At 31.3% G+C, this 57,504-nt stretch carries 57 protein-coding genes and 1 tRNA gene (2 of these 58 cut by a window edge); 30 read left to right on the top strand and 28 right to left on the bottom strand.

The genetic code is table 11. From position 1 onward, the window contains the following. Positions 1 to 242: the 3' portion of a carboxy terminal-processing peptidase gene (locus ACN0WB_RS01265; RefSeq protein ID WP_417428043.1), read on the top strand. It extends 1,879 nt beyond the left edge of the window; only the last 242 of its 2,121 coding nucleotides appear in the window; its start codon lies off the left edge, out of view; its stop codon occupies positions 240 to 242. 68 nt (positions 243 to 310) lie between these two features. On the opposite strand, the gene ACN0WB_RS01260 is transcribed toward ACN0WB_RS01265, so the two are convergent. Beyond that, entirely contained in the window at positions 311 to 820 is a 510-nt protein-coding gene (locus ACN0WB_RS01260) for a superoxide dismutase family protein (RefSeq protein ID WP_417428041.1), read from the bottom strand. Between the two features lie 132 nt (positions 821 to 952). Here ACN0WB_RS01260 and ACN0WB_RS01255 point away from each other — a divergent pair, with 132 nt between their 5' ends. The 8 genes from ACN0WB_RS01255 to ACN0WB_RS01220 all read left to right on the top strand — a co-directional run bounded on the left by ACN0WB_RS01255 (position 953) and on the right by ACN0WB_RS01220 (position 7,837). Beyond that, complete coding sequence (locus ACN0WB_RS01255; RefSeq protein ID WP_417428039.1) at positions 953 to 3,160, top strand: TonB-dependent receptor; 2,208 nt, start codon at positions 953 to 955, stop codon at positions 3,158 to 3,160. 136 nt (positions 3,161 to 3,296) lie between these two features. Further along, positions 3,297 to 3,953: a hypothetical protein gene (locus tag ACN0WB_RS01250; RefSeq protein WP_417428037.1), complete on the top strand. Its 657-nt coding sequence runs from the start codon at positions 3,297 to 3,299 to the stop codon at positions 3,951 to 3,953. A gap of 249 nt (positions 3,954 to 4,202) precedes the next feature. Further along, on the top strand, positions 4,203 to 4,493 hold the full coding sequence (locus ACN0WB_RS01245; RefSeq protein WP_417428035.1) for a 2TM domain-containing protein: 291 nt from the start codon (positions 4,203 to 4,205) through the stop codon (positions 4,491 to 4,493). Between the two features lie 32 nt (positions 4,494 to 4,525). Continuing rightward, positions 4,526 to 5,857, top strand: coding sequence for a 2TM domain-containing protein (locus ACN0WB_RS01240; protein ID WP_417428033.1), 1,332 nt, complete (start codon positions 4,526 to 4,528; stop codon positions 5,855 to 5,857). 1 nt (position 5,858) lies between these two features. Continuing rightward, on the top strand, positions 5,859 to 6,158 hold the full coding sequence (locus tag ACN0WB_RS01235) for a 2TM domain-containing protein (protein ID WP_417428031.1): 300 nt from the start codon (positions 5,859 to 5,861) through the stop codon (positions 6,156 to 6,158). Then, complete coding sequence (locus tag ACN0WB_RS01230; RefSeq protein WP_417428029.1) at positions 6,145 to 6,444, top strand: 2TM domain-containing protein; 300 nt, start codon at positions 6,145 to 6,147, stop codon at positions 6,442 to 6,444. Before ACN0WB_RS01235 ends, ACN0WB_RS01230 begins: the two co-directional genes overlap by 14 nt. A 2-nt stretch (positions 6,445 to 6,446) precedes the next feature. Continuing rightward, entirely contained in the window at positions 6,447 to 7,007 is a 561-nt protein-coding gene (locus ACN0WB_RS01225) for a methyltransferase family protein (protein ID WP_417428027.1), read from the top strand. Between the two features lie 80 nt (positions 7,008 to 7,087). Then, the gene (locus ACN0WB_RS01220; RefSeq protein ID WP_417428025.1) at positions 7,088 to 7,837 is read left to right on the top strand and encodes a LytR/AlgR family response regulator transcription factor; all 750 of its coding nucleotides are present in this window, start codon (positions 7,088 to 7,090) and stop codon (positions 7,835 to 7,837) included. A 3-nt stretch (positions 7,838 to 7,840) separates the two neighbouring features. On the opposite strand, the gene mnmA is transcribed toward ACN0WB_RS01220, so the two are convergent. Further along, positions 7,841 to 9,064, bottom strand: coding sequence for a tRNA 2-thiouridine(34) synthase MnmA (gene mnmA / locus ACN0WB_RS01215; protein ID WP_417428745.1), 1,224 nt, complete (start codon positions 9,062 to 9,064; stop codon positions 7,841 to 7,843). A 93-nt stretch (positions 9,065 to 9,157) separates the two neighbouring features. On the opposite strand from mnmA, the gene ACN0WB_RS01210 reads away from it, so the two are divergent. Continuing rightward, positions 9,158 to 9,658, top strand: a complete 501-nt coding sequence (locus tag ACN0WB_RS01210; protein ID WP_417428023.1) for a GreA/GreB family elongation factor — start codon at positions 9,158 to 9,160, stop codon at positions 9,656 to 9,658. A gap of 246 nt (positions 9,659 to 9,904) precedes the next feature. Here the strand turns inward: ACN0WB_RS01210 and ACN0WB_RS01205 are convergent, their stop codons facing one another. Both ACN0WB_RS01205 and ACN0WB_RS01200 read right to left on the bottom strand, forming a co-directional pair. Then, positions 9,905 to 11,068 carry an MFS transporter gene (locus ACN0WB_RS01205; RefSeq protein ID WP_417428021.1) on the bottom strand — a complete coding sequence of 388 codons (1,164 nt, stop codon included), beginning with the start codon at positions 11,066 to 11,068 and terminating at the stop codon, positions 9,905 to 9,907. Between the two features lie 166 nt (positions 11,069 to 11,234). Then, on the bottom strand, positions 11,235 to 13,757 hold the full coding sequence (locus tag ACN0WB_RS01200; RefSeq protein WP_417428019.1) for an ATP-dependent Clp protease ATP-binding subunit: 2,523 nt from the start codon (positions 13,755 to 13,757) through the stop codon (positions 11,235 to 11,237). Between the two features lie 203 nt (positions 13,758 to 13,960). On the opposite strand from ACN0WB_RS01200, the gene ACN0WB_RS01195 reads away from it, so the two are divergent. From ACN0WB_RS01195 to ACN0WB_RS01185, 3 genes are read left to right on the top strand one after another with little or no spacing between them, the layout of a single operon-like run. Next, a complete protein-coding gene (locus ACN0WB_RS01195; protein WP_417428017.1) occupies positions 13,961 to 15,058 on the top strand; it encodes a glycosyltransferase in 1,098 nt (365 codons plus the stop codon). Between the two features lie 24 nt (positions 15,059 to 15,082). Further along, positions 15,083 to 15,502: a SufE family protein gene (locus tag ACN0WB_RS01190; RefSeq protein ID WP_417428015.1), complete on the top strand. Its 420-nt coding sequence runs from the start codon at positions 15,083 to 15,085 to the stop codon at positions 15,500 to 15,502. Beyond that, on the top strand, positions 15,499 to 16,464 hold the full coding sequence (locus ACN0WB_RS01185) for a glycosyltransferase family 9 protein (RefSeq protein ID WP_417428013.1): 966 nt from the start codon (positions 15,499 to 15,501) through the stop codon (positions 16,462 to 16,464). Before ACN0WB_RS01190 ends, ACN0WB_RS01185 begins: the two co-directional genes overlap by 4 nt. Positions 16,465 to 16,532: 68 nt before the next feature. Here the strand turns inward: ACN0WB_RS01185 and ACN0WB_RS01180 are convergent. Together ACN0WB_RS01180 and ACN0WB_RS01175 are read right to left on the bottom strand one after the other, a co-directional pair. Further along, positions 16,533 to 16,607: transfer RNA gene (locus ACN0WB_RS01180), tRNA-Val, on the bottom strand. Between the two features lie 41 nt (positions 16,608 to 16,648). Continuing rightward, entirely contained in the window at positions 16,649 to 17,890 is a 1,242-nt protein-coding gene (locus tag ACN0WB_RS01175; RefSeq protein ID WP_417428011.1) for a bifunctional folylpolyglutamate synthase/dihydrofolate synthase, read from the bottom strand. A gap of 240 nt (positions 17,891 to 18,130) precedes the next feature. Between ACN0WB_RS01175 and ACN0WB_RS01170 the strand changes: the two genes are divergently transcribed. Next, the gene (locus ACN0WB_RS01170) at positions 18,131 to 19,672 is read left to right on the top strand and encodes a glycine--tRNA ligase (protein ID WP_417428009.1); all 1,542 of its coding nucleotides are present in this window, start codon (positions 18,131 to 18,133) and stop codon (positions 19,670 to 19,672) included. Positions 19,673 to 19,947: 275 nt separating this feature from the next. Beyond that, positions 19,948 to 21,174 (top strand): cysteine desulfurase, encoded by a 1,227-nt coding sequence (locus tag ACN0WB_RS01165; protein WP_417428007.1) that lies wholly within the window; start codon positions 19,948 to 19,950, stop codon positions 21,172 to 21,174. A 280-nt stretch (positions 21,175 to 21,454) separates the two neighbouring features. On the opposite strand, the gene hemE is transcribed toward ACN0WB_RS01165, so the two are convergent. The 5 genes from hemE to ACN0WB_RS01140 are packed head-to-tail and all read right to left on the bottom strand — an operon-like array spanning position 21,455 to position 27,202. Further along, positions 21,455 to 22,480: a uroporphyrinogen decarboxylase gene (gene hemE, locus ACN0WB_RS01160; protein ID WP_417428005.1), complete on the bottom strand. Its 1,026-nt coding sequence runs from the start codon at positions 22,478 to 22,480 to the stop codon at positions 21,455 to 21,457. Between the two features lie 6 nt (positions 22,481 to 22,486). Continuing rightward, positions 22,487 to 23,173 carry a uroporphyrinogen-III synthase gene (locus ACN0WB_RS01155; protein WP_417428004.1) on the bottom strand — a complete coding sequence of 229 codons (687 nt, stop codon included), beginning with the start codon at positions 23,171 to 23,173 and terminating at the stop codon, positions 22,487 to 22,489. Between the two features lie 11 nt (positions 23,174 to 23,184). Next, positions 23,185 to 23,538 (bottom strand): response regulator, encoded by a 354-nt coding sequence (locus ACN0WB_RS01150; RefSeq protein WP_417428002.1) that lies wholly within the window; start codon positions 23,536 to 23,538, stop codon positions 23,185 to 23,187. Between the two features lie 2 nt (positions 23,539 to 23,540). Beyond that, the gene (locus ACN0WB_RS01145) at positions 23,541 to 25,379 is read right to left on the bottom strand and encodes an ATP-binding protein (protein ID WP_417428000.1); all 1,839 of its coding nucleotides are present in this window, start codon (positions 25,377 to 25,379) and stop codon (positions 23,541 to 23,543) included. A gap of 26 nt (positions 25,380 to 25,405) precedes the next feature. After that, positions 25,406 to 27,202, bottom strand: a complete 1,797-nt coding sequence (locus ACN0WB_RS01140) for a DUF885 domain-containing protein (protein WP_417427998.1) — start codon at positions 27,200 to 27,202, stop codon at positions 25,406 to 25,408. 151 nt (positions 27,203 to 27,353) lie between these two features. Here ACN0WB_RS01140 and ACN0WB_RS01135 point away from each other — a divergent pair, with 151 nt between their 5' ends. The 4 genes from ACN0WB_RS01135 (at position 27,354) to ACN0WB_RS01120 (ending at position 29,819) form a co-directional block, all read left to right on the top strand. Then, positions 27,354 to 27,803, top strand: coding sequence for a hypothetical protein (locus ACN0WB_RS01135; protein ID WP_417428743.1), 450 nt, complete (start codon positions 27,354 to 27,356; stop codon positions 27,801 to 27,803). An 87-nt stretch (positions 27,804 to 27,890) separates the two neighbouring features. Continuing rightward, positions 27,891 to 28,571: a MotA/TolQ/ExbB proton channel family protein gene (locus tag ACN0WB_RS01130; protein WP_417427996.1), complete on the top strand. Its 681-nt coding sequence runs from the start codon at positions 27,891 to 27,893 to the stop codon at positions 28,569 to 28,571. Further along, positions 28,572 to 28,967 carry an ExbD/TolR family protein gene (locus ACN0WB_RS01125; RefSeq protein ID WP_417427994.1) on the top strand — a complete coding sequence of 132 codons (396 nt, stop codon included), beginning with the start codon at positions 28,572 to 28,574 and terminating at the stop codon, positions 28,965 to 28,967. After that, on the top strand, positions 28,968 to 29,819 hold the full coding sequence (locus ACN0WB_RS01120; protein ID WP_417427992.1) for a ferric siderophore ABC transporter substrate-binding protein: 852 nt from the start codon (positions 28,968 to 28,970) through the stop codon (positions 29,817 to 29,819). Here ACN0WB_RS01120 and ACN0WB_RS01115 read toward each other — a convergent pair. Continuing rightward, positions 29,816 to 31,060, bottom strand: a complete 1,245-nt coding sequence (locus ACN0WB_RS01115) for a DUF445 domain-containing protein (RefSeq protein ID WP_417427991.1) — start codon at positions 31,058 to 31,060, stop codon at positions 29,816 to 29,818. The two genes, ACN0WB_RS01120 and ACN0WB_RS01115, sit on opposite strands and share 4 nt — an antisense overlap. 150 nt (positions 31,061 to 31,210) lie before the next feature. On the opposite strand from ACN0WB_RS01115, the gene msrB reads away from it, so the two are divergent. Further along, positions 31,211 to 31,666, top strand: coding sequence for a peptide-methionine (R)-S-oxide reductase MsrB (gene msrB, locus ACN0WB_RS01110; RefSeq protein WP_417428742.1), 456 nt, complete (start codon positions 31,211 to 31,213; stop codon positions 31,664 to 31,666). Positions 31,667 to 31,747: 81 nt separating this feature from the next. Here msrB and ACN0WB_RS01105 read toward each other — a convergent pair whose 3' ends face one another. Then, positions 31,748 to 34,135, bottom strand: coding sequence for a TonB-dependent receptor domain-containing protein (locus ACN0WB_RS01105; RefSeq protein ID WP_417427989.1), 2,388 nt, complete (start codon positions 34,133 to 34,135; stop codon positions 31,748 to 31,750). A gap of 55 nt (positions 34,136 to 34,190) precedes the next feature. Next, entirely contained in the window at positions 34,191 to 34,532 is a 342-nt protein-coding gene (locus ACN0WB_RS01100; RefSeq protein ID WP_417427987.1) for a hypothetical protein, read from the bottom strand. Between the two features lie 147 nt (positions 34,533 to 34,679). Between ACN0WB_RS01100 and ACN0WB_RS01095 the strand changes: the two genes are divergently transcribed. Continuing rightward, on the top strand, positions 34,680 to 35,429 hold the full coding sequence (locus ACN0WB_RS01095; RefSeq protein ID WP_417427985.1) for a murein L,D-transpeptidase catalytic domain family protein: 750 nt from the start codon (positions 34,680 to 34,682) through the stop codon (positions 35,427 to 35,429). A gap of 35 nt (positions 35,430 to 35,464) precedes the next feature. Here ACN0WB_RS01095 and ACN0WB_RS01090 read toward each other — a convergent pair whose 3' ends face one another. Continuing rightward, complete coding sequence (locus ACN0WB_RS01090; protein WP_417427983.1) at positions 35,465 to 36,271, bottom strand: GLPGLI family protein; 807 nt, start codon at positions 36,269 to 36,271, stop codon at positions 35,465 to 35,467. A 146-nt stretch (positions 36,272 to 36,417) separates the two neighbouring features. Here ACN0WB_RS01090 and ACN0WB_RS01085 point away from each other — a divergent pair, with 146 nt between their 5' ends. The 6 genes from ACN0WB_RS01085 to ACN0WB_RS01060 all read left to right on the top strand — a co-directional run bounded on the left by ACN0WB_RS01085 (position 36,418) and on the right by ACN0WB_RS01060 (position 41,695). Next, positions 36,418 to 36,747 (top strand): HesB/IscA family protein, encoded by a 330-nt coding sequence (locus ACN0WB_RS01085; RefSeq protein WP_417427981.1) that lies wholly within the window; start codon positions 36,418 to 36,420, stop codon positions 36,745 to 36,747. 73 nt (positions 36,748 to 36,820) lie between these two features. Next, a complete protein-coding gene (gene sufB, locus ACN0WB_RS01080) occupies positions 36,821 to 38,269 on the top strand; it encodes a Fe-S cluster assembly protein SufB (protein WP_417427979.1) in 1,449 nt (482 codons plus the stop codon). A gap of 53 nt (positions 38,270 to 38,322) precedes the next feature. After that, positions 38,323 to 39,087: a Fe-S cluster assembly ATPase SufC gene (gene sufC, locus ACN0WB_RS01075; RefSeq protein ID WP_417427977.1), complete on the top strand. Its 765-nt coding sequence runs from the start codon at positions 38,323 to 38,325 to the stop codon at positions 39,085 to 39,087. A 77-nt stretch (positions 39,088 to 39,164) separates the two neighbouring features. Beyond that, positions 39,165 to 40,445 carry a Fe-S cluster assembly protein SufD gene (gene sufD, locus ACN0WB_RS01070; protein ID WP_417427975.1) on the top strand — a complete coding sequence of 427 codons (1,281 nt, stop codon included), beginning with the start codon at positions 39,165 to 39,167 and terminating at the stop codon, positions 40,443 to 40,445. A gap of 120 nt (positions 40,446 to 40,565) precedes the next feature. Then, complete coding sequence (locus ACN0WB_RS01065; protein ID WP_417427973.1) at positions 40,566 to 41,261, top strand: 3'-5' exonuclease; 696 nt, start codon at positions 40,566 to 40,568, stop codon at positions 41,259 to 41,261. 104 nt (positions 41,262 to 41,365) lie between these two features. Continuing rightward, the gene (locus ACN0WB_RS01060) at positions 41,366 to 41,695 is read left to right on the top strand and encodes an iron-sulfur cluster assembly protein (RefSeq protein ID WP_417427971.1); all 330 of its coding nucleotides are present in this window, start codon (positions 41,366 to 41,368) and stop codon (positions 41,693 to 41,695) included. Positions 41,696 to 41,797: 102 nt separating this feature from the next. On the opposite strand, the gene ACN0WB_RS01055 is transcribed toward ACN0WB_RS01060, so the two are convergent. After that, complete coding sequence (locus ACN0WB_RS01055) at positions 41,798 to 42,646, bottom strand: hydroxymethylglutaryl-CoA lyase (protein ID WP_417427969.1); 849 nt, start codon at positions 42,644 to 42,646, stop codon at positions 41,798 to 41,800. Between the two features lie 209 nt (positions 42,647 to 42,855). On the opposite strand from ACN0WB_RS01055, the gene pepT reads away from it, so the two are divergent. Then, the gene (gene pepT / locus ACN0WB_RS01050) at positions 42,856 to 44,115 is read left to right on the top strand and encodes a peptidase T (protein WP_417427967.1); all 1,260 of its coding nucleotides are present in this window, start codon (positions 42,856 to 42,858) and stop codon (positions 44,113 to 44,115) included. Between the two features lie 72 nt (positions 44,116 to 44,187). Here pepT and ACN0WB_RS01045 read toward each other — a convergent pair whose 3' ends face one another. Genes ACN0WB_RS01045 through ACN0WB_RS01035 form a run of 3 tightly spaced genes read right to left on the bottom strand, consistent with a single transcriptional unit; the run spans position 44,188 to position 46,165 of the window. Next, positions 44,188 to 44,541 carry a hypothetical protein gene (locus ACN0WB_RS01045; protein WP_417427965.1) on the bottom strand — a complete coding sequence of 118 codons (354 nt, stop codon included), beginning with the start codon at positions 44,539 to 44,541 and terminating at the stop codon, positions 44,188 to 44,190. Positions 44,542 to 44,568: 27 nt separating this feature from the next. Beyond that, on the bottom strand, positions 44,569 to 45,612 hold the full coding sequence (gene thiL, locus ACN0WB_RS01040; RefSeq protein ID WP_417427963.1) for a thiamine-phosphate kinase: 1,044 nt from the start codon (positions 45,610 to 45,612) through the stop codon (positions 44,569 to 44,571). Between the two features lie 16 nt (positions 45,613 to 45,628). After that, positions 45,629 to 46,165 (bottom strand): acyl-CoA thioesterase, encoded by a 537-nt coding sequence (locus ACN0WB_RS01035; RefSeq protein WP_417427961.1) that lies wholly within the window; start codon positions 46,163 to 46,165, stop codon positions 45,629 to 45,631. A gap of 93 nt (positions 46,166 to 46,258) precedes the next feature. On the opposite strand from ACN0WB_RS01035, the gene ACN0WB_RS01030 reads away from it, so the two are divergent. Then, positions 46,259 to 47,470 carry an NAD(P)/FAD-dependent oxidoreductase gene (locus tag ACN0WB_RS01030; RefSeq protein WP_417427959.1) on the top strand — a complete coding sequence of 404 codons (1,212 nt, stop codon included), beginning with the start codon at positions 46,259 to 46,261 and terminating at the stop codon, positions 47,468 to 47,470. A gap of 16 nt (positions 47,471 to 47,486) precedes the next feature. Here the strand turns inward: ACN0WB_RS01030 and ACN0WB_RS01025 are convergent, their stop codons facing one another. Both ACN0WB_RS01025 and mutS read right to left on the bottom strand, forming a co-directional pair. Further along, on the bottom strand, positions 47,487 to 47,852 hold the full coding sequence (locus ACN0WB_RS01025) for a DUF2809 domain-containing protein (RefSeq protein WP_417427957.1): 366 nt from the start codon (positions 47,850 to 47,852) through the stop codon (positions 47,487 to 47,489). A gap of 163 nt (positions 47,853 to 48,015) precedes the next feature. After that, positions 48,016 to 50,595 carry a DNA mismatch repair protein MutS gene (gene mutS / locus ACN0WB_RS01020; RefSeq protein WP_417427955.1) on the bottom strand — a complete coding sequence of 860 codons (2,580 nt, stop codon included), beginning with the start codon at positions 50,593 to 50,595 and terminating at the stop codon, positions 48,016 to 48,018. A gap of 56 nt (positions 50,596 to 50,651) precedes the next feature. Between mutS and ACN0WB_RS01015 the strand changes: the two genes are divergently transcribed. Next, on the top strand, positions 50,652 to 51,188 hold the full coding sequence (locus tag ACN0WB_RS01015) for an RNA methyltransferase (protein WP_417427953.1): 537 nt from the start codon (positions 50,652 to 50,654) through the stop codon (positions 51,186 to 51,188). A gap of 2 nt (positions 51,189 to 51,190) precedes the next feature. On the opposite strand, the gene ACN0WB_RS01010 is transcribed toward ACN0WB_RS01015, so the two are convergent. The 7 genes from ACN0WB_RS01010 to ACN0WB_RS00980 form a co-directional block, all read right to left on the bottom strand. Then, a complete protein-coding gene (locus ACN0WB_RS01010; protein ID WP_417427951.1) occupies positions 51,191 to 51,499 on the bottom strand; it encodes a hypothetical protein in 309 nt (102 codons plus the stop codon). A 5-nt stretch (positions 51,500 to 51,504) separates the two neighbouring features. After that, positions 51,505 to 52,356, bottom strand: a complete 852-nt coding sequence (locus ACN0WB_RS01005) for a neutral zinc metallopeptidase (RefSeq protein ID WP_417427949.1) — start codon at positions 52,354 to 52,356, stop codon at positions 51,505 to 51,507. 143 nt (positions 52,357 to 52,499) lie between these two features. Then, complete coding sequence (locus tag ACN0WB_RS01000; protein ID WP_417427947.1) at positions 52,500 to 54,578, bottom strand: LTA synthase family protein; 2,079 nt, start codon at positions 54,576 to 54,578, stop codon at positions 52,500 to 52,502. A gap of 26 nt (positions 54,579 to 54,604) precedes the next feature. After that, positions 54,605 to 55,120 (bottom strand): 6,7-dimethyl-8-ribityllumazine synthase, encoded by a 516-nt coding sequence (ribH, locus tag ACN0WB_RS00995; protein WP_417427945.1) that lies wholly within the window; start codon positions 55,118 to 55,120, stop codon positions 54,605 to 54,607. A gap of 3 nt (positions 55,121 to 55,123) precedes the next feature. After that, positions 55,124 to 55,837: a tetratricopeptide repeat protein gene (locus ACN0WB_RS00990; protein WP_417427943.1), complete on the bottom strand. Its 714-nt coding sequence runs from the start codon at positions 55,835 to 55,837 to the stop codon at positions 55,124 to 55,126. Between the two features lie 157 nt (positions 55,838 to 55,994). Next, positions 55,995 to 56,510, bottom strand: a complete 516-nt coding sequence (locus tag ACN0WB_RS00985; RefSeq protein ID WP_417427941.1) for a hemerythrin domain-containing protein — start codon at positions 56,508 to 56,510, stop codon at positions 55,995 to 55,997. A gap of 79 nt (positions 56,511 to 56,589) precedes the next feature. Beyond that, a protein-coding gene (locus ACN0WB_RS00980; protein ID WP_417427939.1) for a hypothetical protein crosses the window boundary here: on the bottom strand, positions 56,590 to 57,504 show its 3' portion. Its footprint extends 252 nt past the window's final position; only the last 915 of its 1,167 coding nucleotides appear in the window; the start codon falls outside the window, past its right edge; it ends in the stop codon at positions 56,590 to 56,592.

Below are 57,504 nucleotides of genomic sequence, written 5' to 3'. Positions count from 1 at the left end.
AGAGCATTACCTTAAACGAAACTAAGTTTATGGCACTTATGGCAAAAAGAAAAGAAGAAATAAAACAGTTTAAACCTTTAGAAAAATATAATAATAAATTAAATTTTATTATCAACCCAGATGAAGTTTTAAGAGAAAAAAGTGACACTGTTTTTGCTAAAAAAACAAAAGCTTGGACAAAAAACCTAAGCAAAGATTTCTATTTAGATGAAGCTGTAAATATAGTTTCTGAAATGAAATAATGAAAATTAAGACAAAGAAAAGAGCAGTAAATTTTTACTGCTCTTTTTATTATTTTAAAAATTAAAAATTATTTAATCTCCACACAACCCACTCTTCCACCTGCATCACCAGTTGGTTGCGTATGAAAGTCATCTTTTCCTGAATGAATTACAATCGCTTTTCCTACAATATTTTTAGATTCATCAGAACATCCGAGACACCATTTATCAGTTTTAAAAATTAATCGCGCCGTTCCATTTTTATCCGCAACTAAATTTCCAATATCTCCCATGTGAAAATGTTCAGAATCCCATTTTCCGTGTTCGTCTTTTGAAGGATTCCAATGTCCACCTGCAGATTTTGCGTCGGTTGAAGAGCAATCTCCAAATTCATGAATATGAACTGCGTGAGTTCCCGGCGTTAATTTATAAACATTCAAATCCATTGTTACTGTTTTTCCTTCTTGGCTAAATTTCGCCGTTCCCTGCGTGCTTGTTCCGCTTTTGGAATTAATAGTATCCGTCATTGTTTTCATTGTTCCGCAAGATGTAACTAAAGCGCCACTCGCAGCAAATAATAGAAATTTTAAATTTTTCATAATATATTTTTTAATGTTTTTAACTTCAGAAAAAATCAGACCAAAACGATTGAGATTCAGAAATCAACAGTTCAGTTAAAAAAATTAGCATTTAAAGATACAGTGAAATTATCTTTGCTCAAAATTAAAACCATGAAAACTTTTTCAAAACTTCTTCTTATTTTCTTTTTATTAATGCTTTTGCCAATTGCGGCACAAATAAAAATTAGCGGAAAAATCACCTACAAAAACAAAGGCATTCCAAATATATCTGTCACATTAAAAGACACTTATGACGGCGCAACTTCAGATAAAGACGGAAATTATAGTTTTGAAACATCCGAAAAAGGAAATCAAATATTGGTTTTTACCAATTCTAAATTCGAAGAAGTAGAAAAACCAATTGTTTTAAACTCTGAAAATATTTCCGTTAATATAGATTTAAAAGAGCAAGTTAATGAAATTGATGCAGTCGTCATTTCTGCGGGAAGCATTGAAGCAAGCGATAAAAAACGCGCCACAGCTTTATTAACGCCGATTGATATTTACACAACAGCCGGTGCAAATGGACAAATTTCTTCTGCGTTAAATTATCTTCCGGGCGTTCAAAAAGTAGGGGAATCTGAAGGTTTATTCGTGCGGGGTGGAACTGGCGCAGAAACTAAAATTTTTATGGACGGAAGTTTAATTAATAATTATTTTACTAATTCTGTCCCGGGAATTGCAGGAAGAGACCGTTTTAATACTTCACTTTTTAAAGGAAATATCTTTTCCAGCGGCGGTTATTCCGCACTTTACGGACAAGCTTTGTCGGGAGTTTTAGTTTTAGAAAGCGTGGATTTACCGGAAACGACTTCTTTCGATGTCGCGATTTCGCCAATTTTTTTAAGCGGAAGTTATCAGAAATTAAGCAGTTCAAAAACCTATTCTTATGGTGCAAGTTTGGGTTATTCTAATTTAAAATTTGTTCAAAAGATTTTAAATTTTAATACCGATTTTGAAAAAGCACCAGAAAGTATAAACGGTGATGCCAATTTTAGAATCAAAACTAAAAGTGGCGGATTTGTAAAATATTACGCCAATTTTGACACGAATAAATTGGGTGTTTTCTCAGAAAGTTTAGAACCAAATATTGATAAAAATAAAGTGGCTTTAACGGGAAATAATATCTATCAAAATCTTTCATTTAAACAAAAATTCGGGAAATATTTATTAAATTTAGGAACTTCTTACGCTTATAATAAATCTGATATTCAATTTTCTTCTTTGTTAAATAATGTTCCGCAAAGTAGTTTTTCTACAAATACTTTAGGAAATTATTTAAATGCGAAAGTAGTCGTAGAAAGAAAAATAAATAGAATTTCTGCGTTAAGAGGAGGTTTTGAATTTAATAATGCGAATGAAGATTTTCAATATGATAATTTTCACAAGAGATATTCAGATTTAATTTCTGCCGGATTTTTAGAAACAGATTTAGGATTTTCTAATAATTTTTCTGCGAAGATTGGCATTCGCGCAGAAAATTCTTCTTATTTAAAACATTGGAATTTTGCACCAAGAGTTGCTTTAGCTTATAGATTGACAAAAGAATACACCACTTCTTTGGCGTATGGAATTTTTTATCAAAATCCCGAAAGTAAATATTTGAATTCTTCTGCGCCGCTAACCTTTCAAAAAGCAGAACATTATATTTTTCAGGTTCAAAGAAATTCAGATGGTAGAAATTTACGTTTTGAAGCTTTTTATAAAAAATACGATCAACTCATAAAAACTTCTGGAGGTCAAAGTTTTCAAACCGCAATAAATAATAATGGAAATGGTTACGCAAAAGGCTTAGAATTTTTTTGGCGCGATAGAAAATCAATTCCAGATATAGATTATTGGATTACTTATTCTTATCTCGATTCTAAACGAGATTTTCAAAATTATCCAGTAAGTTTAATGCCAAGTTTTGCTGCAAAACATACTTTAAATGTGGTTGCCAAAAAATTTGTAACAAACTGGAAAACAGGATTTAATTTGTCTTATACTTATTCTTCTGGCCGTCCTTATTACGACATTATTGATAATAATGGACAAAATATTATTCGCCACGAAGGAAAATTAAAAGATTACAGCGGTCTTAATTTCAGTTTAAATTATCTTCCAAATTTGGGTAAAAAAGATTCTAAATTCTTTACTGTTTTGGTTTTAAGTGTTTCTAATATTCTGGGTCAAAAAAATGTTTACGGATACAACTTTTCCAGCAATGGAATGAGAAGTTCAGCTGTTGTTCCACCAGTAAATACTTTCGTTTTCGTCGGTGCTTTCATCAGTTTTGGTGTTGATAAAACGAATGATGCAATTAATAATAATTTGTAGGAATTCGCATTTAGCAAGTTCAAGAAAGCAATTTTACAAGTCAGAAATAAAAATCAACCGTTCGGTAGAAATTAATTTAAATCAGAAAAAATCAAAAGTATCTTTACATCATTATTAACAAATCAAAAAAAGTATTATGAAAACAGTTAAAAATTTAGTTTTAAGTCTTGCATTAACTTTCACAGGAATTAATGCTTTTGCTCAAAGCGCTTATGAAAAAGCAATGACGGACAAAGTTTCGAAAGTTCAGCACAGCCAAAATGCAGATGAATTAACGGCACTTTCTAATGATTTTGCTAGAATTGCCTTAAAGGAAAGTAAAGAATGGTTGCCACAATATTACGCGGCTTTTTCAGACATTCAAAAGGGAAGAATTTTAATGCGAGAAGGAAAAGTTTCCGAGCTTGATGTTTTGGCAGATAGTGCCTTAAAACACATTGATTTAGCAAAAGCTATTTCGCCAAACAATGCAGAAATTTTGCTTCTTGAAAAAATGGCGCATAGTTTAAAAATGATGGTTGATCCGCAATCTCGTTTTATGACAGAAGGTTCAATTTCAGCAGGATTACTTTCAGATGCAGAAAAATTGGATCCAGAAAATCCAAGAATTACTTTAATAAAAGCAGAAGACACTTATTACACACCAGAACAATTTGGTGGAAGTAAAGAAAAAGGATTGGAATTATTTAAAAAAGCAAAAGCACAATTTGCAACCTACAAATCACCTTCCGCTTTAAGTCCAACTTGGGGAAAAGAAGAAGCAGATTATTTCCTTTCTCAAGAGGGGAAATAATTTTAGAATCATTAATGAAACTCTGCTTCGGCGGAGTTTTTTTATTCCGATTAATTATGGTTTAGCATTATTTTCTCATTCCGAAAGAATCTCAACAAAGTAAAGCGCCGTCAAAATTCGTTCGGAAAGACAAACACTATTTTATTTAAAACCATTCAGTAAACGAAAATAACCGTTCAGTGGAAAATAATTGTAATCGCCTGAATCTGAGTTTATCTTTACAGTATTAAATCAACAAAAAACATCGAAATGGAAACTTACATTTTTACACAAAAGGAAAAATTAGAACAAGCAAAAAACCGAGTGAAACACATCAAAGGGTTTTACAAACACGCAACCGTTTATTTTTTTGTAAATCTATTCATAATCGCAAGTTGCTATATTGATAATCCATTAAGTTTAAACTTATCGGATCCTTATATGACGGCTGTTTTTTGGGGAATCGGACTTTTCGCACACGGATTTTCAGTTTTTGGAAGAGATTTTCTTTTTGGTAAAAACTGGGAACAAAGAGAAATTCAGAAAATTTTAAATAAATAATTTTAAGTTATTTTATTATTTAAATTTACAAAATGGATTTAAAAGATTTGAGAAGAAAATTAATATTAATGCTCTGGATTTCCTTCGGAACAGGGGTTTTCTTTTTTGCATTTTTTACGCCAGACAAAAGTTTTACAAACCTGATTCTTAGTTTTGTAATTTCTTTTATGTATTCTTTTGTTTTCATCATGGGAAATTCCTATACGAATAGCTATCTCAATTCAAAATATTCTTGGATAGAAAATACTAGAACTAGAATTATTTTAGGAATTATTTCAACGATTTTTGTGAATGTATTTCTAGTTTTTATATGTAATTATTTAAATTTAATTATCATTCAAAAGAATACTGTAACTAATTTTTTTACAGGTTCAATGGGGCAATTTAATTGGTTAATGATCAATATTGCACTTTTAATTTCTGCGATAATGCACGCAAAAGGCTTTATGGAAGAATGGAAAAAATCCTCTAAAAAAGAAGTTGTAGAGCAGAAATTAATTGCAAAATCCGCCAATGCGCAATTTGAAACTTTAAAAAACCAATTAGACCCACATTTTTTATTTAATTCACTTAATGTTTTAAGTGCATTAATTGATGAAAACCCAGAATATGCGCAAAAATTCACGGCTTCAATGTCGAAAATTTACCGCTATATTTTGGAACAAAAGGATAAAGAATTGGTTTCTGTAGAAGAAGAATTAGATTTTGCAAAAACGTATTGTGAACTTTTGAAAACCCGTTTTGAAGACAGCGTCACTTTTGAATTTAATGTGAATGAAAATGATAAAAAAGATTTTGTAGTGCCTCTTTCTTTACAGCTTTTATTAGAGAATTGCATCAAACATAACTTTGCCACTTCATCAAAACCTTTGCAAATAAAAATCAGTTCTGAAGACGGATTTTTAATGATAGAAAATAATTTACAATTTAGAGAAAACATCAAAGAATCTTCTGGAATTGGGCTTTCAAATATTGTTCAGCGTTACGCATTACTTACAAAAAGAAATGTTTTTATAGAAAAATCTGAAGCTTATTTTAAAGTAAAAATTCCAATATTAATAGAAAAAACAACGAATATGAACACAACAAATTATTCAGAAAATTCGGCTTATGAAAGAGCCGCAAAACGCGTCAAAGAATTGAAAGGCTTTTATGGAAATTTAATTTCCTATTGCTTGGTAATTCCATTTTTAATTTTTGTAAATCTTTATACCGCACCAGATTACCAATGGTTTTGGTGGCCGATGCTCGGTTGGGGAATTGGTTTGGCTTCTCATGCTTTGCAGGTTTTTGGGATTAGCAAAGATTGGGAAGAGCGACAAATTCAAAAAATATTAAATAAAGAAAACCGTAATAATTATTAAAATGGAAAATTTATCACAAAAAGAAATAGATTATTCTATCGCAAAAGAAAGAGTTCACAGTATGAAAAGGTTCTATGTAGGTGTCGCCATTTTCATTCTTGTATTTTCAGTCTACAATGTGGAAAGATTTTTCAGAACAGGCGAACTTACTTTTTTAGAGTTTCATAGGTTTGGTGGGATTTTCTGGATCTGGGGAATTATTTTAGTGGTAAAAGGTGTAAAATTATTTTTCCTCAATCAAGACTGGGAACGTAAAATGATGGATAAAGAACTAAATCAAAACGGCCATGGAAAACTATAATTCAGACGAAATAAAATATCTTGAAGCCAAGAAAAGAGTAAAGAGAATTAAGGGTTTTTACACGCATTTGATTGTTTATGTTTGCGTTAATCTGTTTATCGCCTATTATAATTATCAAGATTTAAAACCAGGCGAAAGTTATTTTCAATTTCATAATTTCCTAACTTTATTCTTCTGGGGAATTGGACTTGCAGTTCATGGATTAAGTGTTTTCTTACCAAATTTTATTCTCGGAAATGATTGGGAAGAACGTAAAACCCGTGAATTAATGGATAAATACAAATAAAAATGGAAACAGCAACAAACATTATAATGCTTATTTGGGCGCTTTCTGAAATTTTTCTACTCTTAAAAATGCGTTCTGGGAAAAACGATGAAAAAGGAAAAGACAAAAAGTCGCTGTCTTACCTTTGGATTGTGATCGGTTTCAGCATATTTTTCGGAATATTCATTTCTAAAGCAAATAGTTTTCCGTTTTATAGCAATCCGGTTTTTCAAATCATTGGTTTGGCTTTTTTAATGTTGGGTGTGATTTTTAGATTGGTTGTGGTTTATAATTTGGGCAAATATTTTACCGTAGATGTTACTATTGTAAAAGATCATAAACTAATTACTGACGGATTTTATAAATACATCAGACATCCATCTTACACTTTTTCACTGCTAACTTTTGTTGGTTTAGCGTTGATTTTAAACAATTGGATTTCTGCAATAATTCTTATTTTTCCTGTCTTTTTAATGTTTTTTTATAGAATGAATATTGAAGAAAAAGTTTTAAAAGATCAATTCGGGAAAGAATATGAAGATTACATGAAACGTACGAAACGACTAATTCCTTTTATCTATTAAATAGTGCCGATATTTCCACTTTGTCAAAGTTTTCCGAAGAGTGATTGTATTTTGACAAAGTTTTTAAATTAATTAAAATAATGCAAAAAATTAAAACCGTAATCATAGAAGATGAAAAACCAGCCGCTCGGAAATTAGAGCGAATGTTAAGCTTGTTACCTGATTTAGAATTGGTTGCAAGTTTGTCATCCGTAGAAGAAAGTATGGATTGGTTTAAAAATAATTCTTCTCCAGATTTAATTTTTTCAGATATTATGTTGGGTGACGGAATGTCTTTTGAAATATTTGAAAAATTTCCTGTGAAAAGTTTTATAATTTTTACCACAGCTTATGATCAATACACATTAAAAGCTTTTAAACTAAACTCAATCGATTATCTTTTAAAACCAATTTTACAAGAAGATTTGGAAAAATCCATTGATAAATTCAAAAGTTTTATACCAAATGAATTATCTTCTAATGAATTGAATTATAATAATCTAATTAAAAAAGAAGAACCAAAACTTTCCAGAATTTTAGTAAAAATTGGCTACAATTTAAAAATTATTTCAACTGATGAGGTAAGTTGCTTTTACAGTGAAAATAAAATAGTCTATTTACAAACAAAAGACCGCGTTTATCCGACAGATTTTACTTTAGAAGAACTGGAAAATTCATTAGATTCTAAAAACTTTTTCCGCGTGAATCGGCAAATAATTATTAATTTAAATTTCATTAAAAACATTCATACTTCACCTTTTTACAAAGTCGATCTAGAATTTCAACCAGAATTGGAAATTACGGTGAGTCGTGATCGTGTAAAGGATTTTAAAGATTGGTTGGTGAAGTAATTTCTAAGAAATCACCCCACTTCCCAAAAGTTCATCTTCCAAATACCAAGCTGCAAATTGTCCTTCTGCTATAGCGGATTGTGGGTTTTCAAATTCTATAAATAAACCTTCTTCAAATTGATAAAGCGTGGCTTTTTCTAAAGGTTGTCGGTAACGGATTCTTGCTAAAATTTCTAAAGATTCTCCCTTTTTTAATTTTAAATCTTCCCGAACCCAATGAACATCTGTATTTTCAATTTTCAAGGCTTTTCTGAAAAGTCCCGGGAAATTTCTGCCTTCACCCACGAAAATTAAATTTTCCTTCATGTCGCGAGAGATCATAAAACAGGATTCTTTGTGGCCGCCAATTCCCAAACCTTTACTTTGTCCGATGGTGAAATAATGCGCGCCTTGGTGTTTTCCAATCACTTTTCCGTCTGATTTTTTGTAATTTATTTTATCGGAAAGAAATTCTAACTCTTCCAGTTTTGAAGAAAATTCTGGTTTTTCTTGGTGATAATGCTCAAAGTCTTTAAAAATTTCTACAATTTCGCCTTCTTTTGGTTTTAGTTGTTGTTGCAAAAATGTGGGTAAACTCACTTTCCCGATGAAACATAAACCTTGCGAATCTTTCTTTTCAGCAGTTGCAAGATTTAATCTTTTAGCAATTTCCCGAACTTCAGGTTTTGTAATTGCTCCAATTGGGAAAAGAGATTTTGATAATTGCTCTTGATTTAATTGACACAAAAAATAACTTTGGTCTTTATTGTCATCTTTACCCGCTAAAAGGTGGAAAATTTCCTTTCCATTTTCATCAAAAGAAGAATTTACTTGTGCGTAATGCCCCGTCGCAACTTTCTCAGCACCAAGCGATAAAGCCGTTTTCATAAACACGTCAAACTTCACTTCCCGGTTGCACAAAACATCCGGATTTGGCGTGCGTCCATTTTTATATTCATTGAACATATAATCAACAATGCGCTCTTTATAAAGTTCGCTCATATCGATTACTTGAAAAGGAATTCCTAATTTTTGAGCAACCAAAAGTGCGTCATTACTATCTTCAATCCACGGACATTCATCTTCCAAAGTTACCGACGCATCATTCCAGTTGCGCATAAAAAGTGCAATAACTTCATGTCCTTGTTGTTGCAACAAATGCGCTGCAACACTAGAATCTACACCGCCGGATAAACCAACTACCACTTTCATATCAGTATAAAATATTTTTGCAAAATTACGATTTATAAAGTTTAAATAGTTTTTAATCTGTCTATAAAGATTATCTGCTAATTTATATTTGGAGTAAAAATTGCTTAATTAAAATTTAATTTAAATAAAATGAGCAGAGGTTTTGTAAAAGAAGATGACCAAGAAGAAGTGCCTATAATTGCGCCACGTGCAGATTTGCCAATTAATGAAGAAAACTTTGTCACACAAAATGGAATGGATTTGCTTTTAGAAGAACGCCAAACTTTATTACTTGAACAAGAAAATCTGGATAATTCCCAGGAAAAAGAATACAGAATTGCTTTTAATTATATCAATGCAAAGTTAAAATTGTTGAATGAAAGAATTAGTTCTGCTAAAATTATTGAACCAGAAAAATTACCGCAAGATCAAGTCCACTTTGGCGCGACAGTGACTTTTAAAAATTTAGAAAATAATCAGAAACAAACTTTTCAAATTGTGGGTGTAGATGAAGCCGACATTAAAAAACAAAAAATATCCTTTATCACACCTTTAGCAAAAGCCTTAATGCATAAAAAAGCATGTGAAACCGCAGTTTTAAACTTAGGTGAAAGAAAAAATGAGTTTGAGATATTGGTAATTAAATATTAGAATTTTAATTTGTTCTTTTTCTTGATAAAAAAGAACGAAAAAATCAAGACTGGAAACTCACCTAAAAATTAGATTTTAATGCTAAAATTTCCAAACTCGGGCGGAAAGTTCAATTTTGTTTGTGCTGATTATTTTTTTCCGCCACTCAAACACGGGAAATTTCTTAACGAATTAAAATCTAATTTTCTTAACGGTTCCGTTTCCTAGGTCAGTTGTAAGTTGTTCAAAAAGTCTATTTTTTTTAAATCAAATTATTCTTTTTGACGTAATTAGTTGGACAATTAAAATAGTAACAGATATTAATAATCCTAAAACCGAAACGCCGGTCCAGCCAAAAGAATTCCAAGCAATTGCACCTAAACTTGTTCCCAAAGCGCCGCCAATGAAAAAACCAACCATATAAATTGTATTCACGCGGTTTCTGGCTTCAGTGTTTTTTGAGAAAATTATATTTTGATTTGTAATGTGAAGCGCTTGAACGCCCAAATCAATTAAAATTACACCGATAATTAAACCAACAATTGAATGTGAAGAAACTAAAAATATGAGCCAAGAAAGAATTAATAAAATTGCCCCGGAAATTATTAATTTATTTTTGCTCACTCTATTATTCAATTTTCCTACATAAACTGCGCCCAAAGCTCCCGCAACTCCAAACAATCCAAAACCGCCTGCAACTGCACTTCCGTAATGAAAAGAATCTTCCATCAAAAAAACCAAAGTTGTCCAAAACGCACTTAAACCCCCAAAAGCTAACGCGCCCCGAAGTGTTGCTAATCGAATAGTTGGATCTTTTTTAAAATAAAACCAAAGCGATTTCATTAATTTCGAATAACTTTCTTTGTAATCTGGTTTGATTTCTGGGATTTTTGCATTTAATAAAATAAAAAACAAAGCCATTAAAGTTGCCGCTCCATAAAAAACACTTCGCCAACCGAAATATTCCCCAAATAATCCGCTTAAAACTCGACTTCCCAAAATCCCGATTAAAAGTCCGCTCATTACAATTCCAATCGCTCTTCCGCGAGTTTCATCATTGCTTAAATGCGCAACCATTGGAACAAATATTTGTGGTAAAGTGGAGGTGAATCCTATTAAAAAACTGGAAATAATTAAGAATATTAAAGAGTGTGAAAAAGCCGCTCCAATTAAAGAAAGTACCAAAACTAAAAAATCAATTTTAATGATTTTGATATTACTGATTTTGTCACCTAAAGGAATTATCAATAATAAACCAAGTGCATAACCTATTTGCGTGGATAATGCGACGTTGCTCACTTGAGCATCGGTAACTTTCAAATCCAAAGCAATATCGTGAAGCAACGGCTGATTGTAGTATAAATTTGCCACAACCAAACCTGCTGAAACACTTAAGAGATAAAGCGTAGGATTTGATAAATTATTTTTCATTCATTCTTTTTAATAAGATTTACAAAACTATAAATCTTAAACGATAAATTAGTATTTCTGCTATTGTATAAATGAATAAACTTTGGTACTAAAATCTATTAGAAAAATTTATATTGAAAAAAATCCCCGCTACAATTGTAACGGGGATTAATGATTGTTAAGAAAATTATTTTACTTTTTCTTTCACTTTTTTAGACTCACTTTCCAAGCCGTCTTTGGCTTCGTTGAGATCTAAAATGATAGTTTCGCCTTCTTTCAGTTTTTTATTGACGAGCATTTCTGCCAATAAGTCTTCAATATATTTTTGAATTGCACGTTTTAGTGGTCTTGCGCCAAAATCTTTGTCCCAACCTTTATCTGCAATAAATTCTTTGGCTTCATTAGTTAAACTAACGTGATAATTTAATTTTTCTAATCGGCTGTATAATTTCGCTAATTCTAAATCTATAATTTTAGAAATATCTTCTTTTTCAAGATTATTAAAAATCACCACATCATCAATTCTATTCAAAAATTCTGGAGCAAATGCTTTTTTCAAAGCACTTTCAATAGTGCTTTTTGCTCTTGCATCGGAATTGTTTTTTTTCGTGCTTGTACCAAAACCTACGCCATCCCCAAAATCTTTAATATCGCGCGTTCCAATATTTGAGGTTAAAATAATGATTGTATTTCTAAAATCTATTTTTCTTCCCAAACTATCAGTCACAAAACCTTCGTCTAAAATTTGAAGTAAAATATTAAAAACATCAGGATGCGCTTTTTCTATTTCATCTAAAAGTAAAACAGCGTATGGTTTTCTGCGAATTGCTTCGGTTAATTGCCCACCTTCTTCGTAACCAACGTATCCGGGAGGCGCTCCAACTAATCTGGAAACTGCAAATTTTTCCATATATTCACTCATATCAATTCTAATAAGTGCATCATCAGAATCAAATAATTCGCGCGCCATTACTTTTGCTAGTTCTGTTTTACCAACTCCAGTTGTTCCAAGGAAAATAAAAGTTCCAATTGGTCGGTTTGGATCTTTTAAACCAGCGCGATTTCTTTGGATGGCTTTTACTACTTTTTTTACAGCATCTTCTTGTCCTATTACTTTTCCGTTAAGTTTAGCATCCATTTGAGCCAGTTTATCTAACTCATTTTTGCCAACTTTTGTTACAGGAATTCCGCTCATCATAGAAACCACTTCTGCCACATTTTCTTCGGTAACTTGTTCTTTTTTCTCTTTAATATCTTCATCCCATTTTTGTTGGGCAGAACTTAATTCCATTTGTAAGCGTTCTTCTTCATCTTTCAGTTTTCTCGCTTCGAGATAATCTTGTCTTTTTACTGCTTTTTGTTTTAGCTCTTTTATTTCGTCAATTTTTTTCTCATGATCTACAATTTCTTCCGGAACTTTCATGTTTTTCATATAAACTCTAGAACCGGCTTCATCCAAAGCGTCGATTGCTTTATCGGGTAAAAAGCGATCTGTAATATATCTTGCAGTTAAATTTACACAAGCATTTATTGCTTCATCTGTATAAGTTACATTGTGATGATCTTCGTATTTATCTTTTATTTGTTTTAAAATTAAAATTGTTTCTTCAATATTGGTTGGTTCCACCATTACTTTTTGGAAACGTCTTTCTAAAGCACCATCTTTCTCAATATATTGTCTGTATTCGTCCAAAGTTGTTGCACCAATGCATTGAATTTCTCCTCTTGCCAAAGCAGGTTTAAACATATTTGAAGCGTCTAAACTTCCAGTAGAACTTCCTGCGCCTACAATGGTATGTAATTCATCAATAAATAAAATGACATCACGATTTTTCTCAAGTTCCGTCATTATGGCTTTCATTCTCTCTTCAAATTGACCGCGGTATTTTGTTCCTGCAACCAAACTGGCCAAATCTAAAGTAATTACACGTTTTCCGTAAAGAACTCTGGAAACTTTTTTCTGTTGAATTCTTAAAGCCAAACCTTCTGCAATCGCAGATTTACCCACACCTGGTTCACCAATTAAAAGTGGGTTATTTTTCTTTCTTCGTGATAAAATTTGTGAAACGCGTTCAATTTCTTTTTCTCTCCCAATAACGGGATCGAGTTTGTCGTCTTTTGCTAAAGCAGTAAGATCTCGTCCAAAATTATCCAAAGTTGGCGTTTTGCTTTTCCCCGTTCCAATGTTCCCTGTTGGTTTTCGCATTTGTCCAAATTCTTCGCGCTCCTCATCATCATCGTAATGACTTGCTTTTGGCAATTGACCCGAGTTTTTCAGCATACTTTTATATTCTAAAGACACTTTATCATAATCGATATCATAAGCATCTAAAATATTAGTTGCAGGATCTTCGGTTTTATATAAAATTCCCAAAAGTAGATGTACAGTATTTATTTCTCCTGCTTTATAGAGTCGACATTCTAATTCAGATCTTTTAATTGCTTGATCTGCTAATTTTGTAAAAGAAATTTTATCAGAATCTGTGATGGAAAAAGGATTAGAATTTCCTACCGTCATTGTTTCTATTTTTCTTTTTATTTGTGTTAGATCAGCTTTAAGAAGAAGTAAAATTTCTTTCGCAGAATTCTCGGAATCTATTATTCCCAAAAGAAAATGTTCTGTATTCAGAAATTCACTGTGCAGTCTTTTAGCTTCACTTTTACTGTGTTTAAAAACTTCATTTAAACCAGTTGAAAATTTATTATTCATATTTTAAATCTGGATCTTGTTAAATCAAAGGTTTTTTAACCTTTAACTTTAATCAAAGTTACAAATACTTTACCAAAAACCTAAAGTGACTTTATGACCTGTTTTTTTTGTAGTTTTGTTTTGTAATAAGCTTTTTTAGCATAAATATTTTATCTAAATTAATTAAAATTTCCTTAGATAAATGGCAAATCAAATTATTTTTAATGAAAATTTTAATCAGTGTTTTCAATAATCTTTATACCGATCAACGTGTAGAAAAAGTTTGTAGAACGCTTTTGGAAGCGGATTATGAAATAGATTTAATTGGGAATAATTGGGAAGGATTACCAGAAATGGAGCGTCCCTATTCTTTTTCAAGAATTAAATTAAAATCAAAAACGCTTCGCTTCGCTTATATTGAATTTCAATGGAAACTTTATAAAAAACTTTTGGGAAAAGCGACTTCAGAAACCATACTTATAGCAAATGATTTGGATTCTTTATGGCCGAACTTATTAGTTTCAAAAAAATTAAAAATCCCTGTCATTTATGATAGTCACGAGATTTTTACAGAAATGCCATCTTTAAAAGGAAGGTTTGTAAAAAAAGTTTGGAAGTTTTTAGAAAAAAGATTGATGCCGAAAGTGAAATATATGATGACGGAAAGTGAAAGTTACGCAGAATGGTTTCAAAAGGAATATTTAATTAAACCAATCGTTGTTAGAAATATTCCCAGAAGAATTACAGAAGAAATTTCTTTTCCGGAAAACAAACCAAAAATTATTTTATATCAAGGCGCACTCAATCAATCTCGAGGAATTCCGCAAGCAATTGAGTCAATGAATTATTTAGAAAATATAGTATTTAAAATAATTGGTGACGGCCCAAAGCGCAATGAATTGGAAAACCTTGTCAAAGAAAAAAAACTTGAAAACAGAGTTCAATTTTTAGGAAAAATGCTTCCAAATGATATGCGAGAAATCACAAAAACAGCGGATGTAGGTTTAAGTTTAGAAGAAAATAATGGCGTAAGTTATTTGTATTCTTTACCTAATAAAGTTTCTGATTACATTCAAGCAAAAGTTCCTTTAGTAATGATTAATTTTCCTGAAATGATGCGTATTAAAAGACAGTTTAATATTGGAGAAGTTGTTGAAAATCACAATCCCCAAATTATTGCAGAAAAAATAAAAAAAGTCATAGAAAATGGCAGAAATTTTTACCTTGAAGAATTAGAAAAAGCAGGTAAAGTTTTATGTTGGGAAGAAGAAGAAAATAAAATAATTAAACTATTTAAAAAAGTTGAAGCAGAAAATTTCTGACTTGAAATTTCATAACTTTGCAGTATGACCATTAAAGAGAAACAAAACGAAATAGTAGAAGAATTTTCTTTTTTAGAAGATTGGGAGCAAAAATACGAGTATATTATAGATTTGGGTAAAGAACTAAAACCATTGTCTGAAGAGAAAAAGACAACAAGTAATCTCATAAAAGGATGTCAATCGCAAGTTTGGATTAATGCACGTTATGAAGATAATAAAATTTTTTTTGAAGCCGATTCTGATGGTATTTTGCCCAAAGGAATTGTTTCGCTTTTGGTAAATATTTACAGTGGACATTCTGTAGAAGACATAATTAATTCGGATTTTGAATTTATTTCTCAGATTGGTTTGCAAGAATTTCTTTCACCTTCCAGAGCCAATGGTTTGATGGCGATGACGAAGCAAATAAAATTCTATGCTGTTGCTTATCAACTTAAAAAATGACAAGAATTTTAGCATATCGTTTTTCAGCATTTGGAGACATTGCAATGACAGTTCCTGTTTTTAGGGAAATTTTGGAACAAAATCCAAATTTGGAGATTATTATAGTTACTCGTAAAAATTTTGAGCCATTATTTTCAGAACTTCCGCAGGTAATATTCAAAGGTGTAAACCTAGAAGATTATAAAGGAATTATTGGTATACGGCGTCTTTCTAAAGAACTTTTAAAAGAATTTACTTTCGATTATATTGCTGATTTACATGACGTTATTCGGTCAAAAATTTTAAATAATTTTTTTGCCAATCGAAATTTTAAAATTTTTAAAATACATAAAGGCAAAGAAGAAAAAGAAATCCTTACTGATATTTGGAATTTAAATAAAAAGCAATTAAAATCCACCTTTGAACGATACGCAGATGTTTTTAGAGAAATGGGATTTTCTATTACTCTATCTAATAAATACCGTACGAAATCAAATGAAAAATTTGGAATTGGTTTTGCACCATTTGCGCAACATAAAGGTAAAATGTTACCATTAGAAAAGTCTTTTGAAATTGCTAGAATTTTAGCGCAAAATCATAAAATTTATTTATTTGGTGGAGGTTTACAGGAAAAAAGGATATTACAAAACTGGGAAACTGAAATCCCAAATACAAAAAATATAGCAGGAACTTTTACCCTAAAAGAAGAATTAGAAATTATTGCTAAATTAAAAGTGATGATTTCTATGGACTCAGCAAATATGCATTTGGCAAGTCTAGTTGGAACAAGGTGTATTTCTTTTTGGGGTTCTACACATCCGTTTGCAGGATTCTTAGGATATGGACAATCTTGTGAAGATGTGGTACAAGTGAAAGATTTATCTTGTAGACCATGTTCTACTTTTGGTGATAAAGAATGTTTCCGTGGTGATTATGCTTGTCTTCATGAATTTAATATTCAACAAGTAATTGATAAAATTTAAATTTAATTGATTTGTCAAATAATTACAAAAAAAAATCTCACATTTCTGCAAGATTTTTTTAAAAATTGTGGGCCCTGAGGGATTCGAACCCCCGACCCTCTCGGTGTAAACGAGATGCTCTGAACCAACTGAGCTAAGAGCCCCACTATTTCCGTTTTTGGTTTGGCAAAGATAGAATAAAAATCTATTTCTGCAAATTTTTTTCTAAAAATTCTCCCACAACAAAGTTACTCCCACCAATATAGAGAATTTCATCTTTTTTAATATTCTGTAAAGCAAATGAATACGCTTCCGATAAATTTTGAAAAAGTCTATAATCTATTTTATTTTTTTTCAAATCTTTCTCATATTCTTCTGGATTTCTTCCTCTTTCCACGTTAGGTTTTATAAAATAGCAAACTGAATTTTCCGGAATAAGATTAAAAATATGGCTTAAATCTTTGTCTTGTACAAAGCCTAAAATTAAATGTAGTTTCTTATTTAATGATTTTAACTGATTAAAAACCAAACTTAATCCTGCAAAATTGTGTGCAGTATCTAAAATTGTTTTTGGATATTCTGAAAAAATTGTCCATCGGCCCAAAAACCCTGTATTTTTTTGAACATTGAGTAAGCCGTTTTTTAAAGCTATTTCAGGAATTTCTATATTTTTTTTTCTCAGTTCATTAATAATTCCCAATACAACTTTTATGTTTTTTTGTTGATAATTTCCCGTTAAATCCGATTTGTAATTATTATTAAGTTTCGTGGCATCAATAAAATCCGCGTTTTTCTCCGCTGCTTTTTTCGTTAAAATTTTTAGAACTTCATTGTTTTCTGAACCAGAAATAATTGGAATATTTTCTTTAATTATTCCGGCTTTTTCAAATGCAATTTCTGAAATTGTATTTCCCAAAAGATTTTGATGGTCTAAATCTACATTTGTAATCGCCGTAAGAATTGGTCTAATAATATTTGTAGAATCTAATCTTCCGCCTAAACCCACTTCAATTATTGCAAAATCTACTTTCTTTTCTTTAAAATATTGAAATGCCATTATTGTGGTAAATTCAAAAAAAGATGGTAAAATATCTTGTGGCAAATTTTTTAATTTTTGGATGAAATTGTAAACAAACTCTATGTCGCAATTTTCTCCTTTAATCTTAATTCTTTCTCTAAAATCTACTAAATGTGGTGAAGTGTAAAGTCCAGTTTTATAACCACTTTCCTGTAAAATAGAAGCTGTCATATTGCTTGTAGAACCTTTTCCATTGGTTCCGCCGATGTGAATCAGTTTTAAATTTTCTTGCGGATTTCCAAAAAAGTCACAAAGTTTTTTTATGTTTTCTAAACCCGGTTTATATGCATTTTGTCCTACAAGTTGATAATTTGGTATTCGTGAAAACAGCCATTTTATATCTTTTTGATATTGATTTTCGTTCAGCATTTAAAATAATTCTTTAAAACTTTACAAAGATATTCAATAACTATATGAAATTTCTTTTAATAAAAAAGTTTACTTAAAAATTAAAAACGTAATTAGCCCTGATCGCAGTAGAAATCCTTTTTATGAGCAACAGCGCATAAAAAGATTGTAACGAAGAGCAGGTTCCCGGCTCCTTATTTTCTGAAGTATCCACTCTGAATTTCATTTAAAAATCATTATTTTTGCAGTCAATTCTATATTATGGCAAAGCAAGAAGATGTCTTCAAAAAAGTAGTTTCGCATGCGAAAGAGTACGGTTTTATATTTCCTTCGAGTGAAATTTATGACGGACTTTCGGCGATTTACGATTACGGGCAAAACGGCGCGGAACTGAAAAACAACATCAAGCAATATTGGTGGAAAGCAATGGTGCAGATGAATGAGAACATTGTAGGCATCGATTCTGCGATTTTTATGCATCCCACAATTTGGAAAGCGTCTGGTCATGTGGATGCTTTTAATGACCCTTTGATTGATAATAAAGATTCTAAAAAACGCTTCCGGGCAGATGTTTTATTGGAAGATTATTGCGCAAAATTGGAAGATAAAGCGCAAAAAGAAATTGAAAAAGCGGCTAAAAGATTCGGCGAAAGTTTTAATGAAGATGAATTTGTGACGACAAATGGTCGCGTTTTAGAATACAGACAAAAGCAGAAAACGATTCTTGAAAGAATGGCTAAGTCTTTAACGGACAATAATTTAGCCGATGTAAAAGCCTTAATTGAAGAATTAGAAATCACCGATCCGGACACTGGTTCTAAAAACTGGACAGAAGTTCGGCAGTTTAATTTAATGTTTGGGACGAAATTGGGCGCGGCTTCAGAATCTGCAACCGATTTATATTTACGTCCGGAAACGGCGCAGGGCATTTTTGTGAATTATCTGAATGTTCAGAAAACGTCGCGTCATAAATTGCCTTTTGGAATTGCACAAATTGGGAAAGCCTTTCGTAATGAGATTGTTGCGAGACAATTTATTTTCAGAATGCGTGAGTTTGAACAGATGGAAATGCAGTATTTTGTGCCACCTGGAACGGAACTTACATTTTACGAAGAATGGAAACAAAAGCGCTTGAATTGGCATTTGGCATTGGGTTTAGGTAAAGAAAATTATAAATTCCACGACCACGATAAACTGGCGCATTACGCAAATGCAGCCGCAGATATTGAGTTTAAATTTCCATTTGGTTTTAAAGAATTGGAAGGAATTCACTCAAGAACTGATTTTGATCTTTCCGCACACGAAAAATATAGTGGAAAAAAATTGCAGTATTTTGACAACGAAAGAAACGAAAGTTATGTGCCTTATGTGGTAGAAACTTCCGTTGGATTGGACCGTTTATTTTTGGCAATTTTCTCAAATTCTTTGAAAGATGAGGTTTTAGAAGATGGTTCTGAAAGAACAGTTCTTTCGCTTCCGCCGGCTTTGGCACCGGTAAAAGCCGCGATTTTACCTTTAATGAAAAAAGACGGTTTAGGCGAATTCGCAGAGAAAATTTTTGATGATTTGAAATTTGATTTTAATTTGAATTACGAAGAAAAAGACAGCATCGGAAAACGGTACAGAAGAAATGATGCGCTTGGAACGCCTTTCTGTATTACAATTGATCATGATTCTTTAATTGATAATACGGTTACAATTCGTGATCGGGATACAATGAAGCAGGAACGCGCTGCGGTTTCAGATTTGCGTAGAATTATTGACGAAAAAGTTAATTTTAGAACGCTTTTGAGTCAAATCTAGGCTCACGGATTCCACAGATTCTCACAGATATTTAATAAAATCCTGAACTTTGTTCGGGATTTTTTTGATTTATTTTCTCGCAGATTTTCCAGATTGAGCAGATCTTTTATATTTTTCTGTATAAAATCTGCCTTATCTGCAAAATCTGCGAGAAACATATTTTATGATTTTCTAAATTATCGTGATAGGATTTTTATCATAATGAATATAGAATCTTCCCAGAAAATATTCCGTAAATTTGAACTATTCTAAATAATACTTTTTAATCTATTCAAATGTTAGATTTACAATATATCAGAAGTCAATTTCCTATTCTTAGTCAACAAGTTAATGGTAAACCGCTTGTCTATTTAGACAACGCGGCAACTTCCCAAAAACCAATTTCTGTTCTTAATGCATGGGAAAAATATTATACAGAAGTCAACGCAAATGTTCACCGAGGAATCCATACTTTGAGCCAATTGGCAACAACTGAAATGGAATTGTCCCGACAAAAGATTCAGAAATTTATAAACGCTAAAAATGATTATGAAATCATTTTCACGAGAGGAACAACTGAAGGAATTAATTTAATTGCCTACGCTTTAGGAAATTCTAATTATGTTAAAAAAGACGACGAAATTATAATTTCTTACCTCGAACACCATTCTAATATCGTTCCGTGGCAAATGCTCTGTGAGAGAACGGGCGCAAAATTACGCGTGATACCGATGGATGAAAATGGCGTTTTGCAAATTGATATTTTAGATGAATGGCTTTCCAAAAAGACGAAAATTGTTTCATTTAATCAGGTTTCAAATGCTTTGGGCGTGATTAATCCGCTTGAAGAAATTATTAAAAAAGTCAGAATAAATTCTTCAGCTTACATCGTGATTGACGGCGCGCAATCAGTTCCGCATTTTGAAATCGACGTCCAAAAAATGGATTGTGATTTTTTCGTTTTTTCCGGACACAAAATGTACGCGCCGATGGGAACGGGGATTTTGTACGGAAAAGAGGAAATTTTAGAGAAATTACAGCCTTTTCACGGTGGCGGCGAGATGATCGCAACCTGCAATTTTGAGAAAACCACTTACGCCGGTTTGCCTTTTAAATTTGAAGCTGGAACGCCGAATGTCGGTGGAAATATTGCTTTAGGCGCAGCAGTGGATTTTATGAATGGAATCGGAATTCCAAATATTCAAAAGCACGAAAATGAACTTTTAGAATACGGACAGAAAAAATTACTGGAGATTGAAGGTTTAAAAATCTATGGTGAAAAGACCAAAAGAACGAGCGTTATTTCTTTTAATTTAGAAGGAATTGGCATTGCGTCCGATGTCGGAATGATTTTAGACAAGCTCGGAATTGCTGTGAGAACCGGCCATCATTGCACGCAACCAATCATGGAATTTTTTAATATTGCGGGAACCGTTCGTGCGAGTTTTGCGGTTTACAATACTTTTGATGAGATTGATGTTTTAGTGGAAGGCGTGAGAAAAGCGCAGAAAATGCTTTCATAGTTTTTTTTGTAATTGTTCTTTTGCCTTGATGCAAAAGAACCAAAAAATCAAGACTGGAAACTCACCTAAAAATTTATTTTTTTATCCTAAATTTTCCGAACTCGGGTGGAAAGTCAAGTTATTTTATTTGTAGTTAATTTTTTGCCACCACTCAAACACAGGAAAATTTTTAACGGATAAAAATTAAATTTTCTTAACGGCTCCGTTTCCGAGGTCATTGAAAGTATGTTTTGATTAAAAAGAAAATTTGCTAAATATGTGAGAGAATTTTTTTCGAGAATTATTCCTTCCAATCCACCACCGCTCTAATAAACGCTTCTGCATTTTCCAGCGGAATATTTGGTAAAATACCGTGTCCGAGATTGGCGATGTATTTATCTTTTCCAAAACGGTTGATCATTTCTGTCACCATTTTTTTAATCGTTTCCGGCGGCGACAATAATCTTGAAGGATCAAAATTCCCCTGTAAAGTGATATTTCCACCGGTTAATTTCCTTGCATTTTCTGGCGTAATTGTCCAATCAACGCCCAAAGCAGAGGCTTTAGACAAAGTCATTTCTTCCAATGCAAACCAACATCCTTTACCAAAAACCACAACTGAAGAAACTTCTGCAAGCGCTTCTACAATTTGATTAATATAATGCCAAGAAAATTCTTGATAATCTTGCGGCGACAACATTCCGCCCCAAGAATCAAAAACCTGAACGGCAGAAACGCCTTTTTCAACTTTTCTTTTGAGATAAGCAATCGTCGTATCTGTAATTTTTTGTAATAATAAATGCGCCGCTTCTGGATTTTGAAAACAGAATGCTTTGGCTTTATCAAAGGTTTTGGAACCTTGTCCTTCCACGCAATAACACAAAATGGTCCATGGACTTCCCGCAAAACCAATTAACGGAATGTCGTTATTTAATTTAATTAAAGTCAATTCAATCGCATCAAAAACATAACCTAAAGTTTCATTAACATTGGGAACTTCAATATTTTCAATTTGTTCTAAAGTTCTTATTGGATTTTCTAACCATGGACCAACTCCGTCGCGCATCTCAAAATCAATTCCCATCGCTTGCGGAACTACCAAAATATCAGAAAATAAAATTGCGGCGTCTAAAGGATATCTGCGAATTGGCATCATCGTAATTTCAGAAGCTAATTCTGGAGTTTGGCAACGTGTAAAAAAATCATAATTATTTCTCAAAGCACGAAATTCTGGTAAAAATCTTCCGGCTTGTCGCATCATCCAAACGGGAGGTCTTTCAACGGTTTCACCTTTTAGTGCACGAATATAAAGATCGTTTTTTATCATATTTTATTAAGCAAAGTCTGCTTCAAATTTATTGTTTATCAATTCTAGCAAAGATTTTAAGTTTTGGTCTTTGCTCGTGATAATGTTTTGGTTGGTAAAGTTTTTAATTTCTTCTGAAGTAGTGTCACCAATTGAAAAAAGCATACAATTTTCTAAAGAATTATATTTTGCAAAACTACGAACTCCACTTGGACTAAAAAAAACTAAAGCATCATATTTTTCGGATATTTGTGGATACAAAAGTTCAGTATCATAGCAAACTAACTTTTTGTAATTAATATTTTGAAGCGGCAGTTTTTTATCTAAAATATCCAAAGCCAAATTACCACAAAAATGTATGAATTGCTCTTTTCCAGCTTTTTCAATTATGAATTCGCATAGTTCTTTTGCGTTCTTGCACGTTTTAAAAACACCGAAACCGAACTCTCTTATCTTTAATCTTGTTTTTGTTCCTACGCAGTAAATTTTATTATAGGGTTTAATCGCAAAATTTTCTTTTGGTAAAAAATGGTTTTGAAAAAATGCTTCTACTCCATTAACGCTGGTAAAAATAATAGAATTGCTGTGTAAAGGAAAAGGTCGAAACGTTCTAATTTTAAATTTTAGCACCTCTGTGAATGATGGCTGAATATTTTTCTGCAATCTTTCAGTTATTAACTGTTCGTCTATTTTTTTTGTAAACAGAACTGTCATTTCTTTTTCTTTTATTCCAGTAAATTTTTTACTTTTTCTATTAATTGATCTATTTCAAATGGTTTGGCTAAAAATGCATCTACTCCCACTTTTTCACTTTCTGAAAATGCATCTGGATGCGCAGACATTAACATAATTTTAATTTTTTTTGTTTCAGGATTGTTCTTTAAATCTTTTGCTAAAGTTCTTCCATCTACACCGCTCATAAGCATATCTGTAATTATCAATTGCGGTTTTACTTTTTTAATTATTTTTTTTGCATCTAACGGATTGCTACATGAAGTTGCCTGTAAAGATTCAGATAACAAAATATTAAGCAATAATTCACAGATGTCTTTATTGTCGTCAATAATTAGGATGCTCATTTTTAAATTTGCTTTAAAGGTAATGAAAAATAAAACTTTGAACCTTTGTGTTTTTCGCTTTCAACCCAAATATCTCCAGAATGTCGGTTAAGAATATCTTTTACTATAAATAACCCAATCCCAAAACCAGGAAAAGTTTCTTCATCTTCACCAGAAACTCTATAAAATCTTTCAAAAATTTTCTGTAATTCTTTTTGATCCATGCCAATTCCGTAATCTTCTACAGAAACTACAGCTTGGTTTTCTTCTAAATTTAGCTCTACATTAACTATTTTGGCGTTTGGCGAATATTTTATGGCGTTTGTTAATAAATTATTTAATACTTGGGTAATTCTTTCTTTATCGGCAATTACTTCCACATCTTTGTCGGCGCTAAGAGTAAATTTTATTTCGTGGCTATCTTCAGACGCTTTTATATCTTCAATGGTTTCTGTTACTAATTTTAGAAGAGAGAATGATTTTTTAACCAATGGCAGAATCCCATTTTCCATTCTTGAAATATCGAGTAAGTCACCAATCAAGTTATTAAGTTTATTTACTTGGTTTTCAATGGTGTTTAGTGAGATGTTTAGAAATTGGTCATCAGAATTTCCACGCATTTTTTTTAACAATTGAATATATCCTTTAATGGTTGTAACCGGCGTTTTTAATTCGTGGTTTGCCATTTTTATAAAATCATTTTTTTGATATTCTTGTTTTTTGATATCATGAATATCTGTGCTTGTACCAATCCACACTTTTACATCGCCATTTTCGTCAAAGTCAGGAACAGCGCGGCTTAACATCCATCTATAATCACCATTTTTATCGCGGAAACGATGTTCAAAAGTGAAAATAGTTTTATTTTTTACGCTTGTAGTCCATAATTCAATATTTTTTTCTCGGTCTTCGGGATGTACTATTTCTAACCAACCATTATTATGTAAAAAATCTAAATAAGTTTTTCCGCTGTAATCAAAAACAGATTTATTGAAATAATACAATTTGCCATCTTTATCTCCAAGCCAAATAAACTGAGCCATTGCGTCTGCTAAAAAACGAAATTGAGAATCTCGGTCTTTAATTTCTTGTTGATAGCTTTGTTTTTCAGAAATATCTTGTAATACACCAACAATTCGTTCGGGTTTACCATCTCTTTTAAAAAAAACTCTCCCTCTACTATTTATCCATTTTATATTTCCATGAATGTCAATAATTCTACCAACATAATCGTAAATTCCATTTTTAGTTGAATCCAAAAGCGCTTGTTCTACTGAAGCACTATCGGTGGAAATTAAATGGCTTTTCATTTCTTCATAAGTCATGATACGGTTCTTTTCATAACCAAAAACTAAAGGAAGAGAGTTGCTATGTTCAATTTTATTACTCTCGAAATCCAGTTCCCAAATTCCAATTTCATTAATTTCTGTAGCCAATCTTAGTCTCTCATCACTTTTCGCAAGTTGGTTTCTTAGATTTTTTACATTTGTATTCTCAATTGCGATACAAGTAAAATACTCTAATTCATCATTTTTTCCGTGAACCGGATAGTAAAGAAAATCAAATGTACCTTGATAAATCGCACCATTTTTTTCTACTGTTAGTGGAATTTCTTGTGTGTGAAATGCTATGTCACTATTTAAAACTTCTGTAAGTAAAGCAGGCAGGTTTTTTTTAATTTGTGGCAGAACTTCTGATAACCTTTTTCCTAAAATATTTTCTTTTCTTAATGAAAGAGTGTTCAGCCAAATTTTATTGGCATTTATTATTTTGAAATCTGATCCTAAAAGACAAATACCAAAAGGGGAATTTTCCAAAAGTATTTTGCATTCTTCGGAAATAATAGAAGGCTCTAGATTCATAAATTTTTTAATAATTAATTTTAAAATTATTTCTGTTTCTCAGACCAGTTTTTCATTTTTCTATCTAAAACATCTAAAGGCAAACAACCTTGGCTTAGAACTTCATCGTGAAAACTTGCAAGATTAAACTTTTTGCCTAAAGATTTTTCATATTTTGTGCGCAATTCTCTAATTTTTAAAGCCCCAATTTTATAACTTAATGCTTGTCCTGGAAACGCCATATATCTTTCTACTTCTGCAGTTGCTCCTGCTTCATCATAAGATACATTATCTAAAAAATATTTTATGGCTTCTTCACGCGACATTTTTCCCGTGTGAATTCCAGTATCAATTACTAATCTCACGGCACGCAACATTTGATCACTCAAATATCCTAATTTTTGATAAGGATTGGTATAAAGTCCGAATTCTGGTCCTAAAGTTTCACAATAATGCGCCCATCCTTCTCCATAAGCTCCAAGCCAACCAAAACGCATAAATTTAGGAAGTGTTGTGTTTTCTTGTTGCAAAGAAATTTGGTAATGATGGCCGGGAATTGCTTCGTGTAAAAACAAAGATTCCATTCCAGAAGTCACGTTAAATTTCGTAGGATCGGGGATTGGAATGTAAAAAATTCCTGGTCTTTTTCCGTCGGGAGTTCCTTGCATATATTCTGCGCTTGCGGAAGCTTCTCGAAATTTCTCAGTTTGCCGAATTTCAAAAGGCGTTTTTGGAGTTACATTGAACATGGTTTTTAAACCTGGAGTAATTTTAGATAAAATCCCATTGAAAGCGTCGATAATTTCTTTACTCGTTTTATAAGGCATCGCTTTTTTATCATTTTTTTCAAAATTTAAAAACTGCTCTAAAGTGCCTTTAAAACCAACCTGGGTTTTCACTTTTTCCATTTCTGCGCGTAACATTGCAACTTGTTCTAATCCTAATTTATTAATTTCTTCTGGCGTTTTTTGTGTTGTAGTCCAGCTTTTTACGTAATAATCATAAATTGTGCTTCCATTCGGCAAGGAATTATATCCGTCTGTATTTCTTGCTTTTGGTAAATATTCTTTTTCTAAAAAATTAGCCATTTTTATATAAGAAGGAATTATTTTAGATTTTATAGCTTCTTGAAAAAGTTTTGCGTATTTGTTTTTTTCTACAGGTGAAAAATTATTTGGTAATTGAGTGATTGGGCCATAAAAAATATTCTTATGCATATCAGTTGAAATAATTTCCTCACCTCGCATTTGTGGAATCATTTTTAAAACTAATTTTTTAGGCAAAACAAAACCAACTTTTTCTCCTTGTCGGAAGTTACTTTGAGCAGAATCCATCCAAACCGCAAAAAGATCCATTCTTTTCAACCAATTATCGTAATCTTTTTGAGTTTTAAAAGGTTGATTTCCTTTGCCGCTTCCTAAAAGTGGAAATTGTAAAGGCAAGCCATCAAATTGTGTGAATGGAATTAATTCTGGTTTATACGCAAAACTTTCAATTTTATCTTTAATTTCATAATCTAAAACGTCAAATACAATTTTTTTATCGTCTGGTAAATTTTCATAATCTACATTTTTCAGCTCATTTTGATATTGATTGTAAAGATTAATTTCTTTAGAAATCTGCTCTTTAGAAATATTTATAGGAAGCAAATCATTATATCTATTGTCACCTTGCGCAGTGGCTTCAAGAGGATGTAATTTTAAATAATCTTCATAATAATGCGCCGCAATTGTATCTATTGAGACGGTTTTCAATTCTGGTTTTGATGAGTTTTCTTTTTTGCAATACATTAAAGTTGAGAAAATTATTGCGAAAGAAATCAGTTTTAAAAAAAATTTATACATTGAATTGGTGTTTAAACAAAAGTAATCATTTTTATAATTTATTTATATCATTTTTAAATTATCAAAAAAAACAAAAATAGGCTTGGTTTTCAATCTATTTTTTATCTTTGCGATATTACTTTTTAATTAATTATCTACAATTTTGAAAACGATCAAAGGGATTTTAAAAATTTATCACCCAGAAGAAACCCTTAAATACCACCTGAAAAGCACTTATTGTAAAGCTGTATATCTTAATAGTGAAAATTTCTTAGAAGTTGAAATAATTTCTGATGATGATTTAGACCACGTTGAAGATGATTCTTTGCAATATCAATTTCCACAAATAGCATTAAATATTTTTGATTTTCCTATAGAAACGAATATGCTTCTTGGAAATACTTTTCTTGTTGATGATGAAAATAATACGGAAGTAAATCTTTATGATGATGAAGATGCCTATATTTCTGAAAATACTTTAACTTTTGAAAATGATTCAGAAGGTAATCTCACACTTTTTTGGAAAGGAATGATTACAGATTTTTATACAGGAACGGACGATTTAATTCCATTTAAACTAAAATGTAATTTCAAAGCGGATGAAATCGAAATAGACGATTAAACATCACACAGTTTTCGCTCATATTTTAGAAGGGATTTATAATAATTCGCGGCTATAAGCGTTTCAATATTAATTTTAAATACATCAATGCTTCAATCACAAACTCTCAATTCTACAAAACCAGTTGTAGAAAAACATATCTTTTCTCTTTGGGATATTTTATTTAGCGGCGGTTTAGTCGGAAATATTATAATGGCATCAATTTTTATTTTAGGAATTGTGGCACTTTATATTTTCTTAGAACGCTATTTTTTCATTAAAAGAGCCGCAAAAGAAACACCAAATTTTTTAGAAAACATCAAAGATTTTGTGGAAGGTGGAAGAATTGAAGCGGCGATTGATTATTGTAAAGGAACGGATTCGCCAGAAGCAAGAATGATAGAAAAAGGTTTAACCAGAATAGGAAGACCGATATCTGATATTTCTAATGCAATGCAAAATCAAGGACAATTAGAAGTTTCAAAATTGGAGAAAAATCTAAATATTTTAGCTTCTGCTTCTGGAGCTGCACCTATGCTTGGTTTTCTTGGAACTGTAATCGGAATGATTATGGCTTTTTTTGAAATCTCAAATGTAACTGGAGCGGTAAGTCCAAAATTATTAGCTTCTGGGATTTATACAGCAATGGCAACAACTGCAGTTGGTTTATTCATCGGGATTCCTGCTTATTTTTTCTATAATATTTTAGTAACAAAAGTAGATAGATTGGTTTTGAAAATTCAAACCCATGTAAATGATTTTTTGGATACTTTAAATAAACCTTTGTAAATGGAACTAAAGCGAAAAAATAGAATTAACGCTGAGTTTAGTATGGCTTCAATGACGGATATTATTTTTCTGTTGTTGATATTTTTTATGATTACTTCTTCCGCAATTAGCCAAAGTGCGATTGATGTAAAACTCCCAAAAGCTGATGCAACAAACACTTCGACGCAAGATCCAACTACGGTTACGATTACAGAAGCAGGACAATATTTTATTAATGATAAAGAAATTGATAAAGAAAATTTAGAAAATTATTTAATTAATACTTTAAAAACAGAAAGTACGCCTACTTTTACGATTAGAGCAGACCAAAATACAAAACATAAAGATGTGGTTTTTGTAATGGAAATAGCCGAAAAACACAAATACAATCTTGCTATTGCAACGACACAAGAGTAAATGAATTATGCAATAGAACATAAAAGAGACGAAAGGAAAGATCAGGCAAAAAGCGCGGTGATTACTTTTCTTACGTTTCTATTGCTTTTTTTACTTATTTACTTTTATAAAATTATTAAAGAATCGCCACTTCCACAAGAGCAAGTTACAACGATGCTTATTAATTTTGGTGACAATCAAAATGGCACTAATTTGGAAGAGCCAGCAAATCAGGAAGGTTCGGTTGCACCTTCAGAAACTGAAGTTTTGCCGCAATCAGAAATTTCTAAACCACAACCTGTAACAGAAAAAATAATTACAGGCAAAAATGTAAAAGTTTCTGCACCAAAAGTGGAGAAAGCAGAAAAAACTTTAAAAGAGATTTCTAAAACCGCAAAAAAAACAAAGGTCTCTAAAACTACAACCTCTAAAACTTCCGCAACAAAATCTACAAAATCCATAGCAAAAGCTTCAGGAGATGGACGCGGAAACACAGCCATTGGAAATTTAATTAAAGGAAGAGGAAATAAATCAGGTTCGCAAGGAACAAATGGAAGCACTGGAAATGCAGGAGATCCGCTTGGAGGCGATGGAAATGGTGATAGTAAAATTGGAATTGATAGAAAATTAATTGGATTTATTCCCGGTACAATGGGAAGAGGAGGAAATCAACCTTCGCAAAAATGCACTGCAAACGGAACAATTCAAATATCTTATACAGTTGATAAAGCAGGAAATGTAGTTTCTGCGCGAAGAAGCAGCGGAATTTCTGATCCCTGTGTGGTTTCAACTTCCGTAAATTGGGTTAAAAAATATGTAAAAGCGGAAAAAGCAAATACCTCTTCAACTGGAACTTATAAGATTACTTTTTAAGCTAAAAAATTAGCAATTGTATAAATAATCAATCCAACCAAACCACCTACTAAAGTTCCATTTACTCGGATAAATTGTAAATCTTTTCCCACTTCTAATTCTAATTTTTCGCTCAATTCTCGTCCTTGCCAATTTCCTACGGTAGAACTTATGAGTTCACCAAATTGATGGCTATTTTTTAAAATGTATTTGTACGAAGTAAATTGAACCCAAGAATTTATTTTTGTTTGAAACGCTTCATCATTTAATAGATTTTCAGAAAATGTATTGATGTTTTTTATAAGATAATTTTTTAAAGTAGATTCGTCTGAAGTCAATTCATTTGTCAAACTTTTTTTAATAGAAAACCAAATATCTTCAGAATATTTATTCAATTTTTCTTCATTTAAAAAGCTCGATTTCAATGTTTTAAACTCTTCATTCCATCGTGAGTTTACTTGTAAGTCTTTGGAGAAATCTAATAATTTGGAGGTAATTTCTTTGCGCAGTTCATGGTTTTCATCCTGCTCAACTTCTTCAAAATAACTGGCTAAACCAGACGTAATTTTTGCTGCAATTTTATCATCCACAAATTTTGGGATTAAAGAAAAACTCTCTTTTTTCACCCTTTCTTTCACCAAATCTTTGTTAACTAAAATGTATTCTTTTATTTGTTTTGAAAGGTAATCTATCAACTTCTGATGTTCATTTTTCTCTAAAAGATATTCTAAACCATTACCAATTAAAAGATTAATTTTAAAATCTTCGGACATTTCTTTGGCTTTTGCACTAATGAAATTTACCACCGATTTATCTTCCAAATTTTTAATAATATTTAAAAGAATTTCTGAAACTTGTTCCACCAAAACGGTTTGATTCTTTTCCTTTGAAAGCCAATCTCCCACAAAACTTGAAATTTTGATTTTTTTAATGTAAGGTTTAATGTTTTCAGGAGAAAGAAAATTTTCTACCACAAATTGCCCCAAATTATCACCAATTCTATTTTTACTATTTTCTATCAAATTAGTGTGTGGGATTTTTATTCCCAAAGGATAATTAAAAAGTGCAGTTACAGCAAACCAATCCGCCAAAGCTCCGACCATTGCAGCCTCAGAAAATGCACGAATGTATCCAATCCAATGAGAAGAATGGTGTTTTTGCAAAAGCAACATACTCACAAAAATGAGAAGCATCAAAATAAAAAGCCCCGTTGCAAATGCTTTATATAAAAACAACTGTCTTTTTTTAGTTTCTTCTTTCATTTTTTAAATTTAATTAAAAGCATTAAAAATGGTGCTATATTTGATAATATTATTTGATAATTTATTAAAATGAAAATTTTCGCCGCAATACTTTTTAGCCTTATTTTACAGTCTTGTACGCAAACAGTTCAATCTCAAAAAAAAACCATTATGCAAGAAAATAATACAAAAAACAATCCATACTATTCCAGAACGGACAAAACAAAATTAAATGTTCCAGATTCTGAATGGAAAAAAATTCTTTCTCCAGATTTATACGCAACAGCGAGAGAAGCTGCAACAGAAAGACCTGGAACAGGAAAATATAATAAATTTGATGGTTTAGGAGAATATTATTGCGCCGTTTGTGGAAATCATTTATTTCGTTCGGACGCCAAATTTGCTTCTACTTGCGGATGGCCAAGTTTTTTTGAAGCAGAAAAAGACGGTGTAATTTATAAAAGAGATTCCTCTTTCGGAATGGAAAGAACAGAAGTGCTTTGCAAACGTTGTGATTCTCATCTCGGACACGTTTTTAACGACGGACCTCCTCCAACAGGAACACGATTCTGTATGAATTCTATAAGTTTGGATTTTGTTCCGGATGCGAAAACGGAAGCAAAATAAATAAAAATGTAAATAAAAAAAGAGCCAAAAAATATTAAATTTTGGCTCTTTTTTTTAAGTTTAATTATTAGAAAATCAATTCTAAAATTTAAAATCAACTCCTAAATAAAAATTAACCGGCATAATTGGTGCATAAACCATTCCTGCATCAAAATAATTTCCAAAAGGATTTTTTGCGTCTAAAATTGGGCGGTCTTGTTGGTAAGATGTAATATTTTCTGCACCTAAATAAAGACGAAATTTATCATTAAAGTTTTTAGCAATTTGTCCATTAAGCGTGGAAAAAGCTTCAGATTTTTGTCCCAATTGAAATTCTTGTGGGTTACTTGCAGTTGTTGGTAAATTTTGTGAACCAACCAAATTGTAAGTTAAATCAAAACTCCAAAATGCACCTTTATCAGTTTTGTCTGTGGCGTAAGAAACATTCGCAAAACCTCTATTTTTCGCGATAAAGGGAACTTCTTTTTTACCTGAAATATAATTGGCTTGAACATCATAATATTTATAAGCCAATCTAAAATCTAAGTTTTTATAAATACTAAAATCCCACTGCGCTTGAAAACTATTCGCAAAAGACGAACCTTCTAAATTATAAAATATAAGTTTTTGTGGCGATTGGTATAAATCTACTAAAACTTGATGCGTGAAATCTGTTCTAAAGAAATCTAAAACCACACTGCTTTTTCTGTTTAAAAATTTAAATTCTTGTTGCAAACTTGCACCATAATTCCAAGCGATTTCGGGTTTTAAACCGTAAATATTACCGCCATTATTTTTAATTTCGATAGTTCTATTGGAAGCAAAATATTGTTGGTTTTCTGCAAAAACGTTCGCTGTTCTAAATCCTTTTCCGGCAGAAAGTCTTAAAATTGTTTTTGGTGAAATATCATATTTAAAATTAACTCTTGGAGTAAATTGTGTTCCAGCCAAATTATGGAAATCTGTTCGAACACCTGCAACTAAAGTGTATTTTACTCCTGTTAAAGTATATTCAAAAAATATTCCGGGAGCGATTTCATTTCTTTTATAATTTTGAGTCAGATAATTTTCATCAAAAGAATCGTACATAAAACTTGCGCCCGTCTTAAATTTATTATTGGTGTTTCCCAAAATTCCTTCAAAAATTAAATTGGAATAATAAGAAGTTTCTTTAGCATCATAATTTCTTAAACCAAAAGAACTATTTTGTTGATGAAAAGTTACTTGGTTCATCCAACCAATACTTTGCCCCGGTTTATCTTTAAAAACGTAGCCAGTTTTATTCCAAAATTGAAAACGAGAAGTGTTTATTCCAACACCATAAAGAGACTGCGTATTTTGTGGTTTTTGAAAATCATATCCTTTTTGTCCGCCGTTTCTCTCATCTTTCACATAATTTATTCCAAAATGTGACATTAATCCAGAGTGATCTAAATCGCTGTAATTTAATAAATAGGCTACATTTATTTGGTTTCCTTTTGGTTGGTCTAAAAATCCATCATTATTAGAATCTTCATTAGAAAAAGTTCCATTTCCGTGAATTAAGAAACTTTGATTCCAATGTTCTGAAAGAACTTGAGTGGAAGTGAGATTCATTTCTGTTCTCAAATTAGAATCTACAAAAAGATTTATCGCGGTTTCTGGCTTTTCAGCATATTTTAAAAGTTCTGTATTTATTTGTCCCGTAATACTTTCATAGCCGTTTACAACGGTACTTCCACCTTTTGTTAATTGAATTGAACCAATCCATTTTCCTGGAATAAAATTCAATCCATAAGCTGCAGATAAACCACGAACTTGAGGTAATAATTCTTGTGTAATTGCAGTATATTTTTGGTCTAAACCAAGCATTTTAAGTTGTTTTGTCCCAGTTACTGCATTGCTATAAGAAACATCTACAGTTGCGTTGGTTTCAAAACTTTCAGATAAATTACAACAAGCGGCTTTTAATAATTCTTTGCCCGAAATATTGTAGGTTAAACCTGCATTTTTTCTATTAAGTGCAGTTGCATCCTGCATTTTCATGAGAGTTATACCTTCAATATTTTGACTTTTTTCTGTTGTTTCAGAATGATTATCCACTAAAACATTTGGATTTTTTAAAACTTCAGTTGAAATTTTAGTTTTATTCGGTAAAAGTTCAGCCATAATTTCATCTCTGTCGTACAAACAACATCCTGGAAGTTTTTTATAAACAGCATCATCTGCTTTAAATTGTTCATTATCATGACCAACAGCTGCAATTTTTTTTAGAATTTTTTCTAATGAAGTTTTTGCAGGATTAAATTCTACTTTTAAAACTTTAGTTTCTGGCGACCAATCTGCAGTTGTTGCATCTGCGCTTTTTGCGGCTTTTTCGATGCGTTCTTCGCATTCTGTGCAGTTTCCTCTTACAATTGCTTTTTCTACAATATTTAAATTTTGTGCCGAAAGAAATGTTGTAAATAGAATAAGGAAGAAAGGCAATATTTTGCCTAAAATTATTTTCATTTTTAAAGATTTATTTAATTAAAAAAAGTGCAGATTTCTGCATATAAAATTTTAATTAAATAAATTTCGGTGGTTGCCAAATCCCGCTCAAAAGAGCATTTGGTAATAATGAATTTGAAAAATAGAATGAAACTTTATTTTTAAAGTTATTTTTTAAAGAAACTTCTGTTGGAATTGTTTCACTTTGTTTCACGAATTGAAAAGCTGAAATAGAAATATTACAGCAATCGTGAGAACCAGATTTATTATGTTTTTTTTCTGGTAAATTTTTATGACAAACATCTTGTGTTGTACAACATTTATCAGGAGCTGAATTCTGAGCAAAACTATTTTGTGCAGGATATAATAAAACACCAACAGAGAAAATAAGGATGAAAATTTTGAATAAATATTTCATTTTCTAAATGCAAAGTTAATAAAAGAACTTTATAATATTGTTTTAAAAAAATTAAAGTCTGTTAATTTGAGTTAAAGTAAACAATTTTAACAAGTTATATGAGTTTTCAAGTTTCAATATTTTTATTTTTGCACTCTAAAATTCTAAATGAAAAAAATACTTTTTATACTTATACCGATTTATCTATTAATTACGTCTTTTATTTTACCGAAATTAGAAATAGATAAATCAAGAAATAAATTAGATTCAGTAACCATTAAATCTAATTTTGTTTCTTCAGATAATTCTGAAGTTTCAAAAGCAGAACAAATTTTTTATTCCATTGATTTTACAAATTCAGAAAAATTAGATGAAAAAGTTTTTAATAATGCATTTAAAGGTTTTGAAAAATTAAAGTTGGCCGGGAAACTTCCAGCAGATTCTCATCTTTTAACCATTGCAGATTTTAGCAAATCTTCAAATACAAAAAGACTTTGGGTTATAGATTTAGAAAATAAAAAAATTCTTTTCAATACTTTAGTTGCACACGGAATGGGAACTGGAGATGAATTTGCCGAACATTTCTCTAATACTGAAAGTTCACATCAAAGCAGTTTAGGTTTTTATATTACAGAAGAAACTTATACGGGAAATAATGGATATTCTATGAGGTTAGTTGGAATGGACAAAGGCTTTAATGACGCGGCTTTACAACGCGCGATTGTAATGCACGGCGCAGATTATGTGAGTGAAGATTTCGCTAAAAATCATAAAAGAATTGGTAGAAGTTGGGGTTGTCCTGCAGTTTCTCGAGATTTAGCTGCACCAATTATCAATACAATAAAAAGTAAAAATTGTCTTTTTATTTATTTTCCAGATGAAAATTACTTGAATTCTTCAGAATGGTTAAAATCTTAAATATAAAAGGCAGATATGAAATCTGCCTTTTTTATTTATTTTATTTCTATTGGATTATTAAAATCCGTAACGCTCTTCTTTAATCGCGTTTCCATTTGTTTTCTTTGTTCGGGTGTCATTCTTTGCATAAAATTCCCTCGTGTATTTCCTGCAATCATTGCAGAAACAGGATCTTTTCGATAAGCTTCATTTTGTTTAAGAAAATTTGCTTTAGATACTTTTATTATATTTCCACGAGTGGTGAAATCCGCAGGAGCATTTATTTTTTTACTTTGCATTAAATCAAAAGAATAGTCACCTTTTGTATCTTCAATTTTTACAATCAAACCAGGAAGTCCAGAGAATTTGTATGGTCCATCTTGTACAGGAACATCAGTTGTAAACCAAGCGTTCCAAGTTCTTCCGCCATAATTCATTTCTGCTTTCTGAGTTTTGTAATCACCAATCTTTACGGTTTCTGGTAAAATTTTCCAATTAAAATGTGGCGTTTCTGTGTAAGAATATTCATCTCTTCCAATTCTGCTTTTGTAAATTAAATTTTGATCGCTATAATTTTTTTGAACTGTAAAATCAATATTGGATTGTAAGTTTTGCATTTGAGTTCTATCAAAATTAAAACTTCCAGTTTGTCGAGCTCTGCTAAAAATTGAATCTCGTTTTAATCGATTGTCACCATAAAAAATGGATTCTTTGGGCGAAATATCCAAATTTGCTAACTCGGTTTTTACAGATTTTGCATCTGTGGAATCTGTTTTTATAGAAACTTGATAAACAAAACGTGTTGTTTGCGAAGAAGCAAAAGCAAAAAAGCAAATCGAGAAAATAAAGAGAATCTTTTTCATTATAATTTTTTAAATAAGATTAGATATTAATTGTAAAGTTAAATGATAAATGTCAATTTATGTTATAGATAAATAAATTGAGTTGAATTTGTTATTGATTTTAAATGTAGTATTTTTGTACTTTAAAATCATTCTAAATAAAAACAATGATAAAAGTATCAGACGAAGCTAAGCAAAAAGCCGTCCAACTGATGACAGAGGACGGATTTAATCCCTCTGAAGATTACATCAGAGTTGGGGTAAAAAGTGGTGGTTGCTCTGGATTAGAGTATGTTTTAGTATTTGATAATAAAAAAGAAGAAAGTGATCAAGTTTTTGAAGACAATGGTATAAAAGTTATTATTGAAAAAAAATCTATCCTTTATCTTGCAGGAACAGTTTTAGAATATTCTGGTGGTTTAAATGGCAAAGGATTTATTTTTAATAATCCAAATGCAAGCCGCACTTGTGGATGTGGGGAAAGTTTTAGTTTATAATTAAAAATTAGAATTAGAATTTAGAAATAGACACTAAGTTTAACCTAAAATCTAAAATCTAAAATCTATTTAAATGGCAAAATATACAGAAGACGATTTACGCGTCGATTTAGAAAATAAAAAATATGAATTTGGTTGGGAAACTATTCTGGAATATGAAGAATTTCCAATAGGGCTTAATGAAGATATTGTGCGAGCAATTTCTGCTAAAAAAGAAGAGCCACAATGGATGACCGATTGGCGTTTGGAAGCTTTCGCAATTTGGAAGAAAATGGAAGAACCAAATTGGGCAAATGTAAAATACAAAAAGCCAGATTTTCAAGCCATTAGATATTATTCTGCACCAAAACAAAAACCAGAATTAGCAAGTTTAGATGAGGTAGATCCAGAATTATTGAAAACTTTTGAAAAGCTTGGTATTAATATAGAAGAGCAAAAAAGACTTTCGAATGTTGCTGTAGATATTGTAATTGATTCAGTTTCCGTAAAAACAACATTTCAAAAAACTTTAAAAGAAAAAGGAATTATTTTCTGCGCAATTTCTGAAGCAATTCGGGAATATCCAGATTTGGTTAGAAAATATTTAGGAAAAGTAGTTCCACGTGGCGATAATTTTTATGCTGCTTTAAATTCTGCAGTATTTTCCGATGGAAGTTTCTGTTATATTCCAAAAGGAATTAAATGTCCAATGGAATTATCTACTTATTTTAGAATTAATCAATCAGGAAGTGGGCAATTTGAAAGAACATTACTTATTGTAGATGAAGGCGGTTATGTTTCTTATTTAGAAGGTTGCACCGCTCCATCAAGAGATGAAAACCAACTTCACGCCGCTGTTGTTGAACTTATTGCAATGGATGATGCAGAAATAAAATATTCTACCGTTCAAAATTGGTATCCAGGAGATGAAAATGGACTCGGTGGTGTTTTTAATTTCGTTACCAAAAGAGGTTTGTGTGAAAATAGAGCAAAAATCTCTTGGACACAAGTAGAAACCGGTTCTGCTGTAACTTGGAAATACCCATCTTGTATTTTAAAAGGAGATAATTCCGTCGGTGAATTTTATTCTATTGCAGTTACAAATAATTACCAATATGCAGATACCGGAACGAAAATGATTCACATTGGTAAAAACACGAAATCTACCATTATTTCTAAAGGAATTTCGGCTGGTTTTTCAAATAATTCTTACAGAGGTTTGGTTAAAATAATGCCTTCTGCAAAAGGCGCAAGAAATTTCTCGCAATGCGATTCTCTCTTAATGGGAGATAAATGTGGCGCTCATACTTTTCCATACATTGAAGTAAAAAATCCAACAGCGCAAGTGGAACATGAAGCGACTACTTCTAAAATTGGAGAGGATCAAATATTTTATTGCAACCAAAGAGGAATAAATACGGAAAAAGCCATTGCATTAATCGTAAATGGTTTTGGAAAAGAAGTTTTAAATAAATTACCGATGGAATTTGCCATCGAAGCTCAGAAATTATTAGAAGTAAGTTTAGAAGGTTCTGTAGGTTAAATTTAATTTAAGCAACAACTTATCTAATTTTAAAATTATCACATCAAAGAACTATGTTAAAAATAAAAAATCTTCACGCCAGAATAGAAGACGGCACAGAAATATTAAAAGGAATAAATTTACAAATTAATCCAGGAGAAGTTCACGCAATTATGGGTCCAAATGGAGCGGGGAAATCAACACTTTCCTCGGTAATTGCAGGGAAAGACGCCTATGAAGTTACTGAAGGAGAAATTCTGTTTGAAGGGAAAAATATTTCAGAAGATTTACCCGAAGAACGCGCTCAAAAAGGAATTTTCATGTCATTTCAATATCCTGTAGAAATTCCAGGTGTCACTGTAACTAATTTTATTAGAGCAGCGCTCAATGAAACCCGAAAAGCGAATGGCTTAGAAAATTTACCAGCAAAAGATATGTTGGCTTTGGTTCGTGAGAAATCTGCAAAATTGGATATTAAAAAAGATTTCCTCGCACGTTCACTGAACGAGGGATTTTCTGGCGGTGAAAAAAAGAGAAACGAAATTTTCCAAATGTTAATGCTCAATCCAAAATTGGCAATCTTAGATGAAACTGATTCTGGTTTAGATATCGATGCGCTTAGAATTGTTGCAGATGGCGTAAATACATTTAGAAATGAAGGAAACGCAGTTCTTTTAATTACGCATTATCAAAGACTTTTAGATTATATAAAACCAAATTTCGTTCATGTTTTAGCTGATGGAAAAATCATTAAAACAGGCGATGCAGGTTTGGCTTTAGAACTTGAAGAAAGAGGATATGATTGGCTTTTGGAAACAAATGAAACCGGTTTACTATAAAAAAGTCACCAAAAAGTGGCGACAAATAACAAAATAGCGCGATGTGCTTTTTTAAAAATTAAAGAAAATTCCATAAAATGGCATTATTTCAGCAAATAGAAGCGCAAAAAGAGCTTCTTACGGGTGAAAAACTTAATAACTTAAATCTCTTTTTAGAAAGTGGTTTTCCCACAAAAAAAGATGAAGAATATAAATACACCAATCTTCGTGAAATTACTGAAAAAGATTATCAGTTTTTACCAAATTTAGAACATAAAATCACTGATTCCCAGCTTAATGCTTTGCATTTAGGTGAAGCAGATTTTGATTATATTATTTTTATTAACGGAAAATTACATCCGAATTTATCCAGAATTTCTTTTGAAAACGTTGAGCTTTTTAGCCTTAAAAATGCACTTTCAGATTCAAATAAAAAAGGAGAAATAAGTAAATATTTTGACACAATTGCAAATCAAAAACAAGCATTCATTAATTTAAATAGAGCATTTGCATCAGATGGTTTTTTCTTGAAGATTGCTAAAAATCAAATAATAGAAAAACCAATTCACGTTTTTTATCTTTCTCAAAGCCAAACTCAAAATACATTTTATAATATTAGAAATTTATTGATTGCGGAAGAAGGCGCTCATGTAGAAATTATTGAAAGTCATCATAATTTTGATGAAACTTACACTTTTACTAATTCAGTTACCGAAATTTTCTCTGATAAAAACTCAAAAGCAGATTGGCATAAATTGCAGAATGACAGTGAGTTTAGTTATTTAATGGATCACACTTTTGTGAAACAAGAAAGAGACAGTTTGGCAACCGTAAATACATTTTCTTTTGGTGGAAAATTAACGAGAAATAATTTAGATTTTATTCATAATGGAGAAAATATCAATTCGTTTATGAACGGAATTACGATTATTGGGAAAAACCAACTCGTAGATCATCACACCGCAGTTCATCATAAAACGCCACATTGTGAAAGTTATCAAAATTATAAAGGAATTTTCAAAGATAATTCAAAAGGTGTTTTTAATGGTAAAGTTTATGTAGATCAATTGGCGCAAAAAACCAATGCTTATCAACAAAACAATAATGTTTTACTAAATGAAGGCGCAACAATTGAGACAAAACCGCAGTTGGAAATTTTTGCAGATGATGTAAAATGTTCTCACGGTTGTACAGTTGGACAGTTGAATGAAGATGCACTTTTTTATCTTCGCGCGCGTGGAATTGGAAAAGAAAAAGCGACCGCTTTATTGCTTGTTGCTTTTGCACATGATGCGATGCAAAATATTGATATTGAACCGTTAAAGAAAAAAATATCGGCACTTTTAACAGAGAAATTAGAAGTAGATTTTCAAATTTAATTAAGCTTTAGTCTCTATAATTATTATTTTAAGATTTAGAAGAAACTATTTTAAAATTAGTTTTTTAATGTTCAATTATTGAAGAATTATTTTTTGTAAATTTACTTAAATCTAAATTTTATGATTCAAAATATTCCTTTAGAAAAAGTTTTATTCCTTGATATTGAGACGGTTCCGAACCACGCCATTTGGGAAGATGTTTCAGAAAGTGAGCAAAAACTTTGGGACAAAAAAACCAAATTTCAAAGAAAAGAAGAATTTACTGCGCAAGAGTATTACTTAGAACGCGGTGGAATTATGGCAGAATTTGGAAGAATAATTTGCATCACAGTTGGAATGTTGGATAAAAACGACACTTTAAAAATTAAAAGTTTTTCTGGTGATGATGAATTAAAATTATTACAGGAATTCGGTGAAATATTTAATAGTCCAAAACTTCGAGATGTCATTCTTTGCGCACACAATGGAAAGGAATTTGATTTTCCTTGGATTGCGCGAAGATGTTTAATTAATGGAATTCAACCGCCGGTTCCATTCCAAATGTTTGGTAAAAAACCTTGGGAAATCCCACATTTAGACACAATGGAACTTTGGAAATTCGGCGATTATAAAAGCTTTGTTTCTTTAGAACTTTTGGCGCATTTATTTGGCGTTCCTACACCAAAAGATGATATTGATGGTTCGCAAGTTGCTGCAATTTATCATATAGAGAAAGACTTACCGAGAATTGTAACTTATTGCGAGAAAGATGTCTTAACTTTAGCAAACGTATTTCGCAAGATGCGACAAGAAGATTTATTAACGCGGCTTGAATAAAATTCAAGCTTTTCAAAAGGTAATAAATACAAATATATTTAAAGAGTAATTTATAAAATTTACTCACAATTTTAAAAAAGATTGGATAATTTCCAAATAATAAAATGAATTACACAGACGACCAAATAGCAAAAATCGGAGAAAATATTGTTGAAACTTTAAAAACCATTTATGATCCAGAAATTCCTGTAGATATTTATGAATTGGGTTTAATTTATGATGTTCAAATTGCAGAAACTGGCGAAGTGAAAGTAATTATGACTTTAACAACACCGAATTGTCCAGTTGCAGAATCCTTACCAGCGGAAGTAAAAGAAAAAGTTGCAGGTGTAGAAATGGTAAAAGAAGTAGAATTAGATTTGACGTTTGAACCGGCTTGGAACAGAGAAATGATGAGTGAAGAAGCGAAATTTGAACTTGGAATTTTATATTAAGTTTCTCGCAGATTTTTAATTTCAGAAATGAAAAAATATATTTTTTAATCTGCTCAATTTGCAAAATCAGCGAGAGAAAAATTATTGAATTTCTGGCAAAATTTAAAAGTGAAAAATCTTTTTTGCAATATTAAAAGCACTTTCAAAGTGTAAAAGATTTTGTGAAATCTCAATTTTCTCCGAAGCCATAAAATTAAAAACCTGTTCTGTTGGCATATTTCCCACTAAATCATCTTTTGCAAATGGACAACCGCCAATTCCTTTTATAGCAGAATCAAATCTTCTGCAACCTTCATCATAAGCAGCTTTTAGTTTGGAATGCGAATCTTCATATCGATTATGAAAATGTCCGCCAAAATTAATTTCAGGATAGTTTTTTGGAATTTTATTAAATAAAAGTGAAATACTTTCTGGAGACGCAACTCCCGTAGTATCAGACAATAAAATGTTTTTTATACCAATTTCAGAAAATCGCTTTGCCCAAAAATCTACATCTTCCCACTTCCAAAATTCTCCGTAAGGATTTCCAAAGGCCATTGAGAAATAAATATTTAATTCTTTTTTCTCAGAATCTGCAAGTACCAATATCTTTTTAATATCCTCAAAAGCTTCCTCTTGAGATTTATTGGTATTTCGATGTTGGAAAGTTTCGGAGATAGAAAATGGAAAACCCAGAATATCAATTTGGTCGTGTTTTAATGCTTTTTCTGCACCTCGGAAATTAGCAACAATTACCGAAAGTTTAGTATTAGAAAGAGATTTATCTATTTCATCTAAAACAATTCCAGAATCTCTCATCTGCGGAATTGCTTTTGGAGAAACAAAACTTCCACAATCCAAAACGTCAAATTTCACCGACATCAATGCATTGATGTAATCTATTTTCTGTGAAGTTGGTATAAAATTTCCCCAACCTTGCATCGCATCTCTTGGACATTCTGTCAAAAACATTGAATCAAATCTTTAATTTCAAATATAAGATTTTTAAAATTGCTGATAAGTTTGAAAGTAATTTATTTTGAGAAAAGATTATAGAAACCTTAAAATTTATATTTTGTTTAAGATTATAAAAAGCATAATTTTTAAAATAAAACTTAAATTTGTAAAAGATTGATAAACAAAAATTATTAATTAAAATTTATTCATTTAATTTTCAAAACATGACTCCAAATTTCAATGCCGAATGGCAAGAAAAACTTCAAACTAGATTTTTAAATTACGTTAAAATATTTTCCACAAGTGATCCAGAAAGCGAATCTACGCCTTCAACGGTAAGACAATGGGATATTGTAAAATATATTTTTGAAGAATTAAAAACTTTGGGCTTAGAAGATGTTTCATTAGATGAAAATGGATATATTTATGCTTATGTTCCATCAAATTTAGAAAATGATGACGAACCGACAATCGGATTTATTTCACATTACGACACTTCTCCAGATTTTAGCGGAGAAAATGTAAATCCACAAATTTGGAAAAATTATAATGGCGAAGATTTGGTTTTAAATAAAGTAACCAATTTTACTTTATCACCAAATAAGTTTCCAATTTTAAAAGAATATCTTGGAGAAACTTTAATTACAACCGACGGAACAACACTTTTAGGAGCAGATGATAAAGCCGGTTTAGCGGAAATTGTTACTGCTGCAGAATTTTTATTGGCACATCCAGAAATTAAAAGGAGCAGAATTGGAATTGGTTTTACGCCAGATGAAGAAATTGGAAGAGGTGCTCATAAATTTGACGTGAAAAAATTCGGTGCAGAATGGGCATATACAATGGATGGAAGTGAAGTAGGAGAATTAGAATATGAAAATTTTAACGCCGCACAAGCCATTGTAAAAATACACGGATTGAGTGTTCATCCAGGTTACGCTTTAGGAAAAATGGTAAATGCAAGTCTCTTAGCAGCAGAATTTATTCAAACTTTACCGACCAATGAAACGCCTGCAACTACGAAAGGTTTTGACGGCTTTTATCATTTAACAGATTTAAAATCTGATGTTTCGGAAGCAAAAATTCAATATATTATTCGTGATCATGATGCAGAAAAATTTGAAAATCGTAAAAAATTAATTACCGAAAAAGTAAAATCTTTTAATGAAAAATACGGTGAAAAAACTGCAGAAATTGAAATTAAAGAACAATACCGAAATATGAAACAGCAATTTGACGGTAAAATGTACATTGTAGATATTGCAGAACAAGCAATGATTGATGCTGAAATTAAGCCAAAAATAAAAGCAATTCGTGGTGGAACAGACGGCGCACAACTTTCTTATATGGGATTGCCTTGTCCAAATATTTTCGCGGGTGGATTAAATTTCCATGGACCTTATGAATTTGTTTCCGTAGAAAGTATGGTAAAAGCGACCAAAGTAATTTTAAATATTGCGCAAGCGAAGAAAAAACAAAAATAGACTAGAATATTTTATAAAAAAAAGCCATTCAAATTTGAATGGCTTTTGTTTTATTTTACGTCCAATCCATAATTATAATACAGGCTTTAGAAGAATCCAAGAGTGCAAATTCTTTCGCACCCCACGGTTTTTTACAACTTTATTGGAATTCGGATGTAAAAGTTGAGGAAAATTTTTAGAAACATGTTTGTAAACTTCTTCAATGTTTTCCGTGTGTAATCGCAATTGTGGGCGATCTAAATCTGCAATTTCTTTATTTTGCTGCAGAATTAAACTTAATCCATCTTTTTCCAAAACACAAAATGCATTTTCAGAATTGAGTTCATCATAAGTAATTAGAAATCCAAGACAATCACAAAATAATTCTAAACCTACTTTAATATCTGCATAAAAAACAGTGAATTGTAATTTTGTAAAAGTCATCATGGAATTTTTTTAAACATTAATTTAAATTTAAAAAGCTTTCCAGCCTTGCGCAGTTATTTTCACCAATTCATTACTTCCACTAGCGATTAAAAAATTACCTTGTTCTAAATCTACAGCATGCCCGATTATTGTAAAATCCGGATTATTTTTAATTTTTTCAAAATCTGTGGGTGAAATTGTAAACAATAATTCATAATCTTCGCCACCGTTTAAAGCACACATTGTTGGATTTAGATTGAGTTCATCCGCTGTCGAAATCGTTAAAGGATCGAGTGGTAATTTATTTTCATAAACATGAAATCCCACTTTGCTTTGTTCAGATAAATGCAATACTTCAGAAGCCAAACCATCGGAAACGTCAATCATAGAAGTTGGTTTTATTTTTAAATCTTCTAAAATTTGCTTGATGTCGGTTCTTGCTTCAGGTTTTAATTGTCTTTCTAAAATATAATCATAACCTTCCATTTCGGGTTGCATATTTGGATCGGCAAGAAAAACAGAATGTTCTCGCTCAAGAATTTGCAAACCTGTATAAGCGCCGCCTAAATCTCCAGTTACAACTAATAAATCATTTGGTTTTGCCCCATTTCTTTGGACAATATTTTCAGAATTTTCTAAACCAATTGCTGTAATTGTAAGAACCAATCCAGTTTGTGAACTGGTTGTATCACCGCCAATTAAATCCACTTTATATTTTTCACAAGCCAAAGAAATTCCATAATAAATTTCTTCCAAAGCTTCTACAGGAAACCGATTTGAAACCGCCAATGAAACTAAAAGCTGCGTTGGAACCGCATTCATTGCAGCAATATCACTTAAATTTACCACCACAGATTTATAACCTAAATGTTTCAAAGGAACATAACCCAAATTGAAATGAACACCTTCCGCTAAAGTATCAGTAGAAATTACCACTTTTTTTCCTTCCGGATTTATAACTGCAGCGTCATCTCCAATAGAAATTTCTGTGGAAGAATTTTTAAAACTAAATTTGTCGGTTAAGTGTTTTATTAAACCAAATTCTCCTAATTTTGAAATTGGAGTTAATTCTGGTGATTGATCTTCTAACATTTTATATTTTTAAAAATTATTTAGATTCTTCTTGATTTTTTTTTCTCCAAGTAAAGGTGTTTTGCTTATGAAAAGCTTCAACATTTTCTGGTTTGAAAGGTAAATTTTTGAGATCTTCTCTAGTTAATATTTTACAATTTTCATCTTTGTAAGCTTCCATTACTTCTAAAATTTCATCAGGAGGCGTTGTTGCTTTTCGTAACATAGTATCAATCCAAACTCCCGTGGCTTCTGAAGTTGCGCAATGTGTTCCATCAGGAAAATAAAATTTATGAAGAAATCGATAAATACTTGCGTCTTCTGATGCACCAGAAACTTCTAAAGTTACCCAAACTGTTTGGTCACCTAAAATTTCTTTAAAAAAAGAATATCGTTCATGTAAAATTACTGGACCAATTCCCCATCGAGAAAGTTGAGCTAAACCAATTTTTTCTTGGTTCATAAAAGCCATTCTGGTTTGCGCACAATATTCTACATAACTGGAATTTGCAAGATGTCGATTGGCATCGATGTCGCTCCATCGAACATCAAATTTATACTGAAAAACTGACATAATTTTAATTAAATTTAAGTTCAAATTTACGCATTTCGGATGGCGTAGAAAAATTGTAATTTTAACAAAATATTTTAAGTTATTTTTAAAAATATGCAGAGGAAAAAAGTGATAATTATTGGTGGAGGAGCTGCGGGTTTTTTTTGTGCCGCCAATTTAGATGAAAAAAAATTTGAGGTTCTTATTTTAGAACAAAATTCTGACGTTTTACAAAAAGTAAAAATTTCTGGCGGTGGAAGATGCAATGTCTCTCATGCTTGCTTTGATGCACGTGATTTGGTCAATTTTTATCCGCGCGGAAATAAGGAGTTACGCAGTGTTTTTAGCAGATTTCAACCAGCAGATATGATGCAATGGTTGGAAAATAGAAATGTGGAACTTAAAATTGAAAGCGATAATCGGATTTTTCCTGTAAGTAATTCTTCGTCAAGTATCATTAATTGTTTTGTTGATGAAATTCAAAATAAAAAATTTGAAGTTAAAAACCAGCAAAGTGTTCAGAAAATTATTAAAGAAAATGACAAATATTTAGTTAAAACAAAAATTGAAGAATCTAAGGCAGATTTTGTTGTTTTTACTTCTGGAAGTGCGCCAAAATCTTTAAAAATTTTAGAAGAATTAAATTTCAAAACCGTTCCGCCAGTTCCGTCGCTTTTCACTTTTAATATAAAAGATGAGGTGCTGAAAGATTTAATGGGAACTTCTTTTTTAAATGCAGAAGTTGCAATTCCTGCGTTAAAAATGGAAGAATCTGGTCCGATGTTAATTACACATTGGGGACTTTCTGGTCCGGCAATTTTAAAAATTTCTGCTTGGAAAGCTTTAGAATTAGCTAAATTAAAATATCAATTTGAAATTCTAATTAATTTTTTAGGAATTGATATTGAAACGGCAGAAGATTTATTTATAAATTTTAAAGAAAATAATCCGAAAAAAGCCATTGGAACATCTAAAATATTTGATATTACAAACCGTTTTTGGCACCGAATTTTGTGGCTTTCAAAAGTTGATTTAAATAAAAACATTTCTCAATTAACGAAAATTGAAATCCAAAATTTAATAGAAAATCTTTGTAAGCGGAAATTGAAAGTTACTGGGAAATCGACTTATAAAGATGAATTTGTGACAGCAGGCGGCGTAGATTTAAAGGAAATTAATTTTAAAACAATGGAAAGTAAGAACAATGAAAATTTTTATTTAGCAGGCGAAGTTTTGAATATTGATGCCGTAACTGGAGGTTTTAATTTCCAAGCTTGTTGGAGTGAAGCGTGGATTATTGCGGAAACTTTAAATCAGAAAAAGTAAAATTTTCAAAATGCTTTTAATTTTCTTTTACCTCTAAAATATAAACAATAATACAACCAACTCCATAACATAAAATATCTATCCAACTAAAAGAATTTCCTAAGACCGTAATCGCTAATTGATTTTTCTCTAAACCTAAAAGTTCAACAAAGTGAAGATATTGCAGAAATTCTATTAAACACGCAAAAATAAAAATCCAGAAAATCAGTTTTGTCTTTTGAAGTTTGAAGAAACTTAAAATAAAAGTGTAAATTAAAATCACCACTAAAACATCGCCGAAATAGGATCTTAAAAAAACCACATTTTTGAATGTTGTTGCAATTAAAATTTCTGCAAGGAAGATTAGAATAGTGAGAAGAAAATATTTTAAATTGAATTTCATTTGAAATATTTTTTTTTGGTTTATTTTTGTCATTCGGGAGGAATCTAAGCAGAAAAATTAACAGTCTAGATTCCTACGGAATGACTAAAGTCTAGTTTTAATTTTCTTTTTAAAGTGAGCTTAAAAAATCTATCATCTATCGTCTATTATCTTCAAGTCTTATTTACTTCCCAATCATTTTTTTAATAGAATTTAATTTCATTAATGCCTCAATCGGTGTTAAAGTATTGATATCCATCTTCGTCAGTTCTTCACGAATATTTTCCAAAACTGGATCATCCAATTGAAAGAAAGACAATTGCAAATTTTCTTCTGTTACACGTTTTATTTTTTCAGAATTTCCTTTGCTACTTCTTGATTCTTCCAAAGTTTTTAAAATTTCACTCGCACGATTGACTACTTTTGCAGGCATTCCTGCAATTTTTGCGACGTGAATTCCGAAACTGTGTTCGCTTCCGCCGGAAATTAATTTTCTTAAAAATATAATATTTCCTTTATTTTCCTGGATTGAAACGTGAAAGTTTTTGATGCGCTCAAAACTCAAAGTCATTTCATTCAATTCGTGATAATGTGTTGCAAATAAAGTTTTGGCTTGCGTTGGATGTTGGTGTAAATATTCTGCAATCGCCCAAGCGATGGAAACGCCGTCATAAGTGGAAGTTCCGCGTCCGATTTCGTCTAAAAGAATTAAACTCCGCTCGGAAATATTATTTAAAATATTGGCTGCTTCATTCATTTCCACCATAAAAGTCGATTCGCCAGAAGAAATATTATCTGTCGCGCCAACTCTGGTAAAAATTTTATCTAAAATACCGATTTCAGCGTGTTTCGCTGGAACAAAACTTCCTATTTGTGCCATTAAACAAATAAGTGCAGTTTGGCGTAAAATAGCAGATTTTCCTGCCATATTTGGACCAGTTACCATAATAATTTGCTGCGAATCTTTGTCCAAAAAAACATCATTTGGAATGTATTTTTCGCCAAGAGGAAGGGCATTTTCAATAATTGGATGTCGTGCTTCTTTTAAATTAATTTCAAAAGTTTCGTTTAAGATTGGCTTTGTATAACTTTCAGTAATTGCCAATTCAGATAAACCAATTGCAACATCAATTTTCGCAATGAGTTTAGAATTTTCTTGAATTAAATCAATATAAAGCATCGCTTTTTCGCATACTTTTCTGTAAAGTGAAAATTCTAATTTTGAAATTTTTTCTTCTGCGCCGAGAATTTGGTCTTCATATTCTTTCAATTCTACGGTGATGTAGCGTTCTGCGTTCACCAAAGTCTGTTTCCGAATCCAATCTCCTGGAACTTTGTCTTTATGAGAATTTCGAACTTCAATAAAATATCCGAAAACATTATTAAAATTTATTTTTAAACTTGAAATTCCAGTTCGTACAATTTCCCTTTCACACATTTCGTCTAAAAAATTTTTGCCTTTGTTTTGCAAGCCGCGTAAATAATCTAACTCTTGGGAAACGCCTTTATTAATGACATTTCCTTTGTTTAAATTAACCGGTAATTCTTGGTTTAAATGATGTTCTAAAAATTGAATGAGTTCAGTTTGAGCATTTAAAGGTTCAATCCAAGCCAAAATATCTGGAAATTGATGCAGTAATTCTCTAATTTTTTGAATACAAATTAAACTTTGACGAAGATAACCGAGTTCTTTGGGTGAGATTTTTTCTGCTGCCAATTTTCCCATTAAACGATCTAAATCTGAAATGGCTTTTAATTGGTCGAGAATTTCAAATTTTAAATGGTCTTCTTTATTAAAAAATTCTATTAAATTTAATCTTCTATTAATGTCATTGACGGATTTTAAAGGCAAAATTAAACGACGTCGCAATAATCTTCCACCCATTGGAGTGATGGTTTTATCAATAATATCCAGCAAGGATTTTCCTTCTTGATGATTGGGATATACGATTTCTAAATTTCGCAAAGTGAAACCGTCCATCATTAAATAATCATCTTGCGGAATTTTAATAATTTTGGTAATATGTTGTAAAAGAGAATGATGCGTGTCTTCTACGAGATAAGCGAAAATTGCGCCGGCTGAAGTAATTCCGAGTTTTAAATCATCTATGCCGAAACCTTTTAAAGAATTTGTTTTAAAATGTGCAGTTAATTTTTCGTAAGCGTAAGAATATTGAAATGCCCAATCTTCTAATTTAAAACAGTTTTTATTTTTTAGTTGAGTAGGAATTTCTGTAGTTCTTTGGTAAATAATTTCGCTTGGATCAAACGTAGAAACGAGATGCAATAATTTTTCTAAATTTCCTTCTGCAATCAAAAATTCACCCGTAGAAATATCCACGAAAGCCATTCCATATTTTTCTTTTTCTTTATGAAGAGAGAGCAGAAAATTATTCTTTTTTGAATTTAAAACTTGGTCGTTGAAAGTGACGCCCGGAGTTACCAATTCTGTAACGCCTCTTTTCACGATGCCTTTCACAGATTTTGGATCTTCTAATTGGTCACAAATTGCAACTCTTAAACCAGCGCGAACTAATTTTGGCAAATAAGTATCAATCGAATGGTGCGGAAATCCTGCGAGTTCGATGTGTCCATCGCCATTTGCTCTTTTCGTTAAAACAATACCTAAAATTTTTGATGCACGAATAGCATCTGCGCCAAAAGTTTCATAAAAATCACCCACACGAAACAGCAAAAGAGCATCGGGATATTTTCCCTTGATGCCGTTGTATTGTGTCATTAAAGGCGTTTCTTTTTTAGCCATTAAATTTGATGGAATTTTTTAGGTTTAAAAACTTAATTTTGTCAAAAATACGAAAAATGCAGCCTACGCAGAAATTGAAATTGGAAGAACTTGGACGGATTGATGTAGAAACTTTTAAGGAAATAAAAAAAATTCCTTTAACCGTAGTTTTAGATGATGTACGAAGTATGCACAATGTGGGTGCGGTTTTCAGAACTTCGGATGCGTTTATTGTTGAGAAAATTATTTTGTGTGGCATTACACCAAAACCGCCGCATCGGGAAATTCACAAAGCCGCTTTGGGCGCAACTGATAGTGTGGATTGGGTTTATGAAGAATTTATTGAAAATTGTTTGAAGAATTTAAAAGCGGAAAATTATCAAATTATTGGTATTGAACAAACAACAAATAGCATTTCATTAGATAAATTTAATATAGAAAAATCTCAAAAATATGCTTTGGTTTTAGGAAATGAAGTAGATGGTTTAACTGAAAATGCACTTCCACTTTACGACCATTTTCTGGAAATCCCTCAATTGGGCACAAAACATTCTTTAAATGTGAGTGTTTGTGGCGGAATTGTGATTTGGGAGTTTTTTAAAAATTTGAGATAAAACTATTTAGTAATTACATAATTTTTACGGTAAATTAAATATAAAATAGAAATTACACTTCCCATTAAAAACATTCCGATTATCCAGATTAGTTTACTTTGAATTTTATTTCTAAATAAATCTATAAGGACAACAAACCAAGTGATAAAACTGAAAATTACACCAACTGATAATGCAATATCAGTATTTAATGGTCCAAAAGACCAATGAGTTATTTTTAGTAAAGCTCCAAAAAGTGTTAGTAAAAAACCAACGATTGCCATTAGCAAAAGTATTTCTCTCGGAATTAATAGTGCGTGTTGTTTCTCCATAATAATTATTTCAAAAGCTGATTAAAAGTATCTCCTTGCTTAATATCTCCGGTATTATATCCTTTCATAAACCATTCTTGTCTCTGTGCAGAACTTCCGTGCGTGAAAGCTTCTTGGTTTACATAACCAAAACTTCTTTTTTGGATATTATCATCGCCAACTGCAGCCGCTGCATCCATTGCACTTTGAATATCGCCGGGTTCTAAAATATGTTCTCTTTGATCGGTTAATTTTGCCCAAACGCCGGCGTAAAAATCTGCTTGAAGTTCGGTTGCAACGGAAACACGATTCATTTCTGCTTCAGAATATGCTCCACTATTTCTTAGTTTATCTACTTTCTGCGTTGTTCCTAAAAGTGTTTGCACGTGATGCCCGATTTCATGAGCCATCACGTAAGCGATGGTAAATTCTGTCACTTTTGCGCCAAATTTTTGCTGCATTTCGCCGAAGAAACTCATATCCATATAGACGGTTTCATCTGCGGGACAATAAAATGGACCCATTGCAGCTTGCGCTGTTCCACAACCGGAATTTGTTACGCCTTCAAACATTACAACGTGTGGTTTTCTATAAGTCAATCCTAATTTCTGAAATTCAGCTGCCCAAGTTTGTTCTGTTTCACCAGTCACCATTTTTACAAACTGGCGCATTTTCAATTCTTGCGGGTTTAAATCTCGTTGTTCGGTTTGCGTAGATTGCTGTGACATTCCGGAATTTAAAATTGCAGAAGGATCTCCCCCCATAAAGAAAACAATTGCAGCGATAATTAAAGTTCCAATTCCGCCGCCAACTAATGCTCCACCACCTTTGCCACGTCTATCATCAACATTGTCGCTACTGTCATTTGTCCATCTCATAATTTTAATTTTAGAATTTAAAAATACAAAATTATTTGTTTAGTTTATTAAAAAGATGCTATTCCTTACAGTTGTGAAGTCGTAAAGTTGCAAAGATGTTGCAATTACTATAAAGAATTTATCATAGAGAATTTGAAATAAAATTATTTATTCAGTTTATTTTCTTTTAACCAATAAGATGCAGATTGATATGCAGCTACAGTTTCATCAACTAATTTTTGATTTGGATTTTTTAATAAAATTTCATCGTAATAGAGTTTGAAATTTTCTGGCAAACTAGAAGATTGAAGTTTCAATTGATATTGTTTCACTTTGTCATTTGGCGAAATGACCGTTAGAGTATTGTCTTTTATTAAACCTAAATCTTGGTAAGTTGCAATATAAGCTCTTGGTTGGTAATAAGTTTCAAAAATATTTTGTCCTAAAAATTTAGATTGATAATTAAAATTAAGTAAACCAAAAAGAGTAGGCATCACGTCAATTTGTGACATGGTTTTATTAAATTCTTGTGGTTGGATGAAGCCATCCGAAAAAATCATTGCCGGAATTCTGTATTTATCCATCGGAAGTTCCGTTTTTCCGGCGCTTGAAGCGCAATGATCTGCGATGATTACAAAAATAGTATTTTTATACCAAGATTGTTTTTTTGCCATTGCAAAATATCTTCGGAGCGCATAATCTGTATATTTTACACCGCCAGAACGGGATTTTGCATCTCCCGGAATATCAATTTTTCCTTCAGGATAAGTGTAAGGTCTATGATTACTTACGGTCATCCAATGGTTGAAAAATGGTTTTCCAGTTTTACTTATTTGGTTTTGAAATTGAATGGCTTTTCTCGCCATATCTTCATCACAAACGCCCCAAACATTTGCAAAAGTAATTTCTTCGGGTTTAAAATTATCGCGATCTACAATTCCGTAACCATTTCCTTCAAAAAAATCTTTCATATTATCAAAATAACTGTAACCGCCGTAAAGAAAATCTACGTTGTAACCTTTAGATTTAAAAACACTTCCAGTGGAAAATTTATTTTTATTATTGACTCTTTTTACCACACTTTCTCCCGCAGTTGGTGGAATACAAAGCGTTAAAGCTTCTAAACCACGAACAGTTCTATTTCCAGTTGCATAAAGATTTGTAAATAATAAAGATTTATTAGCCAAACTATCCAGAAAAGGTGTGATTTTTTCTGTATTTCCGTAATGTGCCATAAAATCTGCGGAAAGACTTTCAATTGAAATTAATACTACATTCTTTTTTAATTCAGGTTCGGTAGAAGAAATATTGCGAATTAATTGTGGTGGTTGGAATTGTTCTAAAAATATTTTTTCTGCTGTTTTTTGAGGTAAAGTTTTATAGAATTTAAAATAATCTAATTCATTGTGCGTGAATGCGTAATAGAATTTTTGAAGTCCGTTTGCTTCAATTTCTGTGGCAAAAATATTTTCCGATTTTAATTCTGAAGTTTTACTTAGAACGCCCAAACTTAAACCACATAAAATTATGAAAGAAACCAATAAAATTATTTTTTGCAAAAAGTTTGGTAAAGTTAAAAGACTGTCTTTTGTTTTGCGGTAAATAAGCCAAGTTATAGCAATTGTTAAGATTAAAATAACACTGAAAAGCGGGATTATAGGATAACTTTCCATTATATTTCCAATCACTTCATTGGTGTAAATTAAATAATCTACTGCAATAAAATTATAACGAACTCCGAATTCATTCCAGAAAAAATATTCACTTACAACATTAAAAATAATTAAAAGTACATAAAGAAATAAGGTTGAAAAATAAAGATAATTTCGGATTTTCAATCTGTATTTTGGTAGAAATAACATTAAACCGAAGAGAAAAGTTTTTAGACCAATAAATATTAAAGCTATTTCCAAGAGTGAACCGCCATATTGTTTGATAATATTACTTGGAGACAACCAAATATAGAGAAAAAGCGCGACCAATAAACCAAAAATTAGATAGCCGTAAGGTTTTTGATATTTTGAATTTGAAAGAAAAAGAAAATAAAGTGCTAAAATTGAACTTGCTAAAGTGAAGACGAAAATGTCATTAACGAAACCAATAAAGATGATTTTAATACTTTCTAAAATTGCAAAATTTGCTGTTGTGATTGGATGAAAGAAAAAAACAAATCTTAAAACCAATGAAATTAAAAGATAAAAAGCGCCTAAATAAAGAAATGGCTTGATTTTGTTTAAATACATTAGTTTAAAATTTTGAGTTAATTTAATTAAGTTCCGAAACCAATATGCGTTGGTTTTTGATTTAATTTTCTTTTGAAATCAATCATTTTTAAAGCAGTAACAGCAGCTTCTACGCCTTTGTTTCCAAGATTTCCGCCACTTCTTGCGATAGATTGTTCTTTAGTATTATCAGTTAAAACGCAAAAAATAGCAGGAACTTCTGTGAAGACATTACAATCTTTAATTCCTTGTGCAACTGCGTCACAAATGAAATCAAAATGCGGCGTTTCTCCACGAATGACGCAACCAATTGCAATTACCGCATCAAAAGTACCTTGTTTGCACAATTGCATTGTTGCAAAATTTAGTTCAAATGCACCCGGAACGGAAAATAATTTAATATTTTCTTTTTTTACTCCTTCTTTTTCTAAAATTTCCAAAGTAGCATCACGAAGATTGAAAGTAATAAAATCATTCCACTCAGAAAACACAATGCCGATGTTGTATTCATCGGCATTAGTAATATTTAAGGATTTATAATCTGAAAGATTTACTGTCGCCATTTTTTAATAATACTTGGTCATTTCAATTTGTGCATCAGATTGGCCATTGTCATAATCTTTATATTTTTCGTCAATAGTGGAAAAATATTTTTTAGCATCTGCATTTTTCTTTAAAGCTAAAGCTAAAATACCTGCTTTTCTTGTAAAATAATAACTTGTATATGGATCATCTGAAGCGGATGCCGCTTTGTCTAAAAGAGAAAGTGCGTCATCATTTTTGTTTAAATTTGTTTGACAATCAGCCATTGCACCATATTTTAGTGCTACTAAAATTTTATTATCAGAGCTAAAATCATCTAAAAGATCATATGCTTTTTGATAATGTCCTTCTTTAAATTCTAAAAGACCTGCGTTGTAAGCGGATAATTTTCCAGCAGCAGTTGCGGAATATTCATTATAAGTTCCGATGAAACCTGGATTTGCAGCAGTTTTACCGCCTAATGCAAGATCATTTTTTCCTTCGGATAAACTTTTTTGAGCACTTAAATAACTTTTTGTTGCTTCGTCATTTTTGGGTGCGATTATAAATTGTTGATAAGCAAAATAACCTAAAATTCCGATAATTAAGATGCCAAAAACAATACTCAATGGTTTTGCATAGCGTTCTATAAAACGTTCTGTATCTAAAGAACCTTTATCTAAATCTTTAAAAAACTCAACGGTTTCTTTCCCTTCTTTTGTTTTAAGGTCTTTTTTATTGTTTTGCTTGTTTGCCATAATTTTTAAAATAGAAATGCAAATTTAATTGTTTCTGAACGATTTACAAAATACTTAGTTGAAATTAAAAATTATAAATATCTATTTTATTTTTTAATCTTAATTATTTTCTCTTTTAGTAACATAATTAAAATGTGATTAAGAGAAATATCTTCAGTTAAGAGGCGTTCTGTAGAATTTCATCATAATTATAACCAGCTCTTATTAATGCTCTTTTTGCAGATTCTAGTGCAATTGGAGCAGAATTGGTTGGATGAACTGGAACTTCTTTTGTCTCCGCAAGTTGGTCTAAAATCTCTTGGGTTTGATTTGAAGTTAAAGCTTCACAAACATCATAAAGCCCGCCGGTTTCTTCTTCCGCAAAATCATGTTTTTGCAAAAGATATTTTATGACTTTTATTAAATTAAAATCAGGAGGCGGAACCATTAAAGCAGTTAATGCGCCATGTTCAAGGCGATATCTGGGAATAAGTTTTTGCATCACTTCAAGATTTACAAGTTTTGCAGCAGGAAAGAGTATTTTCTCTTCCATTTTTATATGCCGTAATAATTGGGTTCGGAATTGATGATAATATTTTGGATTTATTTCATCAGCATTTTCTAATGCCTTATTTAATATTTTATCAATTCTTTGATGGTCTTTGGTAAAAAATTGATGTAAAGGTTTATTCATTATTTATTTTTCTGAATTCCTATTTAAACATAATAATATTTTTTCCAAAAAATTTTATGGACTTATGAAATTAAATAGTTTATTTTTTTTGAGATGAATTTATTTTATAACTGGATATCTTCCAAGTTCCGTTTATATTTTTCAACCCATAAGTAACATCTAATGCAACGGTATTTCCATTTTTATCGGTTACGCTATAATTTGCATTTACAGATGCATTATTATCTGTCTTATTTTTTTCGGATATAGAATTTACATTTAAATTTTTTACTGCGCCGAAACCGGAATTTGGATTTGAAAATTGATCAAAATTTCCCCAGTTTGGGTTGTCGGAAACTTCATAAGCTCCTTTGAGATTTTGTGATCCCAGATTATTTAAAAACTTCTGAACAGTTGTTTTAGGATTTGTTGCAGTAACTGTGGATGGAGTAGTTGCTGAATTTGGATCAATAATAGCTGAACTTTGTGATGCTGTTTGTAGGGAATCTGGCTTAATAACCGTAGGTTCTAATAAAGATTTAGTATTTACAGGAACTCCAGTTTTTATCATTTGATACGTTTTCTTAGAACTTTTAACCGTAATTTTGATTTCAATTTTATCGTCAGTAATTTTATTTTTTGGAAGAGATGCAAATCTTAAAGTAAAGCCTTTAAAGTTATTATTTTGCATTAGATTTTTTGAAGTTAATAATTTATTGCCATTACTTGAAACTTCCAAAATGGTTTCTAAAGCCGCGTTTTTAAATGAAATTGGTTTTCCAGAATTATCTAAAAGACGAGGAACAATTTGTAAAGCCTTTGCGCCTAAAATACTATCTATTGCAATTGGTGTTGTTGTAATTGAAAGTGAATTTGCTTCTATTTCGTTTGGATCTTTTTCTGTGGCGTTTTCTGGTCCAAAAATATTCATTTCACCCAAAGAAGGTGGTCCACTGCTTTTCCATTCTACATTATTATCTTGTGCTACTTTATCTGCCATTGCAAATATTTGTGG

It is taken from the genome of Halpernia sp. (genome assembly GCF_048269545.1).
Taxonomy (GTDB): Bacteria; Bacteroidota; Bacteroidia; order Flavobacteriales; family Weeksellaceae; genus Halpernia.
Note: the sequence above shows the minus strand (reverse complement) of the source record. Positions and strands in the feature narration are given on the sequence as shown.

Coding starts and splice junctions, on each gene's coding strand:
- ACN0WB_RS01260 (WP_417428041.1), bottom strand. CDS start 820: ATGAAAAATTTAAAATTTCTATTATTTGCTGCGAGTGGCGCTTTAGTT.
- ACN0WB_RS01255 (WP_417428039.1), top strand. CDS start 953: ATGAAAACTTTTTCAAAACTTCTTCTTATTTTCTTTTTATTAATGCTT.
- ACN0WB_RS01250 (WP_417428037.1), top strand. CDS start 3,297: ATGAAAACAGTTAAAAATTTAGTTTTAAGTCTTGCATTAACTTTCACA.
- ACN0WB_RS01245 (WP_417428035.1), top strand. CDS start 4,203: ATGGAAACTTACATTTTTACACAAAAGGAAAAATTAGAACAAGCAAAA.
- ACN0WB_RS01240 (WP_417428033.1), top strand. CDS start 4,526: ATGGATTTAAAAGATTTGAGAAGAAAATTAATATTAATGCTCTGGATT.
- ACN0WB_RS01235 (WP_417428031.1), top strand. CDS start 5,859: ATGGAAAATTTATCACAAAAAGAAATAGATTATTCTATCGCAAAAGAA.
- ACN0WB_RS01230 (WP_417428029.1), top strand. CDS start 6,145: ATGGAAAACTATAATTCAGACGAAATAAAATATCTTGAAGCCAAGAAA.
- ACN0WB_RS01225 (WP_417428027.1), top strand. CDS start 6,447: ATGGAAACAGCAACAAACATTATAATGCTTATTTGGGCGCTTTCTGAA.
- ACN0WB_RS01220 (WP_417428025.1), top strand. CDS start 7,088: ATGCAAAAAATTAAAACCGTAATCATAGAAGATGAAAAACCAGCCGCT.
- ACN0WB_RS01210 (WP_417428023.1), top strand. CDS start 9,158: ATGAGCAGAGGTTTTGTAAAAGAAGATGACCAAGAAGAAGTGCCTATA.
- ACN0WB_RS01205 (WP_417428021.1), bottom strand. CDS start 11,068: ATGAAAAATAATTTATCAAATCCTACGCTTTATCTCTTAAGTGTTTCA.
- ACN0WB_RS01200 (WP_417428019.1), bottom strand. CDS start 13,757: ATGAATAATAAATTTTCAACTGGTTTAAATGAAGTTTTTAAACACAGT.
- ACN0WB_RS01195 (WP_417428017.1), top strand. CDS start 13,961: ATGAAAATTTTAATCAGTGTTTTCAATAATCTTTATACCGATCAACGT.
- ACN0WB_RS01190 (WP_417428015.1), top strand. CDS start 15,083: ATGACCATTAAAGAGAAACAAAACGAAATAGTAGAAGAATTTTCTTTT.
- ACN0WB_RS01185 (WP_417428013.1), top strand. CDS start 15,499: ATGACAAGAATTTTAGCATATCGTTTTTCAGCATTTGGAGACATTGCA.
- ACN0WB_RS01175 (WP_417428011.1), bottom strand. CDS start 17,890: ATGCTGAACGAAAATCAATATCAAAAAGATATAAAATGGCTGTTTTCA.
- ACN0WB_RS01170 (WP_417428009.1), top strand. CDS start 18,131: ATGGCAAAGCAAGAAGATGTCTTCAAAAAAGTAGTTTCGCATGCGAAA.
- ACN0WB_RS01165 (WP_417428007.1), top strand. CDS start 19,948: ATGTTAGATTTACAATATATCAGAAGTCAATTTCCTATTCTTAGTCAA.
- hemE (WP_417428005.1), bottom strand. CDS start 22,480: ATGATAAAAAACGATCTTTATATTCGTGCACTAAAAGGTGAAACCGTT.
- ACN0WB_RS01155 (WP_417428004.1), bottom strand. CDS start 23,173: ATGACAGTTCTGTTTACAAAAAAAATAGACGAACAGTTAATAACTGAA.
- ACN0WB_RS01150 (WP_417428002.1), bottom strand. CDS start 23,538: ATGAGCATCCTAATTATTGACGACAATAAAGACATCTGTGAATTATTG.
- ACN0WB_RS01145 (WP_417428000.1), bottom strand. CDS start 25,379: ATGAATCTAGAGCCTTCTATTATTTCCGAAGAATGCAAAATACTTTTG.
- ACN0WB_RS01140 (WP_417427998.1), bottom strand. CDS start 27,202: ATGTATAAATTTTTTTTAAAACTGATTTCTTTCGCAATAATTTTCTCA.
- ACN0WB_RS01130 (WP_417427996.1), top strand. CDS start 27,891: ATGCTTCAATCACAAACTCTCAATTCTACAAAACCAGTTGTAGAAAAA.
- ACN0WB_RS01125 (WP_417427994.1), top strand. CDS start 28,572: ATGGAACTAAAGCGAAAAAATAGAATTAACGCTGAGTTTAGTATGGCT.
- ACN0WB_RS01120 (WP_417427992.1), top strand. CDS start 28,968: ATGAATTATGCAATAGAACATAAAAGAGACGAAAGGAAAGATCAGGCA.
- ACN0WB_RS01115 (WP_417427991.1), bottom strand. CDS start 31,060: ATGAAAGAAGAAACTAAAAAAAGACAGTTGTTTTTATATAAAGCATTT.
- msrB (WP_417428742.1), top strand. CDS start 31,211: ATGCAAGAAAATAATACAAAAAACAATCCATACTATTCCAGAACGGAC.
- ACN0WB_RS01105 (WP_417427989.1), bottom strand. CDS start 34,135: ATGAAAATAATTTTAGGCAAAATATTGCCTTTCTTCCTTATTCTATTT.
- ACN0WB_RS01100 (WP_417427987.1), bottom strand. CDS start 34,532: ATGAAATATTTATTCAAAATTTTCATCCTTATTTTCTCTGTTGGTGTT.
- ACN0WB_RS01095 (WP_417427985.1), top strand. CDS start 34,680: ATGAAAAAAATACTTTTTATACTTATACCGATTTATCTATTAATTACG.
- ACN0WB_RS01090 (WP_417427983.1), bottom strand. CDS start 36,271: ATGAAAAAGATTCTCTTTATTTTCTCGATTTGCTTTTTTGCTTTTGCT.
- ACN0WB_RS01085 (WP_417427981.1), top strand. CDS start 36,418: ATGATAAAAGTATCAGACGAAGCTAAGCAAAAAGCCGTCCAACTGATG.
- sufB (WP_417427979.1), top strand. CDS start 36,821: ATGGCAAAATATACAGAAGACGATTTACGCGTCGATTTAGAAAATAAA.
- sufC (WP_417427977.1), top strand. CDS start 38,323: ATGTTAAAAATAAAAAATCTTCACGCCAGAATAGAAGACGGCACAGAA.
- sufD (WP_417427975.1), top strand. CDS start 39,165: ATGGCATTATTTCAGCAAATAGAAGCGCAAAAAGAGCTTCTTACGGGT.
- ACN0WB_RS01065 (WP_417427973.1), top strand. CDS start 40,566: ATGATTCAAAATATTCCTTTAGAAAAAGTTTTATTCCTTGATATTGAG.
- ACN0WB_RS01060 (WP_417427971.1), top strand. CDS start 41,366: ATGAATTACACAGACGACCAAATAGCAAAAATCGGAGAAAATATTGTT.
- ACN0WB_RS01055 (WP_417427969.1), bottom strand. CDS start 42,646: ATGTTTTTGACAGAATGTCCAAGAGATGCGATGCAAGGTTGGGGAAAT.
- pepT (WP_417427967.1), top strand. CDS start 42,856: ATGACTCCAAATTTCAATGCCGAATGGCAAGAAAAACTTCAAACTAGA.
- ACN0WB_RS01045 (WP_417427965.1), bottom strand. CDS start 44,541: ATGATGACTTTTACAAAATTACAATTCACTGTTTTTTATGCAGATATT.
- thiL (WP_417427963.1), bottom strand. CDS start 45,612: ATGTTAGAAGATCAATCACCAGAATTAACTCCAATTTCAAAATTAGGA.
- ACN0WB_RS01035 (WP_417427961.1), bottom strand. CDS start 46,165: ATGTCAGTTTTTCAGTATAAATTTGATGTTCGATGGAGCGACATCGAT.
- ACN0WB_RS01030 (WP_417427959.1), top strand. CDS start 46,259: ATGCAGAGGAAAAAAGTGATAATTATTGGTGGAGGAGCTGCGGGTTTT.
- ACN0WB_RS01025 (WP_417427957.1), bottom strand. CDS start 47,852: ATGAAATTCAATTTAAAATATTTTCTTCTCACTATTCTAATCTTCCTT.
- mutS (WP_417427955.1), bottom strand. CDS start 50,595: ATGGCTAAAAAAGAAACGCCTTTAATGACACAATACAACGGCATCAAG.
- ACN0WB_RS01015 (WP_417427953.1), top strand. CDS start 50,652: ATGCAGCCTACGCAGAAATTGAAATTGGAAGAACTTGGACGGATTGAT.
- ACN0WB_RS01010 (WP_417427951.1), bottom strand. CDS start 51,499: ATGGAGAAACAACACGCACTATTAATTCCGAGAGAAATACTTTTGCTA.
- ACN0WB_RS01005 (WP_417427949.1), bottom strand. CDS start 52,356: ATGAGATGGACAAATGACAGTAGCGACAATGTTGATGATAGACGTGGC.
- ACN0WB_RS01000 (WP_417427947.1), bottom strand. CDS start 54,578: ATGTATTTAAACAAAATCAAGCCATTTCTTTATTTAGGCGCTTTTTAT.
- ribH (WP_417427945.1), bottom strand. CDS start 55,120: ATGGCGACAGTAAATCTTTCAGATTATAAATCCTTAAATATTACTAAT.
- ACN0WB_RS00990 (WP_417427943.1), bottom strand. CDS start 55,837: ATGGCAAACAAGCAAAACAATAAAAAAGACCTTAAAACAAAAGAAGGG.
- ACN0WB_RS00985 (WP_417427941.1), bottom strand. CDS start 56,510: ATGAATAAACCTTTACATCAATTTTTTACCAAAGACCATCAAAGAATT.